Annotated in this window: 55 protein-coding genes (1 of these 55 running past the window's edge); 20 read left to right on the forward strand and 35 right to left on the reverse strand. The window is 42.5% G+C overall.

The window, feature by feature from the left end:
• On the forward strand, positions 1-621 hold a 621-nt coding region (locus OO184_RS06920; protein ID WP_265378541.1), incomplete at its 5' end, for an Rpn family recombination-promoting nuclease/putative transposase.
• Between the two features lie 45 nt (positions 622-666).
• On the opposite strand, the gene OO184_RS06925 is transcribed toward OO184_RS06920, so the two are convergent.
• The 4 genes from OO184_RS06925 to lsrR form a co-directional block, all read right to left on the reverse strand.
• Positions 667-792 (reverse strand): hypothetical protein, encoded by a 126-nt coding sequence (locus tag OO184_RS06925; RefSeq protein ID WP_265378542.1) that lies wholly within the window; start codon positions 790-792, stop codon positions 667-669.
• A 243-nt stretch (positions 793-1,035) separates the two neighbouring features.
• Complete coding sequence (locus OO184_RS06930; RefSeq protein ID WP_265378543.1) at positions 1,036-2,502, reverse strand: nucleotidyltransferase domain-containing protein; 1,467 nt, start codon at positions 2,500-2,502, stop codon at positions 1,036-1,038.
• A gap of 633 nt (positions 2,503-3,135) precedes the next feature.
• A complete protein-coding gene (lsrK, locus tag OO184_RS06935) occupies positions 3,136-4,728 on the reverse strand; it encodes an autoinducer-2 kinase (protein WP_265378544.1) in 1,593 nt (530 codons plus the stop codon).
• An 88-nt stretch (positions 4,729-4,816) separates the two neighbouring features.
• Positions 4,817-5,818 (reverse strand): transcriptional regulator LsrR, encoded by a 1,002-nt coding sequence (lsrR, locus tag OO184_RS06940; RefSeq protein ID WP_265378545.1) that lies wholly within the window; start codon positions 5,816-5,818, stop codon positions 4,817-4,819.
• Between the two features lie 232 nt (positions 5,819-6,050).
• Between lsrR and lsrA the strand changes: the two genes are divergently transcribed.
• The 6 genes from lsrA (at position 6,051) to lsrG (ending at position 11,917) form a co-directional block, all read left to right on the forward strand.
• Positions 6,051-7,586 carry an autoinducer 2 ABC transporter ATP-binding protein LsrA gene (gene lsrA, locus OO184_RS06945; protein ID WP_265378546.1) on the forward strand — a complete coding sequence of 512 codons (1,536 nt, stop codon included), beginning with the start codon at positions 6,051-6,053 and terminating at the stop codon, positions 7,584-7,586.
• A complete protein-coding gene (lsrC, locus tag OO184_RS06950) occupies positions 7,580-8,581 on the forward strand; it encodes an autoinducer 2 ABC transporter permease LsrC (protein ID WP_265378547.1) in 1,002 nt (333 codons plus the stop codon). Before lsrA ends, lsrC begins: the two co-directional genes overlap by 7 nt.
• Positions 8,578-9,582: an autoinducer 2 ABC transporter permease LsrD gene (gene lsrD, locus OO184_RS06955; protein ID WP_312023689.1), complete on the forward strand. Its 1,005-nt coding sequence runs from the start codon at positions 8,578-8,580 to the stop codon at positions 9,580-9,582. The genes lsrC and lsrD overlap by 4 nt, the downstream gene beginning before the upstream one ends.
• A gap of 60 nt (positions 9,583-9,642) precedes the next feature.
• The gene (gene lsrB / locus OO184_RS06960) at positions 9,643-10,662 is read left to right on the forward strand and encodes an autoinducer 2 ABC transporter substrate-binding protein LsrB (protein ID WP_265378549.1); all 1,020 of its coding nucleotides are present in this window, start codon (positions 9,643-9,645) and stop codon (positions 10,660-10,662) included.
• Positions 10,663-10,729: 67 nt separating this feature from the next.
• A complete protein-coding gene (gene lsrF / locus OO184_RS06965) occupies positions 10,730-11,605 on the forward strand; it encodes a 3-hydroxy-5-phosphonooxypentane-2,4-dione thiolase (protein ID WP_011147358.1) in 876 nt (291 codons plus the stop codon).
• A 12-nt stretch (positions 11,606-11,617) separates the two neighbouring features.
• Positions 11,618-11,917 (forward strand): (4S)-4-hydroxy-5-phosphonooxypentane-2,3-dione isomerase, encoded by a 300-nt coding sequence (gene lsrG / locus OO184_RS06970; RefSeq protein ID WP_265378550.1) that lies wholly within the window; start codon positions 11,618-11,620, stop codon positions 11,915-11,917.
• Positions 11,918-12,014: 97 nt separating this feature from the next.
• On the opposite strand, the gene OO184_RS06975 is transcribed toward lsrG, so the two are convergent.
• Positions 12,015-12,347, reverse strand: coding sequence for a hypothetical protein (locus OO184_RS06975; protein ID WP_265378551.1), 333 nt, complete (start codon positions 12,345-12,347; stop codon positions 12,015-12,017).
• A 336-nt stretch (positions 12,348-12,683) separates the two neighbouring features.
• On the reverse strand, positions 12,684-12,998 hold the full coding sequence (locus OO184_RS06980; protein ID WP_265378552.1) for an antitoxin of toxin-antitoxin stability system: 315 nt from the start codon (positions 12,996-12,998) through the stop codon (positions 12,684-12,686).
• A 645-nt stretch (positions 12,999-13,643) separates the two neighbouring features.
• Between OO184_RS06980 and OO184_RS06985 the strand changes: the two genes are divergently transcribed.
• Complete coding sequence (locus OO184_RS06985) at positions 13,644-14,123, forward strand: Hcp family type VI secretion system effector (protein ID WP_265378553.1); 480 nt, start codon at positions 13,644-13,646, stop codon at positions 14,121-14,123.
• A gap of 36 nt (positions 14,124-14,159) precedes the next feature.
• On the opposite strand, the gene OO184_RS06990 is transcribed toward OO184_RS06985, so the two are convergent.
• The 3 genes from OO184_RS06990 to OO184_RS07000 are packed head-to-tail and all read right to left on the reverse strand — an operon-like array spanning position 14,160 to position 15,592.
• Positions 14,160-14,468, reverse strand: a complete 309-nt coding sequence (locus tag OO184_RS06990; RefSeq protein WP_265378554.1) for a hypothetical protein — start codon at positions 14,466-14,468, stop codon at positions 14,160-14,162.
• On the reverse strand, positions 14,461-14,814 hold the full coding sequence (locus tag OO184_RS06995; protein ID WP_265378555.1) for a hypothetical protein: 354 nt from the start codon (positions 14,812-14,814) through the stop codon (positions 14,461-14,463). Before OO184_RS06995 ends, OO184_RS06990 begins: the two co-directional genes overlap by 8 nt.
• Complete coding sequence (locus OO184_RS07000; RefSeq protein ID WP_265378556.1) at positions 14,804-15,592, reverse strand: DUF4225 domain-containing protein; 789 nt, start codon at positions 15,590-15,592, stop codon at positions 14,804-14,806. Before OO184_RS07000 ends, OO184_RS06995 begins: the two co-directional genes overlap by 11 nt.
• Before the next feature lie 782 nt (positions 15,593-16,374).
• Between OO184_RS07000 and OO184_RS07005 the strand changes: the two genes are divergently transcribed.
• A complete protein-coding gene (locus tag OO184_RS07005; RefSeq protein WP_265378557.1) occupies positions 16,375-17,244 on the forward strand; it encodes an AraC family transcriptional regulator in 870 nt (289 codons plus the stop codon).
• Between the two features lie 147 nt (positions 17,245-17,391).
• On the opposite strand, the gene yfcD is transcribed toward OO184_RS07005, so the two are convergent.
• Positions 17,392-17,934: an NUDIX hydrolase YfcD gene (gene yfcD / locus OO184_RS07010; RefSeq protein ID WP_265378558.1), complete on the reverse strand. Its 543-nt coding sequence runs from the start codon at positions 17,932-17,934 to the stop codon at positions 17,392-17,394.
• Between the two features lie 356 nt (positions 17,935-18,290).
• Complete coding sequence (locus tag OO184_RS07015; protein ID WP_265378559.1) at positions 18,291-20,168, reverse strand: Tle2 family T6SS lipase effector; 1,878 nt, start codon at positions 20,166-20,168, stop codon at positions 18,291-18,293.
• An 882-nt stretch (positions 20,169-21,050) separates the two neighbouring features.
• Between OO184_RS07015 and OO184_RS07020 the strand changes: the two genes are divergently transcribed.
• From OO184_RS07020 to OO184_RS07035, 4 genes are all read left to right on the forward strand, one after another.
• Complete coding sequence (locus OO184_RS07020) at positions 21,051-21,461, forward strand: type III secretion system chaperone (protein WP_265378560.1); 411 nt, start codon at positions 21,051-21,053, stop codon at positions 21,459-21,461.
• Positions 21,462-21,517: 56 nt separating this feature from the next.
• Positions 21,518-23,047 carry a hypothetical protein gene (locus tag OO184_RS07025; RefSeq protein ID WP_265378561.1) on the forward strand — a complete coding sequence of 510 codons (1,530 nt, stop codon included), beginning with the start codon at positions 21,518-21,520 and terminating at the stop codon, positions 23,045-23,047.
• A 266-nt stretch (positions 23,048-23,313) separates the two neighbouring features.
• On the forward strand, positions 23,314-23,934 hold the full coding sequence (gene yfcG, locus OO184_RS07030) for a GSH-dependent disulfide bond oxidoreductase (protein WP_265378562.1): 621 nt from the start codon (positions 23,314-23,316) through the stop codon (positions 23,932-23,934).
• A gap of 136 nt (positions 23,935-24,070) precedes the next feature.
• Entirely contained in the window at positions 24,071-24,985 is a 915-nt protein-coding gene (locus OO184_RS07035) for a TIGR01777 family oxidoreductase (protein WP_265378563.1), read from the forward strand.
• Here OO184_RS07035 and OO184_RS07040 read toward each other — a convergent pair.
• The 11 genes from OO184_RS07040 to OO184_RS07090 all read right to left on the reverse strand — a co-directional run bounded on the left by OO184_RS07040 (position 24,966) and on the right by OO184_RS07090 (position 35,506).
• Complete coding sequence (locus OO184_RS07040) at positions 24,966-25,550, reverse strand: UbiX family flavin prenyltransferase (protein WP_265378564.1); 585 nt, start codon at positions 25,548-25,550, stop codon at positions 24,966-24,968. The two genes, OO184_RS07035 and OO184_RS07040, sit on opposite strands and share 20 nt — an antisense overlap.
• 46 nt (positions 25,551-25,596) lie before the next feature.
• Positions 25,597-27,114, reverse strand: coding sequence for an amidophosphoribosyltransferase (gene purF / locus OO184_RS07045; protein ID WP_139656319.1), 1,518 nt, complete (start codon positions 27,112-27,114; stop codon positions 25,597-25,599).
• Between the two features lie 14 nt (positions 27,115-27,128).
• Positions 27,129-27,635, reverse strand: a complete 507-nt coding sequence (gene cvpA / locus OO184_RS07050) for a colicin V production protein (RefSeq protein ID WP_265378565.1) — start codon at positions 27,633-27,635, stop codon at positions 27,129-27,131.
• A gap of 235 nt (positions 27,636-27,870) precedes the next feature.
• Positions 27,871-28,554, reverse strand: coding sequence for a cell division protein DedD (gene dedD, locus OO184_RS07055; protein ID WP_265378566.1), 684 nt, complete (start codon positions 28,552-28,554; stop codon positions 27,871-27,873).
• Positions 28,544-29,842, reverse strand: a complete 1,299-nt coding sequence (gene folC / locus OO184_RS07060) for a bifunctional tetrahydrofolate synthase/dihydrofolate synthase (RefSeq protein ID WP_265378567.1) — start codon at positions 29,840-29,842, stop codon at positions 28,544-28,546. Before folC ends, dedD begins: the two co-directional genes overlap by 11 nt.
• Positions 29,835-30,779 (reverse strand): acetyl-CoA carboxylase, carboxyltransferase subunit beta, encoded by a 945-nt coding sequence (accD, locus tag OO184_RS07065; protein WP_265378568.1) that lies wholly within the window; start codon positions 30,777-30,779, stop codon positions 29,835-29,837. The genes folC and accD overlap by 8 nt, the downstream gene beginning before the upstream one ends.
• A 102-nt stretch (positions 30,780-30,881) precedes the next feature.
• Entirely contained in the window at positions 30,882-31,571 is a 690-nt protein-coding gene (locus OO184_RS07070; protein WP_265378569.1) for a DedA family protein, read from the reverse strand.
• Between the two features lie 46 nt (positions 31,572-31,617).
• Positions 31,618-32,412, reverse strand: coding sequence for a tRNA pseudouridine(38-40) synthase TruA (gene truA, locus OO184_RS07075; protein WP_265378625.1), 795 nt, complete (start codon positions 32,410-32,412; stop codon positions 31,618-31,620).
• Between the two features lie 41 nt (positions 32,413-32,453).
• On the reverse strand, positions 32,454-33,464 hold the full coding sequence (locus tag OO184_RS07080; protein WP_265378570.1) for an aspartate-semialdehyde dehydrogenase: 1,011 nt from the start codon (positions 33,462-33,464) through the stop codon (positions 32,454-32,456).
• A gap of 51 nt (positions 33,465-33,515) precedes the next feature.
• Positions 33,516-34,643 (reverse strand): 4-phosphoerythronate dehydrogenase PdxB, encoded by a 1,128-nt coding sequence (gene pdxB / locus OO184_RS07085; protein WP_132345660.1) that lies wholly within the window; start codon positions 34,641-34,643, stop codon positions 33,516-33,518.
• 89 nt (positions 34,644-34,732) lie between these two features.
• Positions 34,733-35,506, reverse strand: a complete 774-nt coding sequence (locus tag OO184_RS07090) for an AraC family transcriptional regulator (protein ID WP_265378571.1) — start codon at positions 35,504-35,506, stop codon at positions 34,733-34,735.
• A gap of 102 nt (positions 35,507-35,608) precedes the next feature.
• Between OO184_RS07090 and OO184_RS07095 the strand changes: the two genes are divergently transcribed.
• Complete coding sequence (locus OO184_RS07095; protein ID WP_265378572.1) at positions 35,609-36,523, forward strand: DMT family transporter; 915 nt, start codon at positions 35,609-35,611, stop codon at positions 36,521-36,523.
• On the opposite strand, the gene OO184_RS07100 is transcribed toward OO184_RS07095, so the two are convergent.
• The 3 genes from OO184_RS07100 to OO184_RS07110 form a co-directional block, all read right to left on the reverse strand.
• Positions 36,504-37,925: a sensor histidine kinase gene (locus OO184_RS07100; RefSeq protein WP_265378573.1), complete on the reverse strand. Its 1,422-nt coding sequence runs from the start codon at positions 37,923-37,925 to the stop codon at positions 36,504-36,506. The genes OO184_RS07095 and OO184_RS07100 overlap by 20 nt on opposite strands.
• Positions 37,912-38,589 (reverse strand): transcriptional regulator TctD, encoded by a 678-nt coding sequence (gene tctD / locus OO184_RS07105; RefSeq protein WP_265378574.1) that lies wholly within the window; start codon positions 38,587-38,589, stop codon positions 37,912-37,914. The genes OO184_RS07100 and tctD overlap by 14 nt, the downstream gene beginning before the upstream one ends.
• 197 nt (positions 38,590-38,786) lie before the next feature.
• A complete protein-coding gene (locus tag OO184_RS07110; protein ID WP_265378575.1) occupies positions 38,787-39,431 on the reverse strand; it encodes a DUF7424 family protein in 645 nt (214 codons plus the stop codon).
• A 398-nt stretch (positions 39,432-39,829) separates the two neighbouring features.
• Between OO184_RS07110 and OO184_RS07115 the strand changes: the two genes are divergently transcribed.
• Genes OO184_RS07115 through OO184_RS07125 form a run of 3 tightly spaced genes read left to right on the forward strand, consistent with a single transcriptional unit; the run spans position 39,830 to position 42,768 of the window.
• A complete protein-coding gene (locus OO184_RS07115) occupies positions 39,830-40,792 on the forward strand; it encodes a Bug family tripartite tricarboxylate transporter substrate binding protein (RefSeq protein WP_376712542.1) in 963 nt (320 codons plus the stop codon).
• A 13-nt stretch (positions 40,793-40,805) separates the two neighbouring features.
• Positions 40,806-41,237: a tripartite tricarboxylate transporter TctB family protein gene (locus OO184_RS07120; RefSeq protein ID WP_132345653.1), complete on the forward strand. Its 432-nt coding sequence runs from the start codon at positions 40,806-40,808 to the stop codon at positions 41,235-41,237.
• A gap of 10 nt (positions 41,238-41,247) precedes the next feature.
• Complete coding sequence (locus OO184_RS07125; RefSeq protein WP_265378577.1) at positions 41,248-42,768, forward strand: tripartite tricarboxylate transporter permease; 1,521 nt, start codon at positions 41,248-41,250, stop codon at positions 42,766-42,768.
• 662 nt (positions 42,769-43,430) lie between these two features.
• On the opposite strand, the gene fabB is transcribed toward OO184_RS07125, so the two are convergent.
• Positions 43,431-44,645 carry a beta-ketoacyl-ACP synthase I gene (gene fabB / locus OO184_RS07130; RefSeq protein ID WP_265378578.1) on the reverse strand — a complete coding sequence of 405 codons (1,215 nt, stop codon included), beginning with the start codon at positions 44,643-44,645 and terminating at the stop codon, positions 43,431-43,433.
• A 799-nt stretch (positions 44,646-45,444) separates the two neighbouring features.
• Here fabB and OO184_RS07135 point away from each other — a divergent pair.
• A complete protein-coding gene (locus OO184_RS07135) occupies positions 45,445-45,984 on the forward strand; it encodes a hypothetical protein (RefSeq protein ID WP_265378579.1) in 540 nt (179 codons plus the stop codon).
• A 299-nt stretch (positions 45,985-46,283) separates the two neighbouring features.
• On the opposite strand, the gene OO184_RS07140 is transcribed toward OO184_RS07135, so the two are convergent.
• The gene (locus OO184_RS07140) at positions 46,284-46,748 is read right to left on the reverse strand and encodes an Lrp/AsnC family transcriptional regulator (RefSeq protein ID WP_265378580.1); all 465 of its coding nucleotides are present in this window, start codon (positions 46,746-46,748) and stop codon (positions 46,284-46,286) included.
• Between the two features lie 207 nt (positions 46,749-46,955).
• Here OO184_RS07140 and OO184_RS07145 point away from each other — a divergent pair, with 207 nt between their 5' ends.
• Both OO184_RS07145 and mnmC read left to right on the forward strand, forming a co-directional pair.
• Entirely contained in the window at positions 46,956-47,567 is a 612-nt protein-coding gene (locus tag OO184_RS07145; protein ID WP_265378581.1) for a LysE family translocator, read from the forward strand.
• Positions 47,568-47,735: 168 nt separating this feature from the next.
• A complete protein-coding gene (gene mnmC, locus OO184_RS07150) occupies positions 47,736-49,802 on the forward strand; it encodes a bifunctional tRNA (5-methylaminomethyl-2-thiouridine)(34)-methyltransferase MnmC2/FAD-dependent 5-carboxymethylaminomethyl-2-thiouridine(34) oxidoreductase MnmC1 (RefSeq protein ID WP_265378582.1) in 2,067 nt (688 codons plus the stop codon).
• Between the two features lie 51 nt (positions 49,803-49,853).
• On the opposite strand, the gene OO184_RS07155 is transcribed toward mnmC, so the two are convergent.
• The 8 genes from OO184_RS07155 to hutU form a co-directional block, all read right to left on the reverse strand.
• Positions 49,854-50,132, reverse strand: coding sequence for a YfcL family protein (locus OO184_RS07155; RefSeq protein WP_088371030.1), 279 nt, complete (start codon positions 50,130-50,132; stop codon positions 49,854-49,856).
• Positions 50,133-50,159: 27 nt separating this feature from the next.
• Positions 50,160-50,711: an elongation factor P hydroxylase gene (locus tag OO184_RS07160; RefSeq protein WP_265378583.1), complete on the reverse strand. Its 552-nt coding sequence runs from the start codon at positions 50,709-50,711 to the stop codon at positions 50,160-50,162.
• Between the two features lie 22 nt (positions 50,712-50,733).
• Positions 50,734-51,537 carry a sulfite exporter TauE/SafE family protein gene (locus OO184_RS07165; protein ID WP_265378584.1) on the reverse strand — a complete coding sequence of 268 codons (804 nt, stop codon included), beginning with the start codon at positions 51,535-51,537 and terminating at the stop codon, positions 50,734-50,736.
• A gap of 88 nt (positions 51,538-51,625) precedes the next feature.
• The gene (gene aroC, locus OO184_RS07170; protein WP_265378585.1) at positions 51,626-52,711 is read right to left on the reverse strand and encodes a chorismate synthase; all 1,086 of its coding nucleotides are present in this window, start codon (positions 52,709-52,711) and stop codon (positions 51,626-51,628) included.
• An 83-nt stretch (positions 52,712-52,794) separates the two neighbouring features.
• On the reverse strand, positions 52,795-53,727 hold the full coding sequence (gene prmB, locus OO184_RS07175; RefSeq protein ID WP_265378586.1) for a 50S ribosomal protein L3 N(5)-glutamine methyltransferase: 933 nt from the start codon (positions 53,725-53,727) through the stop codon (positions 52,795-52,797).
• 232 nt (positions 53,728-53,959) lie between these two features.
• Positions 53,960-55,354, reverse strand: a complete 1,395-nt coding sequence (gene hutT, locus OO184_RS07180) for an L-histidine transporter HutT (RefSeq protein WP_265378587.1) — start codon at positions 55,352-55,354, stop codon at positions 53,960-53,962.
• A 90-nt stretch (positions 55,355-55,444) separates the two neighbouring features.
• The gene (hutH, locus tag OO184_RS07185; RefSeq protein WP_265378588.1) at positions 55,445-56,989 is read right to left on the reverse strand and encodes a histidine ammonia-lyase; all 1,545 of its coding nucleotides are present in this window, start codon (positions 56,987-56,989) and stop codon (positions 55,445-55,447) included.
• Between the two features lie 8 nt (positions 56,990-56,997).
• Positions 56,998-57,671, reverse strand: partial view of a urocanate hydratase gene (gene hutU, locus OO184_RS07190; RefSeq protein WP_265378589.1) — the end only. Its footprint extends 1,006 nt past the window's final position; 674 of the gene's 1,680 nt are visible here — the last part of the coding sequence; the start codon falls outside the window, past its right edge; the stop codon is at positions 56,998-57,000.

Consider the following 57,671-nt stretch of genomic DNA (forward strand, 5'->3'; position numbering starts at 1 on the left):
CCTGAGCTGGCCGGCGAACTCTACAGTAACGATTTCCCGTTGGTGGATATCACCGTCATTGCCGATGACGAAATCATGAAGCACCGACGCATAGCCGTGCTTGAGCTGCTGCAAAAACATATTCGGCAGCGCGACCTGGCTGATTTTCTTGAGCAATTGGTCACATTATTGCTTGAAGGATACACCACTCAGGAACAACTGGTTTCTGTGATAAACTATATGTTGCAGGCGGGAGAATCCCACGACCCGACTGCTTTGTTGAATACTCTGGCATTACGCATGCCACAGCATGAGGAAGCTCTGATGACTATCGCTGAAAAACTGCGCCTTGAAGGCGAACAACGCGGAATTCAGAAAGGTATACAGCTGGGTGAACAGAGAGGTATACAGCTGGGTGAACAGAGAGGTATACAGCTGGGTGAACAGAGAGGTATACAGCTGGGTGAACAGAAAGGTATACAGCTGGGTGTACAGAAAGGTATGCAGCTGGGCGAACAAAAAGGCCGTAAAGAGGAAGCGATTAAGATTGCCCGCACTATGTTGGTTAGTGGTCTTGATCGCACGACCGTTATGAAAATGACCGGTCTTTCCGAAGACGAATTGGCGCAAATTCGCCACTAATTCTGGCACCAGTAAGAATTCCATTAAGGGCGTTGGCTATAGCAGCTAACGCTTTTTTATTGGAAAGGTTAATAAAGGAAAGAGCTGCATGATACCGTAAGCATCCGCCGGAACTCTGGCTGCCATATATTTCAATAAACTATAAGTATCAACGCCAAGACGCTCCGCCATCAGCTTTTCTTCTGCGCAAAATGTAATTCAAGAAGTTCGTATATATTGGGTAGAAGCGCAGACACAACTGTTTCTTTACAGTTTCGTTAATTGATCTTACCAATATTTTAAACGTCATACTTTATTCCTCTTAATAATATATGTGCATTAAACTGACACATTGGTGTAAATAGGAATTACAATAATTAAATTATTGCACTAGCTAATGGTTATGTTTAGCTGAAATAAATAGAATTATCCCGTCTATGAAATTGATTTCTCGACCTGTACCATATGTAATCTCTCTGTCACTATTTCACATGCGTCAAGTAATGAATAGAATAAGTTTTCTAATTCAGCTCGACTTCCAATAAGCAATTTTTGCTTTAACGTGTTCTCACATTCTTTTAGATTTTGCGTATATTTAATAATGTCAGTGAGAATTTCATTATCTCTGTAGTATTCCAAAACCTGCGTTTTCTTAGTTGGATAGAAACCACTTTTTAGGATTTGCAAAGGCCGTAAGCAGCCGTGATCAGTGAGTTTCATCATCAGTCCAAGCATATAATGTGCCCGATGTCCATATGTACCAGAAATCAGATAAGAACGAGCTATTTGCCTTATAGTAAATAGATTGTTGATAATGCCATATACATCACCTTTCAATGACGGTTTCATTTCTAAAGCAAGATTACCATAGACACGCTTAGTTCCATTGATGAGCGCATATGCTCTGAAACTAGGATATTGGTGAACATTAGATTCACTATATACGGAGATGGATAAATCCTTGAACCTGGATTGTGTTGAGCGGATTGCTTCAAGAATGACTGTATCGACTTCATCCACAATAGCGATAGAGTCTATATCTGAACCATTTCGCATATCACCTCGGGCAGCACTACCATGAAGATAAAAGGCTAATAATCTATCTCCAATAAACTGCTTTAAGAGAATAATCACTTGATCAATGAGAGGTTGTAATGAAAGAGAATCGTCGACTTTACCACGTGCTGGCACAATACGTGTCTCTGGGTACAGCCGCTGCAATAATGTCGAATAGTACTCCGCAATTCCACTTAACCGTGCCGCTGCATCACGAAAAACATTAATATTGGACAAAAGTTCTTCTTCAAACTTTTGCCAAGATGTATTGCAAGTGATCAACCAATCAAGGTCTTTTGTTGGTGCTTTCAAAACATACGCGCTATCTTTATGAATACAGGATAGCTCCGTTGATTCGAGCAGACGATATAGCCCCAATTCAGCATAACGCATTGCCCAGCCAAGCTGACGTACTCCCCAAACGTGAGTCTTTGGCGTCAAGTTTCTGAGGTAATAAAGACGCGCAATATGGGCAACGCTAAAGACTGCTTGTCTATATATATCAAGATTCTCTTTGATATCAGGGAGTCCCACATCACCGATTTTTTCCGACCGTAAGAGCCAAGGATTCTTAGTAAATTGCCACATACAATGAGGCGGATAATACGATAACTCACTAATAGTAAGATAATTTAGGGTAAACTCAAAAAACTCCGCCTGAAGATACCTTAGTGATGTAATGCAATCTGTGACTAAATTGTCAGCTACAATCACATAGAAATACCTCACACACCGAGAAGAATAATCAGGTTGGCGGAGATATGAATCAGTTTCCACAATACCAAGGAGATTATCTCCAAAAACTTCTAATGCGGACTGAATAAAATAGTCAGATCTTGCGTCCATATAAATTTACCCTAATAAGTAATCAAGTCTATAAATCATAAATCAAATTAAGCTATATGCTTTAGTAGGTCATAATCGTAACAACAGGGATCTCAATTAAAAACGGTTCATTAAGAATGATATGCTTGTTCTAAGACTTCCAGAAGTTCTTCTGGGTTCTTGAGTAAAGCAGATTTCATACCATTAGCATTCGCTAATAGATGAAATTGCTCCCCAAATAGTTGCTGATTATCTTCATAATCCTGGGAATATCAGTCGTTCCAAGCTTAATACTAATTGCTTTGCGCTCATCGAAAATCTCTTTAAGCTCTTTATGCTTTTGAGATAAACCTTAGTTCCTCACAGTAAAAACATTCCAGAAATAAGCCCCACAAAGATGGTTTTAGATCTTCTCCAAAGTCGTAACCGATTAAAATAAGAAGCTCAACATCGTCGAAAAGGTCTGATATAACTGACCGACGATACATTCCATCAAGATATTTATTCAATCTACGGATAAATTAATAAAGAAATCAATTAATAATGACAATTGTCTTTAAGAATTGTCATTCAGACATAAAAATATTTGGTGCACAAGGCGTATATCAGCGCAAGCACACCCAACAAACCCTCAGCAAATCAACCGGTTGAAAGTTATAATCCCGGCGCCTTCCACAATGAAGTTGTCAAACCATGATCGACCAATGTTAATTGATCGGCATATATCGCCTGCCAGTCCTGTTTAGCCTTTTGATACACTTCATAATGTTCAGGATTTGGCTGATATTCATGTTGCCAACGCACCAGCTTTCCCCCTGTAGCCGCCATTGCATCGTAAAGCCCTACCCCCACTCCGGCAGCAATTGCACACCCTAAAGCAGTAGATTCTTTAACCATCGGCACCCGAACCGGCAACCCTGTCACATCAGATAGAATCTGGCTCCATAATTTTCCTTTTGAACCCCCACCAGCGAATACCAGTGAATCCGGTTTTACTGCCGAAAAGGCAGCAATTAGATCCAGATTACAGGCCGAGACAATTGCTGCGTTCTCTTCCAACGCACGGAATAGGGTCGCTTTATTACATTTCTCAGGATCAATGGAAAGGTTAATAAAGGAAGGTGCAGCGTGATACCAGGCTTTAAACCGCATCACATCAGAGAAAATTGGCATGATACCGTAAGCGCCTGCCGGCACTCTGGCCGCCATATCTTCCATTAAGCTATAAGTATCAACGCCAAGACGCTCCGCCAACAGCTTTTCTTCCGCGCAAAATGCATCCCTAAACCAACGCATGGTTAAGCCAGTAAAGAAACTAATGGACTCCGCCTGAACCATACCAGGAATAACGTGAGGATTTATCCGTGTATTCATATTTGGGTCAGTGACCGGTTCCGGCAAATTGACAACCTGCTGCCAAAATGTGCCACCGATAACGGCGGTCTGAGCAGGCTTAACAACACCTAAACCAAGACAACCAAGTTGTACGTCACCACCGCCCATAATGACCGGTGTGCCAACATTCAGTCCACATTGCGTAGCGGCTTTCTCCGTGACGTAGCCTAACAAAGTGCCAGTCTCTTTTACCGGCGAAAGAATATCAGAACGCAATCCCGCCATTTCAAGCAAATCGGGACGCCAATCACGGCTCACCAGATCCAGCATACCTGTCGTACCGGCATTGGAGGGATCGACAGCCAACTCACCACTGAGCATATTTGCCAGCCAGTCGCTGATCATGGTCAAGGCCGCCGCCTGACGATAAATATCCGGGCGATGATGAGCCAACCATAACAGGCGAGGCATCGCACCTAACGCTAATGTTTGCCCTGAACACTGATAAACATTATATTCAAAAGTGTTGTCATACAGCGCTTTCAATTCACTCACTTCATGGCTAGCGCGCGCGTCCACATTAGCACAAGCCCAGATCGGCTCACCATTGCGGTTATAAAGCACAACGCCTTCCCGCATGGAACAGGATGCCACCCCCTGAATAGCACTGGCGGGCAATTGCGCAGTTTTCAGCGCCTGACGAATACATTGGCATGCAAGTTGCCAGTTCGTCGCTAAATCAAACTCCATTGAACCCGGTACATCAGGTACAGGCTGATGTATCCATTCAGCCTGCCCTGCGGCGATCTGATTCCCTTCAAGATCAAATATCACTGCACGAACACTCCCTGTCCCTGCATCAAGCGCCATCAGATATTTTCCCGATGGATTAGCACTACGGCGTTGATTCATGATGCTATCCTCCGTTTAATTATTTTTTGAACTTATAGCTTTACCTCAAATTTTTTCTGCTTATTTCACGGATAGAGTCAATACAGGTTCAGCGCAGCAAATTCAACATTGCTTTAGCAGTCTGCTCTTCAGTCACCAATCCATTGATATATTGACCATTCAGCGCAGCAATAATGGCTTCGGCTTTCTCTTCCCCTCCCGCAACGCCAATAACGGTTGGGATGGTTTTTAGTTCCGACATGGAGATACCAATTAGTTCCTGATGAATCTGCATATCCTCCACCAGTTCACCATCAGCACGCATAAAATAGCCAAGAATATCGCCCACAGCGCCTTTCCGACCAAACATTAGCTGTTCGCCACCACTGATATAACCAGAACGCATAATTGTCGCCTGCTGTTTCTGATTCACTGCGCCAATACCAACGATAGCAATATCAGCCGCACAAGCCGCCAGCAAAACATCACGGACACTACTCTCCTGACGAAATGTTTCAGCAACCTGAGCAGTGGAAGCACGTAATGGGGTGGGGATAATACTGATTGAACAAGCTGCATCCAGTTGACCGATCCCAGTCATATAAGGACCGACACCACCGGATAATGTGACTAACCTAATTTGCTGTGATGAGATGAAACCGCTTAAATGTTGCAATGTGCACATGGTGGTTTCACCAAATCCTACAGCCAATAATTGCTGCGGTTCAATCAACGCCATCAGCAAATGTGCCGCGCCGATCCCCAATCTGGCATTAAGATTCATATTCGCCAGCGCAGGTAAAACGCGTACTTGTTTCAAAGAGAAATGTTTTTGCAGAGTATCTTCCAACTCCAGACACCCCTCATAACGAGAGTTAATTTGTACCCGAATGACGCCTGATTGCCGCCCCTTCTCCAGTAATCTGGAAACTTTTAACCGGCTCAAACCAAGCAAATCGCCGATGTCGCCTTGTGTCAGGCCATCGTGATAATAAAACCATGCAATACGCGCAAGTAGCTCTTCTTCACTCATGCTATTACCCGGATAGGTGTCCTCAGACGATACATTTTTCTCTTTAACTGATTTTTCTTTCACTGATTTTGTCGACATAACCACTTTCTTTTATCCGCACTCAACAGATAACCATTAAAACGTATAACACGCCAGAGTCTTACCGCAAAAATTTGAACACAATTCAATGAATACATAAATTTTTCACAAAATGTGATCTAAACATTGCCAATATCACAATTTAACAGCTACCATGTTGAACAATTGTTTTTTAAATATATAAATGTTCATTTTTGTTTGCCCCCGCACCTGTATGTAAGAGGATGCCGCGATGTTACATAACAACACCGCAGTACCACCACTATTAGAAGTCAGTGGCATCAGTAAGCAATTTTCCGGCGTAATGGTACTGAAACATATTGATTTTACTCTGCTTCCAGGGCAGATACATGCTCTGTTAGGAGGTAATGGCGCGGGCAAATCAACACTTATGAAGATTATTGCCGGTATCGAACAGCCGGATAAAGGCATTCTCAAGATTGACAGTAATCATGTTAGCCATCTTAATCCCACCAAGGCTCATCAACTTGGTATTTATCTGATACCACAAGAACCATTGTTATTTCCGAATTTGTCTGTACAGGAAAACATCCTGTTTCGTTTGCCAAAGCATCAGGTAGATAAGGCTAAAATGAAGCAGCTACTAGCATTACTTGGCTGTCAATTAGATCTACATGTCAGTGCTAGCAGCCTTAATGTTGCCGATCAGCAACTGGTCGAAATTATGCGCGGCCTGATGCGTAATTCAAAAATATTAATCCTTGATGAACCCACCGCCTCCCTGACGCCCGCAGAAACCGAACGCCTATTTACCCAGCTCCGCGAGTTACAACAGCAAGGTGTCGGCATCATTTTTATTTCTCACAAAATCCCTGAAATATACCAATTAGCGGGTCAGGTCAGTGTCATGCGTGACGGCAGTATTGCTTTAAGTGGCGAAATCTGCGATTACACAACCGATGATATTATTCAAGCTATTACACCGGTCGCAAAAAATCAGCCATTAAACAACACCCAAAAATTGAGCCTGGATCTCAGCAATAATCAGCACCAAACAGCATCAGATCAACCAATACTGACAGTCACAAAACTGAGCGGCGAGGGTTTCAGCAATATCACATTCTCAGTGAAACCTGGTGAAATTCTTGGCTTGGCCGGGGTTGTTGGCGCGGGCCGCACAGAATTGGCTGAAACACTTTATGGCCTGCGCCCTGCGATATCCGGCGAAATTAAGTTAAAACAACACGCTGTTAATGGGCTGAAAACTGCTCAACGTCTGGCTCAGGGCTTAGTTTATTTGCCGGAAGATAGACAATCATCAGGGTTATTTCTGGATTCATCACTCGGCTGGAATATCTGCTCATTAACCCACAATCGCAATACATTCTGGATACGTCCCGCCTATGACACAGCAGTACTTGAGCGCTATTGCCAAACCCTAAATATTAAATTCAGCCATATCAACCAACCGATCAAAACGCTGTCCGGCGGTAATCAACAAAAAATTCTGATTGCTAAATGTCTGGAAGCTCACCCCTCCGTTCTCATTATTGATGAACCTACACGTGGCGTGGATGTCGCGGCACGCAATGATATTTACCAATTGATTCGTCATATCGCCCAACAACAAGTAGCCATTATTCTTATTTCATCGGATTTAGATGAGGTAGTTCGCATGGCTGATCGGGTATTAGTCATGCATCAGGGAGAGATCAACGGCGAATTAACTAAGCAACAGATGGATGTTGACACCATTATGCATATCGCCTTCGGCGAACATAAACCACAACAGGCGGCATCATGTTGAAACTTATCCAGAATAACCGCGAAATTACCGCATTGATTGCCATTCTCTGTCTATTCGGTTTACTCAGTATCATCGACCACCAATATTTTAACTTACAAACTATCACTCTGGTTTTCAGCAGTGCGCAGATCCTTATCTTGCTTGCCATAGGGGCAACGCTGGTCATGCTGACTCGCAATATTGATGTTTCTGTCGGCTCCATTGTCGGCTTATGCGCAGTCATTATGGGAATGTCATTGAATGCCGGCTTTAGCCTGCCCGTTTCCTGCCTGTTGACTCTTCTGCTCGGTATGTGTGCCGGGTTCATCAATGGCGCACTGGTCACCTGGCTGAAAATTCCCGCGATTGTTACTACCCTCGGCACGTTGGGGCTTTACCGTGGACTGATGTTATTGCTTACTGACGGCAAATGGATTGAAGGCTTACCGGACGAATTAAAGCGCCTTTCCGCACCGTTGTGGCTCAATATCTCACCTATCGGCTGGCTGTTAATGATCCTGATATTAGCAATGGCGTGGATACTGGCAAAAACCACATTTGGCCGAAGCTTTTACGCCACAGGAGATAACCTGCAAGGCGCTCGTCAACTGGGCGTCCGTACAGATAGCATCCAAATTATCGCCTTCTCCGTGAATGGCGTTATGGCCGCGCTGGCCGGGATTGTTTTTGCTTCCCAAATTGGTTTTATCCCAAATCAGACCGGCAGTGGACTGGAAATGAGAGCTATCGCAGCTTGCGTGCTAGGCGGTATCAGTCTGCTTGGCGGCACTGGCACCGTGATCGGCGCTATTTTAGGCGCATTTTTCCTAACGCAGATAAACAGCGGATTAGTACTACTAAAACTCCCTGCCTGGTGGAACGATTTTATTGCCGGATTTGTTCTGCTAGCGGTATTGATTTTTGATGGGCGCCTTCGGTGTGCAATCGAAAAAAATATCCGCCAACAAAAATATGCCCGTTTCCTCAAAAATGACAAAAGTAATCAGGTGACATAATGAATATCGGTCAACGTTATGGCTGGGAATTCGCCTTAGCCGCATTACTGATTATTGAAATTTTGCTGTTTGGCATAGCAAATTCGCGCATGCTGGATATCAATATATTGTTGCTCAGTACCAGTGATTTCATCTGTATCGGGATTGTAGCCTTGCCATTGACGATGGTTATTGTAAGTGGGGGTATCGATATTTCATTCGGCTCAACCATTGGTCTGTGCGCAATATCGCTCGGAGTAATGAATCAGGCCGGTATGCCAATGGTTGCCGCTATTCCTTTGACGCTGCTAGTCGGTGCAATATGTGGAGTAATCAATGCAGCCCTCATTTTATATACCGGCATTAACCCATTGGTTATCACACTCGGTACCCTATATCTGTTCGGCGGCAGCGCCCTGCTGCTTTCCGGTATCTCCGGCGCAACCGGTTATGAAGGGATTGGCGGCTTTCCACAGGCATTGACTGATTTTGCTAATTTGACTTTGTTCGGTCTGCCTATGCCATTAATGCTATTTCTACTCTGCGTCCTTATTTGCTGGCTGTTCATGCATCGTACACACAGTGGACGCAACATTTTTCTGATTGGACAAAGCAGTAAAGTTGCCCGTTATGCTGCAATTCCCATTGCCCGAACACTGTATCTTCTCTATACCCTGACCGGCATAGCTTCTGCTATCGCCGCCATTGTATTAGTTTCCTATTTTGGATCAGCGCGCTCTGACCTTGGCGCGTCATTTCTAATGCCGGCAATCACCGCGGTAGTATTGGGCGGAGCCAATATTTACGGTGGTTCAGGTTCAATCATCGGCACCGCGCTGGCTATATTGTTAATTGGTTATTTACAACAGGGGTTACAGATGGCTGGCGTTCCCAATCAGGTCGCCAGCGCCCTCGCCGGCGCCCTGTTGATTATTGCCGTGGTAGGACGTTCCATCAGCCTGCACCACCACCAAATCCGTGACTGGATACAGCGATGGCGAAATCAGAGATTGTCTTCATAAACCCACAGATTGAATTTTATGACATTACAGTCCTCTGAAACCCAACAAATGGAGAGAGTAATGAAAACATTAATCCTGAAAAAACTGGCTCTAATTAGCCTACTAAGCTTGGCTTGCGCCTCTTGGGTACACGCCGCCGAAAGAATCGCTTTTATCCCTAAACTGGTCGGTGTCGGCTTTTTTACCAGTGGCGGCCAAGGCGCAGTAGCCGCCGGGAAAGCCTTAGGCGTCAATGTTACCTATGATGGGCCAACAGAACCCAGTGTTGCCGGGCAAGTTCAGCTTATCAACAACTTCGTAAACCAAGGCTATAATGCGATTGTGGTCTCTGCGGTTTCACCGGATGGCCTATGTCCTGCGTTGAAACGGGCCATGAAACGAGGAGTGAAAATTCTAACCTGGGATTCAGACACTTCGCCGGAATGCCGTTCAATTTATATTAACCAAGGCACGCCAAACCAACTGGGCGGAATGCTGGTGGATATGGCCGCCAATCAGGTGCAAAAAAAACAAGCCAAAGTCGCGTTTTTCTACTCCAGCCCAACGGTAACTGACCAAAACCAATGGGTAAAAGAAGCCAAAGAGAAAATTGCCGCGGAACATCCCGGTTGGGAGATTGTCACTACTCAGTTTGGTTATAACGATGCAACCAAATCCTTACAAACCGCAGAAGGGATCTTAAAAGCCTGGAGTGACCTGGACGCGATTATCGCCCCGGATGCCAACGCTCTGCCAGCCGCAGCGCAAGCGGCAGAAAATCTGAAACGACAAAATGTTGCAATCGTGGGTTTCAGTACTCCCAATGTCATGCGTCCTTATGTTGAACGCGGAACCGTCAAACAATTCGGGCTCTGGGATGTCGTCAACCAAGGCAAGATATCAATTTATGTCGCCAATGAATTACTCAAAAAAGGTGATTTAAATGTCGGCGATAGACTAGATATTCCCGATATTGGCACTGTTGAAGTTGTACCAAACCGCGTTCAGGGTTACCGCTATGAAGCCAAAGGCAACGGTATTGTTGTTCTGCCTGAACGGGTCATTTTCACCAAAGACAATATCAATCAATACAATTTCTAATACTACGGCCCAGCAATTCTGCCACGCATGGTTGCTGGCCCAATGTAAGTGAGTTAGGAGAAGAAAAATGGCAGATTTAGATGATATTAAAGACGGTAAAGATTTTGGTATTGATATCCCGCAGAAGAACAGCCTGTTCGAACTGAAAGGCTGCGGCGCACTGGATTGGGGAATGCAATCACGACTTTCACGCATTTTTAATCCCAAAACCAATCGAACGGTTATGTTGGCTTTCGACCACGGTTATTTTCAGGGACCAACAACCGGACTTGAACGCATTGATATCAATATTGCTCCGCTGTTTCCCCATACCGATGTCTTGATGTGTACTCGTGGTATTTTGCGCAGTCAGGTCCCGCCGGCAACCAACAAACCCGTGGTCTTGCGTGCTTCCGGCGCCAACTCGATTCTGACGGAATTGTCCAATGAGGCGGTCGCGGTTGCTATGGAAGATGCTTTACGCCTGAATGTCTGTGCAGTAGCCGCTCAGGTCTATATCGGATCTGAATATGAGCATCAGTCAATTAAGAATATTATCAAATTAGTCGATCAGGGAATGCGTTACGGTATGCCAACGATGGCAGTCACCGGCGTTGGGAAAGATATGGTTCGGGATCAACGTTATTTTTCTCTGGCGACGCGCATTGCGGCCGAAATGGGTGCGCAAATCATTAAAACTTACTATGTCGATACAGGCTTTGAGCGTATTGCCAGCGGATGTCCAGTTCCTATTGTCATTGCCGGTGGTAAAAAGCTACCAGAAAAAGAGGCGCTGGAAATGTGTTATCAGGCAATTGATCAAGGGGCTGCCGGTGTTGATATGGGACGTAATATTTTCCAATCCGAAGCACCAGTTGCCATGTTAAAAGCGGTCCAAGCCGTCGTACACCAGAATGAGAATGCCAGCAAAGCTTACGAGTTATTTTTAAGTGAAAAACAATAAGGAGAAATTAAGATGCACGTAACTCTGGTTGAAATTAATGTGAAGCAAGACAAATTAGACGAATTTATTGAAATTTTTCGCCTTAATCATCTGGGATCAATTAAAGAAGAAGGCAATTTACGTTTTGATGTATTACGGGATGAAAATATCCCTACCCGCTTTTATATTTATGAAGCCTATGTTGATGAAAAAGCGGCTTACGCACACAAGCAAACCCCTCATTATCTGCAATGTGTTGAAAAACTTGAATTTCTGATGTCTGAACCAAGGAAAAAGAGATCGTTTATTGGTGTGATGCCAGAAATAAAATAAATAAAACGCTTCAATATAACATCGTTTAAATAATTAAATTACCCGGGACAGAATACCCTGCCCGGGATTTTGTTTTTGTAATTCTTGGCCTTTTCTCTTAACCATACCCTCCCACTTCCAATTCTCCCCTAGCGGCAATAAGTACTTGCTCTGGTATTTTTACCAAGACGTCTTTGGAGTTTTTATTACCTAACCAACTATTATTCGAACCAAACCAAGTAGCCAATCCCCAAGAGGTTTTTTTATCACCAAATAACGTGATTATTTTCTTAACAATATCAAGCGATTTAAAATCCTCATTTAAAGCATATTGAGGAAAGTAGTTTTTACCATCAATCGTAATTGCAAAAATCTTATTACTATTTTTCCATCTATTTGGTCCTGCGCTCTTATTGCTGGATTTAAACCCATATCCATCTGAAACAGCCACTGAAGTTAACCAGATTGAATCTGATAGAGGATTGACTCCTTTAAAGCCTTTCGACGCACTAAAAAGCAAGCATCACGATCTTGCCTATGTTCAGATGATAGTTCCCTAGAATTATCTGTTCCGATTTCCATTTATTTCTTCACCTTAGCGAACGAATGCATTCTGGTTATCATAATATTGATATACCTTCTCATAACAGCATATGAATATATTCAATATTTGGGAATTTAGCTATTCAACTAAAACAGAGAACGAAATTAATCAATTCTTCTATTAAAAACCACTTTATCAAAATCATTATTGCGTGTCAGCCACAAAGAAAGTGCTTTCAGAGAATTACGGCCATTCTTCGTAGTCTCCAATGGAGCCATGTTTGAATTTCGTTACCATCTTAGTAACAACCTGATTCATATCCAAATCTTCACCAGTAAAATTAGCTGGAATGTTTTTTAACTCAGTTGTCCCTCGCTGAGCAAACTCAACAAAATTAATAATCTCTTCATACATATGTGCAGGCACAGCATAGAACTGAATCTGATTGTTTGATGAGACAGCAATAGCATCCCCTTGGGCTTCCGCCAAAGCCGCGCTAGGATTGGATTTGAACTTGCTTATGGGTATGGTGTAACCACACATAACCTTCTGTAACATATAAACACCTCCATTTAACATAGTCACATATAGTTCTAAATTTAGATCCAAATTATAGCTCTATATTTGGAGGCCACCAACATTTTGTAGGCTGTAGACAACAAGTTATCGTCTACTCTAAATATGCTCACATATTGATTAAACATCCGCCTAGGGTGCGATTATTGGCCCAGATGAATTACCATAAGGCAGACATATATTGCCGTTTGCAAAATGAATTTATTGGCCTACAGAACGATTACAGCAAACTTTATCTTCCAAGAATAACGCTGCGTTCTTCCTGTCTATTAATAAAATCAACAAACAATAATTCCCAACAGAATCTCTCAAAATCAAAATCTGCATTGTTGAATGTCGTGTTAATAATACCGATATCACCAATAAACAATTGCTTTAAAACCAATCAAAAAGGTTGACTTTTGATCAGATTTCGCTATTTTGAGGGATAGAAAGAGCTTTGATTAGCATTCTCTTCTTTGATACTAACTTGGAGTATTTCAAATATGCTCTCCAAACAGGCAAACATACTTGTGTTTTATCTTCTTGGTAGCACGGAGAAAGTTAGAAGCAAAAGAGATGAGTCTGACAACCAAACTACTTTCTTATCTGCATAATTTATACAAATGACATAGGAGTAAATATATTTTGGCTGACTTAATCTATCTGACAATAAAAGGGAAAAATCAGGGACTAATTTCTGCGGGCTGTTCATCAATTGACTCGATTGGTAATAAATACCAAGTTAACCATCAAGATGAGATCTTGGTTTACAGTTTAAGCCACTCAATGTTACGTAAGAAAAACATTAAACATCAACCGGTGATAATTACAAAACCCGTTGATAAATCAACGCCTTTATTAGGTGTTGCGATTTCTAACAATGAATTAATGGATTGTTTTATTGACCATTATCGGACAAGTTTGAATGGAGGATTAGAATTATACTTTAATTTAAAGCTAATCGGAGCTCAAATATTGGAGTATAGTGTACTCCATCCAAATTCTTTAGAACATAATAACCAACAACCACAAGAAACGTTATCGTTAATATATAAGAGTATAACATGGAACCATGTTATAGCAGGGACTGGTGGTTATAGTATATGGGAAGATACGGTATATTAACACCCAATAAAATATCACCTCCCAAATGGGAGGTATTTAAGGTTTGCCCATAGTAAGAAGACAAGAATATGCAATTGCAAAAAACAAAGCACCAAACCGGATTGAGCTATAATCATAAATACTAAAGTAATGTGGAAATATATATACCAGTACACCACCATTTACAGCAATATTATGCTGTACAGTATTAACAACCACAAAAATAACAGTGAAAAGTACCGCTCTAATATAACCCTTTACATATCCCCTCAGCTTAAACAGTACAATAAGCACGGAAATAGACATTGCGTAATAAATAATTACAAAAAAGATATTATAATTGGATAACGTCATACTATCACTCATCTTTTTCACCATTATTTCTGCTTTTCTTTTCCTCACTATAGGGTTTATCCATAATAAGAAGACAAGGATATACAAATACAAAAACCCAAGCACCATACTTAATTGAATCATAATCGTAAATACTAAAATAATGTGGTAATATATATACCAGCACACCACCATTTACACAAATACTATATTGAACAGTACTAACAACCACAATAATAACAGTGAAAAACACCTCTCGAATATAGCCCCTTACATATCCCCTCAGCTTAAACAATACAATAAGCACGAAAATAGATATTGCGTAATAAATAATTACAAAAAAGACGTTGTAATAGGATAACGTCACATCATCGTTCATTTTTCTCACCTTCATCTTTAGAAATCGAATAAATACTGAATCCAGTCACACTATCACCAATAAGTTCAGCAATCAAAGGTACTTTTCCCATCTCTTGCCATCCTCTGATGTAATCAGTTTTTATATACCTAAATAAACGAAAAGTTCCGGGCTTCACAACAGATCTTGCCATTCCGTATCCAGACAACCCCAGATCTACGTAGCCGTAAATTTTATCACCATCAGCCTCACTATAACCCAGTGTTTTAGCTGCATCACGATAAACATCTCTTACCGGACCAGAAGCCTCTTTTCTTAATAACAGGTAATACCCATTCTCATAAACATTATTTCCTCCTTGCACCAACAATGGAACACCAAAACCCGCACACGCTGCACCAAGAGAAGCTACACATATGCCAATACCTGCAAAGATTTGAGAGCCACCACTCACAAAACCAACTTGTTTCAAAATTAAATTGGTTGTTTCATCCTCTTTTTCTTTTTTTTCTTTTTGAACAATCATATATAGCTTGCTATCATTTATTAACAGGTCAAGCTCCTGTCTCCTCAGATTATCTATTTCATCTTGCAGGATTGCAATACCACCATCAACAGATAAGCAATTTGTACCTATCTCATAATTAACCGTTCTGATTAGTTCATTTATTTCGAAAATGAAACGACTGCTGCTTCTAACATCAGAAAGATATCTAAAATTAAGCCTGGATGATATCTCATGTAGTTCTTTAATTTTGAGCTCTAAATTATGCCAACTTTGTCTTGATGAACACACCATGTTAAACCTCTAAACTCGTTAATTTTGACTCATACGATCCTCAAACAATGCGATAACCATTCCATGATCCTGTCCAAAAGAACGCTGTAAGCCCTGAACCTTAGAATACTGATTATAAATTCCAATGGATGGCCGTTATATAAAAAGGCTGCCATCCATTGCTGAATCAGATAGCTATGATTTAGTCCCACATAATCCTAATTCCTAACAACATTCAGCTTAACTCAAACCCAATTTATCATTGATTTAAGACGAAATAGCCCCATTGATTGGCTCCCTCATAACCAAATAACAACAGCTATTAAGGCACTCCAATATCGAGAAATGCTTTTACCATAACGGATACCCAAATTATCTGAGCCATACAATATCTTTCACTACTTCTATCAGACCTATTAGACCACAACAATAGAGCAACAAATAGTCTTTTTTTTCCAAGATACTTAATTTCTTAAACACTAGCTATCATTAAAACCCAAATTTATTCTTTAAACGCTATCTGTTATTAAAGCCTAATAATCATATCCCTGTAGAGTTTTTTACCCCTAAAGAATCCGGTTATTTTTATTAACAAAATCAACAGATTTAAAATCTTCATACCCTTTTACTATCTAATGTAATTTGAATCCATTGCCCTGCTATGTGCTATTACTTTCTTCCTTACACGATTAGAATTTCATTTGAAATAACATTTCCTACATCGGCTTAACGCAAAAGTCAGCAATATCAGTCAGGCAATGTCTCTTATATTCAGGCATAGTACTCTCTAATTGGAGGATGCAATGCATAATGATAAAACCGACGCCTACGTCAAACGGTTCAATCAGGTATTTAATTATATTGAGCGCCATTTGGACGAGCCGCTCACATTGGAACAACTGAGTGAAGTAGCGAATTTTTCGCGTTATCACTTTCACAGACAGTTTGCCAATTACTGCGGCATACCTGTAGGACGCTATATCCAGCTAATGAGATTAAAGCGTGCTTCTTACCGTCTGGCATTCAATCCGTTAGAAAAAATCATTGATATCGCGTTGGACGCAGGTTTTCAAAACCCAGAATCGTTCAGCCGGGCCTTTAAACAATCATTTGGTCTAACACCAAGCCAATTCCGAAAACAACCGGCTTGGATAAATTGGTACCAGTCTATTCCTGAACAGAAACATATAAGGACACAAACCATGAATGTAAAAATTGTTAATTTTCCAGAAACTCTCGTTGCTATATTGGCCCATCATGGTCAACCCGAATTAGTCAATGCAACAGCCGCACGTTTTATCGAATGGCGTAAAACCACAGGACTGTCGCCAGTTACCAGCAATCAAACCTACGGTATTGCTCCACACGATCCAGCAACGATAAAAGGAGAAGATTTCCACTTTGATATTTGCGGCACAGTAGAGGCGCCAATCCAAGAGGATAATCTGTTCGGAGTGATTAACGGCACCATACCCGGTGGCCGTTGTGCCGTAGCTCGCCATTATGGTTCACATGATTCTTTATCGGAGAGTGCTCGGTATTTGTATCGCGACTGGCTACCTGCCAGCGGAGAGGAACTGCGCGATTTTCCACTGTACTTTCATTACCTTAACTTCGTACATGAAGTCGCTACACACGAATTACTAACGGATATTTATTTGCCACTTAAATAGAATAGTACTTGTATCACTATACGCATATTTTACGACACATTAATTGGAGGATAGCGCCAGCCATCCTCCAGCTCTTCATCAATAAGAATGTACAACATCATTAATTTTTACTCAGATTGATTTAGATAATTCTTTATTGGACTATTCTCATTTTTTCCTATTGATAATAATTTCATCAAAATCGTTATTACGTGTCAGCCATAGAGAAAGCGCTTTCAACGAATCAGGGGTGAATTCATCGCAACGGGCGGTTATCTCCTCCGGTGTCAACCAACACACATCATCAATTTCCGCTTCCTGTAAAGCAAACGGACCATGACTGATGCAACTAAATAATGCGCCACAAATGCGGCAATCCTCTGCTTCATAATAAAAACTACCATGTTCTGCAAAAGGCACACCGGCAATACCTAACTCCTCTTCTGCTTCGCGCCGGGCAGAATCCAGCATATTTTCACCCGTCAACACAACACCACCCGCAGTCGCGTCCAGTTTTCCCGGATAAAAATCTTTAGTTATTGTACGATGTTGAACCAAAATCTTTCCCATGCCGTTGTGAACGACGATATAAGTCGCACGGTGTCGTAAACGTTGGGCGCGCATTTGCCGACGCGTAGCCTGAGCAATGACTTCATTATTTTCATTAACGATATCGATCCACTCAACACTCGCTACATTCTCTTGTTCCATCTTCAAAAAACCTTTTTTATTAGCAATAAATTGCAAATCTACAAAATGTTCATTCTACTCAAAACAACCAAATCGGTAAGGGCTCTACGAAGTTATTCGTTTCGGACGGCTCATGCAACCTTTTCACTAAACTCGAAATAAAACTGTAAAGAAACTGTAGTCCGATAAGATTTTTACTGGTAATGATAACAGGGTTGATAGCTTCATCTTATCAACCCTGAAAATTATAAAAGATAATCTTAACCATCGTCCGTCCATATTCCTCATTATGACGGCATGATTTTATAGCGTTCTATTGTTTGGGTATAAATATCAATTTACTAATCTCAATATTTAATTTATTCACTTCTATTTCATCATAATTCTTTCTCAATCCGCGTAGCAATATTGGTATAACGTGTTAAAGCCAAAATACCCCGTTTATCTTGCAGAGTATCAACAAGTGCTAGCTCTAATTGATCATCCATATTTAAAAACAGCGTATTACGTTGCCGAATATCAGGCACAACATCATTCCTTTCATCCATTGTTTCTTTAAACAATTGCTTTTGATCATGATAAAAGTAATATTTATCGGAAACAAATAGCTCTGCAATTCGATCACCAATATAATGAACATATCTAAGCATACGGTGATCAGGTACACCCAAGGCATATTTTAAAGTTGGGTTTGCATTACGTGGAAACCATTTTTCCCTATCAGCATCGCTCAGCTGTTTGAAAAATTCTTTTTGAATCTCCAATGCTTGCTTCATATTATCTTCCGTTTGATGATTCAATGACGGAATCAAATACAATTTCGCCATGACAGGCAATACCTCTGTGAGCCGTATACAGTTATTTAAATCCTTCTCTTTTAAAGTTTCAATAATGAGATCAGCTTCATAAAAGTGAACTATTCTTCCATGATGTAAGAAAACTTCGTAACCTTTCGTTAAACCTAATAATTCAATAGTACTAAATAGATAACCCAACGGCCCCCAATAATCATAAAGCCAGTTATCCAAGTCTTTTTCCGGCGGCGTAGAGGTAACCAGATCATTTTCATTCACATGTCGGTAATGCGTAATATCCTCTAATTCTTTCACCGCACTACGGGTTAATGTCCGTGGCATTCCATAACTATACAAGCAAGGATCATATTTTTTCAGTTGGGCGCTATGCAATAACCCTAAAGCTCCCCCTAAACTATGCCCACAAATAAATAAGTTCCGGTTTTTAACTAAATCAATAACTTTATCAAACATATTTTTATCAGAACCGGGAGCTTTTAATTGACCAATAAGATTAAATGCCTCCCAAAAACCCCGATGAACCTTACCATTATTAATAAAACCACTGCATATACCTCCTGGCTCACAACCCAATTTTAATGGTTGATACATAATATCAGTGAGGGCGTCATTAACGCTCGCCGTTCCACGCCAGCTAATAATAATATCCCGTTGATTAGCGACATAAAATAATTCTGTATCTCCTATTCCACTTTCACCCGCTTTTGAATCAATAAATACAACATCAGTGTAACGTTCACGAAATGGCACATCATAAACAATGGGAGTACGCGCTATTTTTTCCACCTTACTGGGCAATTGAGATATATCTAGCATCTGTCGGTTAAAAAAATGAGTAATAGAACCTGCTATATCGACATTATCATCAAAATATGACAGCAATCCCATTAATGCCAAATTATAAGCATTCACCAGGGAATAATCTTTCTGATGATGTAACAATAGTACCCACGCACGAAACGGACACACTTCCAAAACATACCGGCAATTTGTTGAGAGAGCACGAAAACCTTTCGGTATCGAGTCCGGGAAATGATAGCGTGGCGGTTTCTCTTCTATCCATTTATCAATTACAGGCAAGCCATCACTTATCTGTCCAATCGTCACATAACGGTATTGATGACCTTCCGTTTCTGCTTTTGGTTTGACAACTGACGCCCTAATACTGCGTTTTTCCCGTAATGGACGCTGTTCCATTTCATCAGCTAATGGTTGAGCACTGATATATAACGTTACCGCATCAGGTGATAAGTTTTCTTCCCTCAGCAATCCTTGATTATTAGTTACACCTTTGCGTTCATCTCGAAACCTCCCGCTACTTATCAGACGATAAGGCATATTCACTAATGGATTACCTTGTTCATCAACTAATTGAAACTCCACCCAATTTTCTGTAATTTTTTGGCTATCAATAATGCTGCCTAGGCATAATTCGCTCATAATTATTATTTTCCTTTTTTTATTCGAGAATATTAATTCGACGCTTATTATCAAATCGACACACTAATAATAGTGGAAGAGAAAATTCATTCACTCAAGTCTGTAATTGTAATAAAATTCAATAAATGCAAAACGAATATGATTATGAAAAACACAAGGTAAAAAATGGCAACAAAATAACAATTCAGATCATTGATTTATTAAATTTCACAAACACTAAGCCCACAAAAAATAAAAAACCCAAACTTATTAACCTGACACAGAATTATTACCACCACGAAATACAAGAAATAATAGTTTGATTTACATGAGAAAAGCATTATCCTTACTAACTATCATGATTAATCATTAAATTTTATTTTCAATGAATAAAATAATAAAAACACCCCATCTATTCCCAACCAAAATGGCAAAAAAGATCAAATGATAATATACCGATACTTTATTATTCACATAAATATCATGTCAATTATTTATAATCTATTTTCATTTAAATATTATTTAAAGAATAAAAATATATGCAGATTATTGTCCTAATCATATTAGGCGTTTTAACTTTAAATAAGTTAGATAAAATCTAGATATATCAAAATGATAAAAATACCTTACGCTTCCATGTTTTCGCCATAGTCATCATATAAAATAGTCATCAAGCAATATGTTTGGCCTATCTCCTTAGTCTACAAGGACTCGGAAATCATCGCCGAACTCACCAGATTCTTCATAAAAACCAACCGTCACCGTATGTTGACGTCCTACAAAGAACTCATTTATCTGATTAATTCTTACAATATCCTCGTCTGTTTTTGATAGACGATCCTGCGCTTCGACCACATAATTTGAACAATATTTTACTGTTAATTTTTTTGATGAGATTTATTGATGTCCAAATTAGAAAAATTATGCGCAGATTTTGCCGCTCAAACCAACATTATGTTGAATCTTTCCACTGGCGCAGCGCAATTGAACATTGGTGATTATGGCCCCTGGTGGTTAGAAGTGGACTCAACAGGAACGATGCTGACCTTCCATCATACGGTGGCTTCGTTTGTAAATAGCGATGCGGAATTTTGGCTCTCATTAAACAGTAATATAAATATACTGGGAGGAGCATGGCTTGCATTACATCAGCCAACGCAAACTATTCGTCTCTGTTTACTACAAGATATAGAACGAATCGATGCCACTGACTTAGCTAATATTCTGGGAAACCTGCAAAAAATAAGAGCTGAACTTCCTTTTCCAGAAACTAAATCCAGCACTTCCGCTTCGGCCCACGATATTTTTGTTTGATCTGTTTTCTCAGACCAAAAGATTCACAGCAAAAAATAAAATAATGGAGAAAAAATATGCCAGATTTTTCAATACAGAGAGCCAATACCAGGATTGATATTCCTCAAAATGAATTGCATCAACCAGCGGCAACAGATAAAACTTGCCAATGCTGTGAACCGTTGCTGAATAATACCATTGATAATCCACTTACAGCGCCAACCTCTACTATCACACGATGGAATGAAAAATCCGTCGTAACCAACAAACAAATTGAAGCTAATATTTCCCGCTTAGCCAGCGAAAGCACCGCCGCCCATAAAACCGTTGATTCTCTCTTATCCAACCTAGTGAAACTTTTTGTTCGGGCGGAGGGTAATGAGTTAACCGCAATCACTAAAATGCTTAATGCCTATACCGGTGATAAACCCGGTTTTAGTATTGTCGGCCAGCTTGGCGCAGGTGGATTTACTCGAATCATTAGCGAAGCACGGCAGAATGGCGCCAGACCTGATAGAGCAGGTACAGAGCCGCTAACATTGAGGGAAAAAGCCACTGCTTACTATGATCTCACCAACTCAGCTTATTTCCGGGATACTCTGGAGAAAATCTATTCATCACCTGAATTGAAATCAGAATTCAAGGATATAATTGATATTGGTTATCTGGAAAGTAAAAACTTTGCGCCAGCCCGCGGCTCCACTAAGGAAAAGCCCTTACCAGATCAATTGGCACTCTACACTTTCAAAAATGAAAATAAATTTAACGCCTCTGAAAACCCCGAATTATATCAGGTGACTAAACAGGTAAATGGGCAAGAAGTTATCAGTAACCCTGCCCTGGCTGGCAATAGTCTGACAAAAGTCCAGAATGATTTCAGAGCACAAGCTCCTGATAAAGATAGTGTCTGGTCAACTGCCTCTTCACTTGAAGCCAATGATCGTCTGACCAGTCGGGAATTGGCATTTGCCAGTTTAAATCCCCGCAACCGGTTGGACAGAACTGACTATCAATTTGGTCAGTCGGAACCTATCAAAGCACATCAAGAATTAGCTAAGGAAAACATTATCGTACAACGCGGTAACGGTTTTGCTGTTTGGAATGTGAAAGAAGATACAGGATTTTCCAAGGATGCAGCCTTACACAATTTGCCAACGGTCGCCGCACCTTCCGGTACTACAGATCGTTTTATTACTGCGGCCAGATTGTTAGGTGCGGGCCTGAAAAATGATCTTGCTTTAGGTACGCCTACTAACGGCGAATCAGCAGATCAGTCAATTCAGCGTGGGGATCGGGAAATGAAAGAGCTTACTCGATGGCTAGCAACAGGTTATCTGGTTGATGATAATCATCATTCTATGATTGAAGTTAATTTAGGTGCGGCTAACCACGGTTTAGCGCCTCAGTGGGGATTGAATCTCTATATCGAGCCATTCTCTTCTCCTATACATGCCAAAGGATTTAGCATATCCAGCCAGGAAATATTGGCGGAATTAGAAAGCCGTGATGATGTCCACACAGATTACTCTACTTTCAGGAAAGATTTGTACGGCGGAAGTCGGGCAACAGTTAACGCCGATGGCAGTATAAAAACAAGCTCCAGATAAGTACTCTTTATCAATAGATCTTCCTGTCGTACTGTTCAGGAAGATCATTATTCAAGCTCTATTGCGTTAACAAATCAACACCACCACAACATGCAGGGCAGTTAATATAGCTGGGAATGAAAAGAGACATCAAAGAAACCAAGATGACAACCTATCCACGGTAATGATCGTCAGTCTCAGACCAGAGGAAGGGTATTAACATATCTTACACACTGCACAAATTAATGATAATGTGTGATGCAATTACATGTTCCACCGGAGGTTCCATGATCGATCTGTATTATGCTCCAACGCCAAACGGCCATAAAATCACACTTTTCCTGGAAGAAGCTGGCCTTCCCTATAATCTTCACCGAGTTGATATTGGCGCCGGGGATCAATTCAAGCCTGAATTTCTTGCCATTTCGCCCAATAATAAGATTCCCGCTATTGTTGATCAGCAACCAATCGATGGCAGCAAACCTATCGCTATTTTTGAATCTGGCGCCATTCTTACTTATTTGGCAGAAAAAACGGGCAAGTTCCTCAGCACAGATATGCGTGAGCGTATTCAAAGCCTGCAATGGCTGTTTTGGCAAGTCGGCGGCTTTGGTCCCATGCTAGGGCAAAATCATCATTTTAATCATTTCGCGCCGGAGAAAGTCCCTTACGCGATTAATCGTTATCAGGCAGAGACAAAGCGTTTGTATCAAGTCCTGAATACTCAATTGGAAAAAACTCCCTATTTAGGCGGTCAGGAATACAGTATTGCTGATATCTCAACTTATCCGTGGGTTCGTGCCTATGAACGTCAGAATATTAATCTGAACGATTATCCGGCAGTGAAAAAATGGTTTGATACTATTAGTCAACGCCCCGCCACTCAAATTGCTTATAGCAAAGCCTAATATCTGTCTGCGGGGTAATTATTTCCCCGCGAAACTTGATCAGGCTAACAGATAGCGATATCTTTAATCATCAGCCCTTATATCCCGGCTATATGCTATAGTTCTTATATCAACAATTTAGGTTATAGGAGTGGTTATGCGTATTTTAATCACTGGAGGAACAGGCTTGATTGGTAGCCGTTTGGTTTGCCAACTTCTTTCCCTATCCCATGCCATTACCATTCTGAGCCGCTCACCTCAAAAAGTTTATTCTCTATTCAGCAATCAAGCTGAATGCTGGACCAGCCTGAAAGATAAAACCGATCTCAATGATTTTGATGCCGTAATCAATCTTGCTGGCGAACCCATAGCAAATAAACTATGGACTTCAACGCAAAAAGAGAAGCTGTGCCAAAGTCGCTGGACATTAACAGAGCAACTCAGCAAGCTCATTAATGCCAGTCAGACACCACCAGAAGTCTTTATTTCCGGCTCTGCGGTAGGCTATTACGGGGATCAGAATCAAACAGTCGTTACAGAGCATGAGCCACCCCATGATGAATTTACTCATCAGCTATGTAAGCAGTGGGAACAACTTGCATTACAGGCTGCCAGTGATAAAACCCGTGTTTGTCTTTTACGTACTGGTGTTGTACTGGCAAAAAACGGCGGCGCGCTGAAAAAAATGCTTCCCCTGTTCCGTCTCGGGCTTGGTGGCCCTATGGGGAGCGGAAAACAGTATCTGCCCTGGATTCATATTGATGATATGGTGAATGGCATCTATTACCTGTTAATGACGCCTGGTTTGAGTGGCCCTTTTAATATGACCGCCCCCTATCCAGTACATAATGATCAATTTGCCGCGACACTGGGAGAAGTATTACATCGCCCTACCATTATTCGAACACCTGCTTTTGTGCTGAAATTACTGATGGGAGAAGCTGCGGCACTGGTACTAGGCGGGCAACAGGCAATACCGCATAACTTGGAACAAGCAGGTTTTGGCTTCCGCTATTTTCAGCTAAAAGAGGCATTTCAAGACCTGCTGGATACTAAATCTCAACGCTTTTAGCCCCTTGCCAACGGGTAAATAGATCATGAGGCAGCTCGATATCAAACTGATCAAGCACTCGGTTAACCGTCTGGTCAATAATATCCTGAATCTGTTGAGGCTGATGATAAAATGCAGGCACAGGCGGCATAATCACCGCGCCAATTTCCGCCGCTTGAGTCATCAGCCTGAGATGCCCCAAGTGTAACGGCGTTTCTCTCACTCCAAGCACTAACTTACGGCTTTCTTTCAATACAACATCTGCTGCTCTGGTTACTAATCCATCAGTATAACTGTGGACAATACCTGAAAGGGTTTTCATTGAGCATGGCAGAATTACCATGCCCAAAGTTTTGAATGAACCGGAAGAGATGGCAGCAGCAATATCCCTGTTGTCATACACAACATCAGCCAGCGCCTGCACATCCCGTAAACTATAGTCCGTTTCAAGCGCTAGTGTCTGACGAGCGGAATGACTGATGACCAGATGTGTTTCTACCCCTTCAACTGGTTGTAAAACTTGCAGTAGCCTTACGCCATAAATAGCCCCGCTTGCTCCTGTAAGCCCTACTATCAATCTTTTCATTTTTCCCTCAAGACAAACACCAAGCAACTATCTCAATCGAAGGTAATCAACCTTCGTTATAGATATCCAGATTTTCGATTTCATTCTGATTATTCAGTTTCACTTCATCGTCTTTACGCAGATTCTCCAGATAATAGAGATAAGTCTGGTCAACATCTTTGGTAACATAAACACCATTGAATACTGAACTCTCAAACCCGTCAACATCCGGATTTTCTTCACGAACCGCGTCAATCAGATCGGTCAAATCCTGAAATATCAATGCATCTGCGCCAATCAGTTGGCGAATTTCATCAACTTCACGCCCATGAGCAATCAGTTCATTTGCATTAGGCATATCAATGCCATAAACATTTGGAAAACGCACTTCCGGTGCTGCCGAAGCAAGATAAACTTTCTTCGCGCCAGCTTCACGAGCCATATCAACAATCTGTTCTGACGTTGTACCACGCACGATAGAATCATCCACCAGCAGCACATTTTTATCACGGAATTCCGCACGATTAGCATTCAGTTTACGACGGACTGATTTCCGGCGTTCCTGTTGCCCGGGCATGATAAATGTCCGGCCAACATAACGGTTTTTCACAAATCCCTGACGATAGGGTTTACCAAGTATACGGGCAATTTCTAACGCGACATCGCAAGATGTTTCAGGGATTGGAATAACCACATCAATATGCAAATCTTCCCACTCACGGGCAATTTTCGCCCCTAGTTTATGCCCCATCCGTATACGGGCGTTATAAACCGAAATTTTATCAATAAAGGAATCCGGGCGAGCTAAATAGACAAATTCAAATAAACAAGGAGTTAAAGAAGGATTTTCAGCACATTGACGGGTAAATAATTGGCCTTGTTCAGTGATATAAATTGCTTCACCTGAGGCGACATCCCGCAGGAATTCAAAACCTAGCGTATCTAATGCAACGCTTTCAGAAGCGACCATATACTCATTACGGCCATCATCTAAAGTACGCTTACCTAAAACTAACGGGCGAATACCGTGTGGATCACGGAAAGCCACTAGTCCATGACCGATAATCATTGCAATGCAAGCATAGGCGCCACTCACCTGTTTATGCATTGCCGCTACTGCCGCAAAAATATTGTCAGGCTCCAATGGATAATGCTGGAAGCAATCCAGTTCACTAGCAAAAACATTGAGCAAAATCTCAGAATCTGACGTGGTATTCACATGGCGACGGGCATTCTCAAATAGCTTTTTCTTCAACTCATGAGCATTTGTCAAATTACCATTGTGTGTCAGTGTAATACCAAATGGAGAGTTCACATAAAACGGTTGAGCTTCCGATGCACTGGAACTGCCCGCTGTCGGGTAGCGAACATGACCAATCCCAATCGTTCCCTGTAAACGCAGCATATGCCGGGCTTCAAACACATCTCTCACTAAGCCGTTGGCTTTACGTAAACGAAACCCATTGTTACCATCAATAGTGGCAATGCCCGCAGCATCTTGCCCACGGTGCTGAAGCACCGTCAACGCATCATAAATCGACTGGTTAACCGGTGTAAAACCGACGATACCAACAATACCGCACATGTAGTTTTTCCTCATCAGCCAAACGGAGAGGTATATTTCTCCGGCAAGAAACTTGACGCATTTTGCAGGTAGTCAAAGAACCACCTAATGATATGACTGAACTGCGGGATCAATTGTGATTGTTTCCAATCCTCACTTCGAGCTAGTGGTGTAAATGTATCCAGAAAAAACAAGATAGCCGCGACAATCAACACACCACGTAATGCCCCAAAGCAGACCCCCAGTACGCGATCAGTACCTGACAATCCAGTCCGTTGCACAAGAGAACCTATCACATAGTTCACCACAGAACCGACAATCAAAGTAGCAATAAACAGCAACGCAATAGCGATCCCGTTACGCACCAATTCATCTTCAAAACGGGTGAAATAGACCGCTAAGTAAGTATAAAAATGGCTTGCCACAAAGAAAGCACATCCCCAAGTGACCAGTGATAATGCCTCACGAATAAACCCACGAATCAGGCTAACTAATGCCGAGAAGCCAATAATGGCGATAATAGCGTAATCAATCCAAACCATATTTTAATTCCAAAATAGACACCTCGGCATCCGTTTCAAGTGCATTCTAACAGAAAACGAAAACGTTTGCGTAGCAAGATTTCCTATCCCACTGAAAATAGTTGGGCGACGAATTCAAATAATCATCATCACCGCAGTCATTTAATATTTACTGCTTCATGAATATTTACTTCTTCATGACAGTTGTCCTATTCGTCACATAGGCATCACCCACTTTTACTACAATCTGTAACTATTACGGCCTGTAACTCCTTACCTGCCCTTGTAATCCAGTCAAACTTTTCAATTCTGATAATGCCGAGTCAAGTTGTTGTTTAGAAGCATTCGGACCAACATATATTCTCGTTAATTGACCCTGAATCGGAGATGAAGGAACCGTATAAACCTGATAACCAGACAAACGTAGTCTGGCAACGATTTCATCTACCTTTCCGGCATTTTTCAAAGCACCCAGTTGTACGATATAAGCCTGCCCTTGCGGGGCTGTTTCAACAGGTTTAATTTCAGGTTTCGGCTCTGGCTTAATGTCTGGTTTAGGTTTAAGCGCCGACGCTGGCGGCTTAGTATCTGGTTTTGGTTCAGGCTTAATCTGTGGTTGGGGCTTCACTTCTGGCTGAACAGCAGGAGGGACTATCGGCGCGAGCTGAGGAGTGGCAACCAATGGTATTTCCGGCTGCTCCAGTGTTTCTGGCTGCAATGCCTCTGTCTCATCTTCCAGAGGCACTGATAAGATTGGTGGATTAAGAGGAGGTATAGATTCAATTTCTTGCTCATCCCCTGGCTTTGGAACCAGAGGAATTGATGCAAATTTATCTTCGTTATATTTCTTGTTGCCGTCTAACAACGCAGGCAGCACAATGACACCCAATGCTACCAATACAATGGTACCAACCAAACGATTCTGAAATCTACTTGCCACTTCCCTTCTCCCTGTCCAGAGCCTCCATAACATGCGCTACTGTGTGGAATGAACCACAAACGACAACAATATCTTGCTCATTAGCATCAACCATCGCCTGATGCCAGGCACTTTCCACATCAGTAAATAACCGAGGTTGTTCAAGATACTGAGCCAGTGTCTGCGCATCGGCACCACGAAATTCAGTCAACGGAGCGCAATACCATTTATTTATTTGCTGTGACAGGCAAGTCAGTGTACCGGCAATATCTTTATCACCTAACATACCCACGACACCAAGGACTCGACTACCCGCTTGACGGGGCAATTGAGCCAGTCTCTGTACCAAATAAGCCGCCGCATGGGGATTATGCGCCACATCCAAGATCAATAATGGATTTTCACGAACTATCTGGAAACGCCCAGGCAACTGCGCATTTTGCAACCCTTGATGGATAGCGCTCTCATTAATAGCCCGACTGACTTTATCATCTTGCCCTAACAGGCAACAAATAACCCCCATTGCCGTTGCAGCATTCATCAGAGGAACATTTGGCAAAGGTAGATTGCTAAATAGCCTATCATCAGATTGCCAGCACCAGTTTTTATCCTGTTGAGAGAAACGCCAATCAATGCCACAGCGGAACAACTTGGCTCCTAATTCATCCGCAACTTCCGCAACAGAAGATGGCATATCTGGCTCACCCACTACGGCAAAATGATCTTTACGGAAAATCCCCGCTTTCTCACGACCAATATGCTCTCGGTCTGACCCCAACCAATCAATATGATCAATTGCAATACTGGTAATAGCGGCAATATCGGCGTCCACAATATTTGTCGCATCTAGTCGCCCACCTAAGCCTACTTCTAAGATGACCACATCCAGACAAGCTTGTTTAAACAGTTGCAAAGCTGCCAATGTGCCATATTCAAAATAAGTTAGTGAAATATCGCCACGACGAGATTCAATATCCGCAAATACACGGCAGAATTCCTGTTCAGGTAACTCTTTCCCCTGAATACGAACTCTTTCAGTATAACGTACAAGATGAGGAGAGCTGTAAACACCTACTCTCAGCCCGGCCGCCAACAGAATAGATTCTATCGTGCAACAAGTGGTGCCTTTACCATTGGTGCCAGAGACGGTTATCACTTTAGGCGCGGGATTAACCAACCCCAAAGTTCGGGCAAGTTTCCCCACACGCTCAAGCCCCATATCAATGGCCTTGGTATGCAGGTTTCCAAGATAGGAAAGCCACGTCATCAATGGCGACGTGGCTTGAGGAATTTGTAAAGTATCAGACATCTTCTTTATTGGTATTTATTTGAATATCCGCCTCAACATCAGCGGGTTCCGCCACAAATTCAGCAACAATTGGCTTAGTGCCTGGTTGCGACTGATGAGTCAGTTTAGAAAGTAAACTGGCAAGTGTATCACGCATTTCAGGACGACGAACAATCATGTCAATCGCCCCCTTTTCCAGCAAAAACTCACTACGCTGGAAACCAGACGGTAATTTTTCACGAACCGTCTGCTCAATAACTCGTGGCCCGGCAAAACCAATCAATGCCTTTGGTTCAGCAATATTGATATCGCCCAACATCGCCAAACTTGCTGAAACACCGCCCATTGTCGGATCGGTCATAATAGAGATATAAGGTAAACCGCGCTCTTGCATTTTTGCTAAAGCAGCACTGGTTTTCGCCATCTGCATCAGTGACATCAATGCCTCTTGCATACGAGCGCCGCCACTGGCAGAAAAACAGATCAGAGGACAATTGTCTGCCAATGCTTGTTCTACGGCACGAACAAAACGGGAGCCGACAACCGAAGCCATAGAACCGCCCATGAATGCAAATTCAAAAGCGGCAGCAACAACTGGCATACCACTCAGGGTACCTTTCATCACGACCAGCGCATCTTTCTCTTGGGTTTGCTTCTGCGCCGCTGATATACGATCTTTATACTTTTTAGAATCGCGGAATTTAAGAATATCTTTTGGCTCTAATTCCTCCCCTAATTCCGTCGTTGTTCCTTCATCAAGGAACGTAGCCAATCGGGTACGCGCCGAAATACGCATGTGATGATCACATTTAGGACAAACCTCAAGATTGCGCTCTAGCTCAGCACGGTAGAGCACCTGACTGCAACTATCACATTTCGTCCAAACTCCTTCTGGGATATTCGCTTTACGAGTTTGGGTAATGTTGCTTTTATTAAGAATTTTTTCAATCCAGCTCATTGAATGATCTTTCCGTCTGAATCTGGCTTATGCCAGTTTTGTTATTGTGTGCCATTAAACCACAATGCTATTACAGTGTGGATAAAAAACTGCTCAAACCTGTTACCGGTTATCGGTCTTCTGCTTCATCACCGTACGACGATGACGCCAGATTTCAATCACCCCGGGCAGGATTGAGATAAAGATGATAGCGACAATCAACAGTTTCAAATTCTGTTGTACCATTGGCATATCACCGAATATATAACCAGAATAGGTGAATAACAGCACCCAAACTAGTGCGCCAATCACGTTATAAGCAGCAAAATGACGATAAGACATTTTCCCCATGCCTGCAACAAATGGTGCGAATGTTCTGATAATCGGCACAAATCGCGCCAAAATAATTGCCTTCCCACCATGTTTTTCATAAAACTCATGTGTTTTATCTAAATAACTGCGGCGGAAAATTTTTGAATTTGGATTCGTAAATAACCTTTCACCAAAGATGCGACCAATAGCATAGTTCACTGCATCACCAATAACAGCCGCAATGATCATCAATACCACCATGAGATGTACATTCAGATCATTTGAGCCCAAAGCTGCTAAAGCGCCAGCAACAAATAACAGCGAATCTCCCGGTAGAAACGGAGTAATTACTAATCCTGTTTCACAAAATAAAATCAGAAACAGAATGCCATACACCCAATTACCATATTGTGCGACCAATTCGGCTAAATGAATATCAATATGGAGAATAAAATCAATAATAAATTTAGCGAAATCAACAAAATGAGTCAGAAATTCCATAATATTCCCCGCTATGCTAGGACATCCGTGTCGGCAATTAAAAATGTTAAATCAGATCATCTGCCAAAAACAGAGGTCCCATAGCAGCGCCAGGTAAATCAAATTGCTCTGGATAATCAACAGCAACCAGATACAACCCTGCCGCTTTTGCCGTCGCAGCGGCTTTCGTCCGATCTTTTAAAGCAAGCAATTGGGCCATCCAATTAATATCCTGATTCCCACAACCAATTTCCATCAGGCTACCAGCAATATTACGCACCATATGATGTACAAAAGCATTAGCTTTAATATCTATGACAACGTAATGCCCATAACGGTTGACATTAATATGCATCATATTACGCCAAGGTGTTTTAGATTGGCATTGAACTGCGCGGAAAGAGGTAAAATCATTTTCCCCTAACAAACATTGCGCTGCTTGATGCATCCGCTGTTCATCCAATGGATAGTGAAAATGAGTCACGCCATTAGCCAGCACTGCCGGACGATAACGATGATTAAAAATAATGTAACGGTATCGCCGGGCAGTTGCACTAAAACGGGCATGGAAACTCTCATCCACGGTTTTCACCCAACGAACAGCAATATCCGGCGGTAAGTGTACGTTCACGCCCATTGTCCATGCGGCATCCTTGCGCTGAGCAGACGTTGCAAAATGCACAACTTGCCCTGTTGCATGTACGCCAGCATCGGTTCGACCAGCACAAAATACCGATATGGGTTCATCAGCGACTTTTGATAATGCTTCCTCAAGGCATCCTTGAACACTTTTCACTTCTTGCTGACGTTGCCAGCCATAATATCGGCTGCCATCGTACTCAATTCCCAAGGCAATTTTCATTTTTGAACCCGGCACAGATTCTGTTTGTTCTGTACCGAACATCAGTAAAATTGCTCCTGAATCAATTTTTCCGCTGTCTCAACCGCCATTAACGCCCCACCAAACCGGATGTTATCGGCCACAGACCAGAATTGTAATACTTCCGGCATACCATAATCATGGCGCAGACAACCAATACTCAGCGCATCATTACCCGATGCTTCTGTCACTGGAGTCGGATAATCGCTTTCGTCTGCAACGTTAATATCAACCATCCGCTCTAATTCTTCTCGAGCTTCTTCCACCCCAACCGGACGCAATGTTTCCAAATGGACTACCTGAGCATTACCGTAAAAAACGGAAGACTGAACGCAACTCACTGAAATGGGTAGTCCCTCATCCTGCAAAATTTTGCGTATTTGATCCACAAGACGGCGCTCTTCATGCACAGAACCTTCAACATCTGTTGGCAACGGCAAAAGATTAAATGCCAGTTGCTTACTGAAACGCCCCGGCTCCGGTGGGATGCCGTTAAGTAAACGAGCGCTCTGCCCCGCTAATTCATCAACTGCCTCTTTGCCGTGAACAGAAACAGAGAACAGATTAGTCAAATGCAAACGTGCCATTCCTGCAACATCCACCAGCGGCTTAATGGCTGTCAGTACCTGACTGGTCATACTGTCTGCTAAGGCAATAATATTTCGGTTACGATAATCCGCCAGAGCATGAGGATTCACTCCTGGAACAACCAAAGGTACATCTGGTTCCATAGCAAACAACCCACTGCTATCAATCACCAAGCAACCTTCTTCTGTCGCTTTTTCAACATATTGTGCCGTGGCTTCCAATCCAGCCACGAAAAAAGCGAGTTGTACTTGCGACCAGTCAAAATCAGCCGCATCGCCAACAACAAAATTTTTACCATTAAAACGCAGACTTTCACCGGCACTGCGCTCACTGGCGAGAGGATACAATTCACCAACAGGAAACTGACGCTCTTGTAATAACGCCAATATCGCTTCACCTACTGCCCCTGTCGCACCCAACAGGGCAATATTCCAACCTTCTGACATGTTGGTTTTCTCCATCTATCTTTTTGACATGCAGACATATTTCCGCACGAATTAAATCAGTTCTATACTGAAACCAAGAGCGGCTAGCAACTCAGCGCTCTTTTTGTTATCACAACATACCGTCAGAGATGACCATTCTCGGCGTTCTAAATAATTTCTACGCAGATAATCAAATTGCCCTTTTTGACCGGCGACTTGCCGTAATGGGGTATCATCGCGGCGCACATCATACACTAAATGCATCAACCGCTTCAGTGTGCTTTGAGTCACATTCCCATGCAGGGTAACCCGGCTGAAATCCGGTTCCGGCAATAGATCAGATAGAGCCACTGTATGGGGTTGACCGAGGAATTCACAGTAAGCTTCAAATACCTGTGTGGTACCACGCGCTTTGCCTTCGAGGGTATAACCCGCGATATGCGGTGTACCAATATCAACTAATTCCAGTAATGGCAGGGATAAATCAGGCTCCGGCTCCCAGACATCCAGAACAACACGAAGTTTCTTGCCGCGTTTCAACTCGGTAAGCAATGCTTGATTATCAACAACTTCACCGCGGCTGGCATTAATCAATATGCGATTATCCGGCAAAGCCGACAATAATTCAGCATCCACTAAATGGTGTGTTTTATATGGGCCCGATTTATTCAATGGCGTGTGGAATGTCAGAATATCCGCCTCTTTGACTAATTTTTCCAGTGGCCAAAATTCTCCGGCATCTCCTCTGGCAGCTCTTGGTGGATCACATAAGAGTGTCCGCACACCAAGAGTAGCTAACCGTTGCGCCAGTCTACTGCCGACATTACCGACACCGACGATTCCGACCACTTTATCCTTAAGCTCAAAATTATCACGTTCAGCCAACAACATTAACGCTGAGAAAACATATTCAACCACAGCAATGGCATTACATCCCGGCGCCGCTGAAAACCCGATTCCTGCCCGCGATAACCACGACTGATCCACATGGTCCATCCCCGCCGTTGCCGTACCGATAAATTTTACCGCGCTGCCTTTCAGCAATTCTTCATTAACTTTAGTTACTGAACGAACCATAAAGGCATCAGCATGATCCAATACACCTTCCGGTACCGGACGCCCCGGAATAGCTTGCACATCCCCCAATTGCTGAAATAGTTGATCAGCATAAGGCATATTTTCATCAACCAGAATCTTCACTTAATCCATCCTGTGGCATTAAAACAGACGCAGCGAACTATTCTGCCATTTAATCATAACAAAACCCATAATAATGGCTTCTTTTGTTATTAACTTTTCCTGAAACGCTCCGGTGTCGTACCTGCCAATTGCTGGAACATAGCGATAAACGCAGAAGATGAGCTATAACCCACATCAAAAGCAACTTCATTAACGGATTTTCCCTGCTCCAGCAAAGAGATAGCATGTAAAAACCGTAACCGCTGCCGCCACTCACTAAATGACATTCCCAATTCTTGCTGGCAACGCCGTGACAAAGTACGCTCCGAGGTATAACGCTGTTTTGCCCATTGCGCTAATGGCGTATTATCCGCCGGATTACTCTCAAGTTCCTGTAATATCGGCGACAAAAGTTTATCTTTAGATGAAGGCAAATAGGTATGCTGGACAGAGGATTGAATTAGCTGATCAATTAACACTTGAGCTAACCGTAAATCCTGTTCTGTTTCTGGTATTCTCAATTTACGTTCAAAACAGTCAGTCATAATCGCATTGAATATGGAGCTAAGCCGGATAATACAAGGAGTATTCGGCAATAATTTCCCCCATTCAGGAGAAATATCTATTGCCCTGAATCTCATTGCTTTTCTACTATACCCCGAATGCTCTATTCCTTCCGGTATCCAGACACAGAATTGCGGTGGAGCTAAGAAATGTTGTCCTCCAGCATTCATTGCCATGACACCACAAACAACATAAATAAGTTGCCCGAATGGATGGGTATGACGTAAACACTCGGTATTCGCACTGAATAACTCGCTACGGAAAGAGATACTGGTCGGAATATCCTTGGCTTCTACAGGAACATAAAGTTTTTCTGTCATATTGTCTCAATTGCCTTATCCATTGGCTGATTATCGTTATATATAATAAAACAGACACCATTAGACTAAACACTCATTTTTATCTCAATGTGACTTATCTATATGAATATGATTTTCCCATTTCTGGCGGTCTTGATTTGGTCAATTAATGCCGTGGTGAGCAAAGCCTCCGCTACAGCTATCGATCCGGCCGCAATTTCTTTTTATCGCTGGTTCCTAGCCTTTCTCACATTAACACCCTTTGTTGTGCTATCTGTCATTCGCCAATGGAAAACAATCTGTCAATATTGGTGGAAATTATTAATTCTTGGCGCACTTGGTATGGTGCTTTATCAAAGCCTGGCCTATTACGCTGCACACAGTATCAGTGCAACATTTATGGGAATTCTTAGCTCACTGATTCCTCTTTTGACTGTTGTCATCAGTATATTTGTTTTACGTGTTGCCCCCACTGTCGGTATTGCTCTCGGTACCATTTTATCTCTGTCTGGTTTAGTCTGGTTGGTCAGCGCCGGTGAGCCCATATCATTATTGCAACACGGTTTAGGCCGCGGTGAATTGATGATGTTGATTGCTTCCATCTCCTACGCACTCTATGGCGTGTTAACCAAACACTGGTCTATTCCATTACCCAACTGGCAATCCCTGTATGTACAGATTGCTTTTGGCGTCCTGCTATTACTGCCGAATTTCCTGTTGACCAAAGATGTTCAATTGAATGCCAATAATATCTCGTTAGTCTTATTCGCTGGTATTCCAGCCTCGATCATTGCTCCCTATTTATGGATACAGGGTGTCATAAAACTTGGCGCTAATACTGCTGCCATATTTATGAATTTGACACCGATATTTACAGCGATTATCGCTATTCTGGTTCTGCATGAAAAAATACACAGTTACCATCTGATCGGCGGCAGCATAACACTGCTAGGAGTCATACTGGCACAACAATTACGTATTCCTCTTTTTAGCCATAAAACAGAAAAATCTCAGGAAATTAATCATCAGAAAGCCTGAAAGGAATTCTCACTAATAAGCCGCCCAGTGTTTCACTGGGCAGTAATTGGAGATGAGTACCATGATAAATACCGATATCTTTCACCAGAGCTAATCCCAGCCCTGCCCCTTCATGCCCCGCAGCATTATCAAGACGATTAAAAGCCATCAGCGACAAATTGACTTCTTCTTTAGCAATCCCCGGCCCGCTGTCATCCACTTCCAGATAACAATATGTCTTACAAGGACTGAGAACCACTCTAGCCGTGACAATCCCGCCTTCCGGCGTATATTTAATAGCATTGTCCAATAAGTTTGCGCACATTTCTGTCAGTAATACCGGTTCCCCCTTAATCCATTGAGCATTTTCGCCTTCATAACCCAAATCAATATTCTTACTTTCAGCCTGTTGCAAACGGGAAAAGCACGCTTGTTGCAACAATTCGACTAAATTGACTGGCCTATAATCCCTAACCGCCTCCTTTTCATGCGCTTTCAAACGAGAAAGTTGTAATAAACGATCTGTCAGAGAGATAGTATTATCCAATGTACTATCAATGGCCTGTAAGCTTTCTTTCCATTGCGCGGGATCTTCGCTGGCAAGCGCTACCGCTACTTGAGTTTTTAATACCGTTAATGGTGTTCTGAGTTGATGAGAAGCATCCGCACTGAATCTCTCCTGCCGGCTCACCATCAATTTCAGTCGCTCTATATAACGATTAAATGCATATAATAATAGGGAAAGTTCTGACCAAGGCAATATATCCGGCAGCGGAGTGAGATCATTAGCGGGACGACGGGCCATGACGCCAGAAAGTTTATGTAGTGGTTTAAGTAACTGTTTCAACAGAAAATAAGCCAGAATCAGAGTCAACCCAACCACTGTTCCTTGGCTCATCAAAGATGATATTAATAATTGTTGCGCAAGATAATGACGGGAAGCCACTGTTTCAGCAACCAGTATCAACGCCATTCCCATCATACCCCCTTCATTGATTGGCTGATAAAGGGCAGCAACCCTAATAGGATGGCCATGATATTCAGCATCATAAAAATAAACCAAAGCGGTGTATAAATTGGAGCGAAGCGTATCTTTAGGTATCAAAGGCAAATCATCATAACCGGAAATTATTTCCCCTTCAGGAGATAACACCTGATAAAACAACCGATCATTCATATTTCGCTCAAAACTATCCAGAACCACATAAGGTACATCGACAATTAATTGGTTATCCTTAACGGTCAGTCGTTCCGCCACAGTTCGAGCAGATGCCAATAAAGTACGGTCATAAGCCAACGTCGCCGCATTCTCTGCACTGAAATAATGGGTGCAGACCGATAAACAACCCAACAAAAATAACGGAACGCCAAAAAACAAGAGTAACTGATGAAACAATGAGTTCGGTACTCTAAACCATGTCATCTTTCTGGCACTCCAGACGGTAACCTAATCCCCGTAATGTACTGATCCCCACATTACTACCTGACAATTTTTTTCGAATCCGGTGTATATAAAGTTCAATACTTTGTGGGTTTGCTTCATCTAACAATGCAAATACCTGTTCAAATAACTGTTGTTTAGAAACAGGCCTCCCTCGACGATGGAACAATGTTGTCAAAACCGAAAGTTCCCTTGGCGTCAAAGCCAATGGCTCATCGTCCAAAACAAAGTAACCATCATCCTGATAAACCAGAGAGCCGAATGTCAGCGTCTCCTGTAGCACATTTGCACTACGCCGAAGTAATGCCCGGATACGTGCTTCCAATTCCTGTAAATCAAAAGGTTTCGTCAGATAATCATCAGCACCAGAATTAAGCCCTTTTACTCGATCGGAAACATCAGCTTTCGCCGTTAATAATAATACTGGCAAATTTTGTCCACGTTTCCGCAAACGAACCAACAATGAAAGGCCATCTAGCCTCGGCAAAGAAACATCCAAAATCAGCAATGCATAGTTTTCTGTCTGCAATAATTGATCAGCGACGATACCATCACTCGCAACATCTACAGCAAACCCCGCACTACTCAGTGCTTTTTGCAACCAGTGCAATAATTCAGGGTGGTCCTCCACCAAAAGTAAGCGCATATTTTAAATATCTAACCGATTCATATAAATATAATTACAAACATAACTATATTTTCAGTTTATATCACCACACCTATTTTCCTGAAAAATAGTCAGACACTGACTCAATTCCATTTTCATGCCAAAATACCATGCTATAAATAACAGGATATTCTGTCATACTGAATCAAGTAATAGATTTCTATTACTGCTTCCATTTACTCAGATATTGCCATGAGTACCGGGGTAAAATCAAAACGTTCATCCAATGCAGATGCCACCGAGACATTAGACAAAGTGAGTTTTATTTCACTTCCTACTTTTAAACTAAAACTCGATATCACCATCGGCTCTTTCTCATTAAGAAATGCGGATAAGCCCGTCATTTTTAAAACCTTATCCGTATCATTCTTAATATTAATTGAGATTTTGGTCTTTGATGCCATTGAACTATCCATCTGGTTAATTTTCTTCTTCATCTCTTTTGGTATGCTTATCGCCAGGATATCTGCGCCATTACCGTAAAGATGAATACCCTTAGTAGAACCAGTCACACTTGAATTCCCCACACTCACAGGAATTTTAAAGTGAGCAAATGAATCCATACTTTTTCTAAAACATTCCACGTATTCCGCATCGGCAAAAATAGCCGGTACTTTTTCCTGAGCGTCTAACAAAGATTTTGATGACTGTCTGGAATCTTTATAATCACCACAAGCACTGACTTCAACCAACAAATCAGATGCCACTATTTTAACTTGTTCAGATAACAGTTGGTTAACCGACACCGAGGTGCTGAGTTCTGTTTTACATCCTGCTAAAGCAAGAGCCATGACACTACAAAGAATCAATTTTCTCATCATTTCCTCAATATTGGATTTCCTCAAGATAAAGTCTGATTATATTCAATAATTCTCTGTTTAATCTAACACATTGCATAAATAAATAATTACCATTTGCATGATACCTTCCTAACCGAATGTAAAGTTATAGCGAGTAAAACAGAGCAACATCAAAACTACGAGAAACTTACAACAAACCAAAACAAAAAAGAAAGCCTGTAGCTATTTGTTAACTCATTAATGCGAAACACTACGCAAATTTAAGCGATTAAAATCACATATCAACAACTTTTCTTGTTAATGAAAGGTAAATGAAAGGTTTTGTTATTACTAATTGAATCAACCAGGGCCATTTGTAATGGTTGTATCTTACACAGGTATTGATGAGAGCAAGCAAAATGAAAACTATAACAATCAAGATGTTAGCGGCAACTGCTTTACTATTTGTTGGCACAAGCAGTGTTTTTGCCGCCAGTGCGCCTAACAGAACGGAATGTATTGCCCCTGCAAAACCAGGCGGCGGGTTTGACCTGACCTGCAAGCTGATCCAAGTTTCATTACTGGATACGAAAGAGATCAGCAAGCCCATGCGTGTCACCTTTATGCCCGGTGGCGTCGGCGCTGTCGCTTACAATGCTATCGTCGCACAACGACCTGCTGAAGCGGGAACCATTGTCGCCTTCTCCGGCGGCTCTCTACTCAATTTGTCTCAGGGAAAATTTGGCCGCTATAACGTTAATGATGTGCGCTGGCTGGCAAGTGTTGGTACTGATTATGGAATGATCGCTGTCCGTGCCGATTCACCTTACCACACCCTGAACGATTTGATGAACGCTTTCAAGGATAATCCTAACAGCATTGTATTTGGCGCTGGCGCTTCTATTGGTAGTCAGGACTGGATGAAAACCGCACTACTGGCAAAAGAGGTCGGTATTGATCCTCACAAGATGCGTTATGTCGCTTTTGAGGGTGGTGGTGAACCTGTCACCGCTCTGCTAGGTAATCATATTCAGGCGGTTTCTGGTGATCTGAGCGAGATGGTACCTTACCTGAATGGAGACAAAATCCGGGTTTTGGCTGTTTATGCAGATAAACGACTAGATGGTGATTTAGCCAATATTCCTACTGCCAAAGAGCAAGGTTATGACCTGGTATGGCCGATTATCCGCGGATTTTATATGGGACCAAAAGTTTCTGACGAAGAGTATCAATGGTGGGTTGATACTTTCAATAAACTACAGCAAACAGATGCTTTTAAAAAACAACGGGATATCCGTGGGTTGTTCGAATTCAACATGACCGGCAAAGAATTGGACAGCTATGTGAAAAAACAGGTTGAACAATATCGTGAACAAGCTAGAGCTTTTGGCTTAGCCAAATAATAGAGTCATCATTATGAGCGATCGTATCTTTGCTACTATCTGGTTAGTGCTCTGTGCCATTGGGATGGTTATTGGTTGGGGCATTCAGAGTGAATACACTTATGAACCTCTGGGACCCAGACCTTTCCCAATGATCATTCTATCTCTGATGGCACTCTGTGCCTTACTACTACTTTTCAAAAAACCAGAACAAAGCAATTGGCCTAGCGCCCCTGTTATCCGCCGCCTAATGTTGTTGATTCTCTCTTTAGTTATCTATGGTTGGTCATTTGAGTGGCTTGGTTTTCCTCTGGCTACAACGCTGCTGACATTTAGTGTCGCACTGTTGTTTAACGCAACACTGCCTGCGGCAATCATTTCCGGGGTGTTCCTTGGCGTCACGTTCTATTTCGCCTTTGACCGCTTACTTGACGTAACCCTGCCTCTTGGTAGCTGGCTCAACTAACGGAGAATTTATGGAAACCTGGATGTATCTCAGTCAAGGTTTTGAAGTTGCAATGGTGCCGCAAAACCTGATTATTGCTTTAATTGGCTGCTTTGTCGGTACCATTGTTGGACTATTACCGGGGCTTGGGCCGATCAATGGCGTCGCGATTCTGCTGCCGCTGGCTTTCGCTTTAAAACTGCCTGCTGAATCTGCCCTGATCTTATTAGCAACCGTTTATATCGGTTGTGAGTATGGCGGGCGTATATCATCGATTCTACTGAATGTTCCCGGTGATGCCGCTGCCATTATGACCGCCCTGGATGGTTATCCAATGGCTAAACAAGGCCGTGCGGGCGTAGCGCTGTCTATTTCCGCGGTGAGCTCTTTCTGTGGTTCTTTACTGGCAATTTTCGGCATTATTCTATTTGCACCATTACTGGCGCAGTGGTCACTGGCTTTCGGCCCTGCTGAATATTTCGCACTTATGGTTTTTGCTATTGCTTGTCTGGGTAGCATGATGAGCCAGAATCCGCTGAAATCACTATTAGCAGCATTAATCGGATTAGGTCTGGCAACTGTCGGAGTAGACGCCAACACCGGGGTTTACCGTTTTACTTTCGACAATGTTCATCTGTCAGATGGTATTCAATTTATTGTTGTAGTAATAGGTCTGTTTTCTGTTAGCGAAATTCTGCTGATGTTAGAAAGCACCTCAACCGGCCAAACAATTATCCGCAAAACAGGCCGTTTGCTGTTTAATCGCAAGGAAGCGGCTGAATGCGCTATACCAACGCTTAGATCATCCCTTATCGGTTTCTTTGTCGGTATTTTGCCTGGCGCAGGAGCGACAATTGCCAGCGCAATTACCTATATGACCGAGAAGAAACTCAGTGGGAATAGTGACTCATTTGGTAAAGGCGATATTCGCGGCGTAGCAGCGCCAGAAGCGGCTAATAATGCTTCGGCCTGTGGCTCCTTTATTCCAATGCTAACATTAGGCGTGCCAGGTTCAGGTACCACTGCCGTTATGATGGGAGCATTAACGCTCTATAACATTACGCCAGGGCCAGGAATGTTTACTGAACAGCCGGATATCGTTTGGGGGTTAATTGCGGCTTTATTAATTGCCAATATTATCTTGCTGATTATGAATATCCCAATGATAGGCCTGTTTACACGGATGCTTACTATTCCGCTCTGGTTCCTTGTTCCCGCTATTGCCGCCGTTTCAGCGGTTGGCGTATATGCAATACACAGTACGACATTTGATCTTCTGTTAATGGTAGGGTTGGGCGTTTTCGGCTACATTCTGAGAAAAATGAATTTCCCAATGTCGCCATTAATCCTCGGTTTCGTACTGGGAGAAATGCTGGAACAAAATTTACGTCGCGCACTTTCTATCAGTAATGGAGAATTTAGCATTCTATGGAGTAGCACAATTACTCAGAGTTTATTGATACTGGCAGCATTGGTTCTGATTATTCCACCAATATTACGAATTATCCGTAAGCGCCGTATTCAACAAATGGCTACTGAAAACAAAGCGTAATAAGCAAAAGCCCATAATATTACAAAATCATAATTATCATAAAAATATTATGGGCTTTTCTACCACAATAAGAATATATTTCTGTATTCACATTATATTTCATACAAAATCAGAATTTAGCAAAATAGATTTGAATTTACTCTTATATATCCTATGTATTTCAAGATGCATCGCGACGGCAAGGGAGCGAATCCCCGGGAGCATAGCAAACTATGTGACCGGGGTGAGTGAGTGCAGCCAACAAAGAGGCAACTTGAAAGATGACGGGTATAAACGGATAATACAACACGCCAAGTTTACTGCGACATTAATAGTAAGAGTTACCTTTCGGTAAAGTACTATCTATAATCAAATACTATCTTTACCAAATCGTTGATTCAACACTCAAGACTACTGTTAAATAATTATTAAATGATGTTAAGTGTTCAATATTATTAACAATGGTCTTTTCTGTTGAAACACGTAAATAGGCGCATCATCTTACAACTTCCAGCATTTTATCGCCAAAGTCTCATACATCTTTCCTTCCTTATGTTAATAGGTAACAGAAGAGTTAATGATACGGACAACACACAATAGGAAGGTGACTCGCTATACGCAGTCACCTAAAATGCATCAAATAATGACCATTTCTGGTCCGAAATAATCTGTGATGGTGAGAATCAACCTAAATACTTACTCATCACCAAAGAAGCATTAGTACCACCGAAACCAAAACTATTGGACATCACCGTATTCAACTTTTGTTCAGTAGGTTTAGTAATGATATTCATGCCTGCCGCTTTATCATCAAGATCTTCAATGTTAATACTTGGTGCAATAAAACCATGCTCTAACATCAGTAGGCTATAAATCGCTTCGTGTACACCAGCAGCGCCCAGTGAATGGCCGGTCATCGCTTTTGTTGCAGAAATTGCCGGTGTTGTATCACCAAAGACTTCCCTGATCGCCTCCAACTCTTTCAAATCACCCGCAGGAGTAGAGGTACCGTGCGTATTCACATAATCAATGGAACCTTCCACACCTTGCAACGCCATATTCATACAACGAACCGCACCTTCGCCAGATGGAACAACCATATCTGCGCCATCCGATGTTGCACCATAACCAATAATTTCAGCGTATATGTGTGCGCCGCGAGCCAGTGCATGTTCTAATTCTTCCACAACAACAATACCGCCGCCGCCAGCAATAACAAAACCATCACGGCCCTTATCGTAAGTACGGGACGCTTTTTCCGGCGTTTCGTTGTACTTCGTTGAAAGTGCGCCCATTGCATCAAATTCACAGCTCATTTCCCAGCACAGCTCTTCACCACCACCGGCAAAAACAATATCTTGTTTTCCTAACTGAATAAGTTCAGCCGCATGACCAATGCAATGAGCAGAAGTAGAACATGCAGAACTGATAGAATAGTTTACCCCTTTGATTTTAAAGGGAGTTGCAAGGCAAGCTGACACACCGGAAGCCATCGCACGGGTTACTACATAAGGTCCCACACCACGCAAACCTCGAGCACGCATACCATCAGCAGCCGCAACCTGGCTATATGGAGAACCACCGCCAGAACCCACTACCAGTCCGCTACGAATATTGGAAACCTGATCATCAGTCAAGCCAGAATCTTTAATTGCCTCATCCATCGCCAGATAAGCATAAACAGAAGCATCGCTCATGAAACGCTGAATTTTTCGGTCTATTAACCCCGCGGTATCCAGTTTTACATTACCCCAGACATGGCTTCTCATTCCTATCTCTTTGAATTTCTCAGAAAAAATTATCCCGGAGCGGCCTTCTTTCAGAGATGCTAGTACTTCTTTCTGATTATTACCAATGCTGGAAACAATACCCAAGCCAGTGATTACTACACGCTTCATCAAATACCTCATTAACTATGTTTATCTGCGGGATTTCGATCTACTATAGTAGCACTTTAGCGTACACTTGTACGCTGAACAAGTCCGATCAGGATAAAATTACTAAGAAAAATTCATATTTTTAAAAATCCCAATATGTTTTCACATCAAAATAACCGTTAACTTTCATAGAATACAGTAAAAAATATCCCGATTTTAATAGATAAAAATAAGTTTCAGATAGGAATTATTTTGGTAAACAATAAGATCAAAAAACACTTTTAATTTCCATCGAAAATTTAATCTAAGGATAATAATATCAATGCAATACATATGAACTTATCAAGCATACAAATAATGATTAGTAGGCTTATATTTATATAGAAGTTGATATACCTGCTATTTTTATTAAGTTTCTTGCTAATTAGAAACAAATTTAATAACTGATAATAATAAGGATGAATAAAATTTTCATGAAATAAATCAATCCCTATGTTATATTACTGACTGAATTACGTAAAATACCTAAACTTACAGTAACAAATGTTTTAGAACAGAAAACTTTCTGACTTAATCAACCGATAAAGCCATTATTCACACAAAAAGTAATGGCAATTATGCTATACCCTATGGATTTCAAGATGCATCGCGGCGGCAAGGGAGTGAATCCCCGGGAGCATAGATAACTATGTGACCGGGGTGAGCGAGTGCAGCCAACAAAGAGGCAACTTTAAAGATAACGGGTATATGTCATATGCAAATGGTCGGTTCCTTGTAAGACCTAAGTAACTTTACCCAATAATCCTAATGGGGGTTAATAATGAGAGGACTTGGTTATCTTCTACTGAGCGTTGGTATTATATGGATCCTAGTGGCTTTTAATATGGATGCAAACATTTTATCACAATACAGCAACAAATCTAACAATATAGAGCCAATTTATTCACAACAAAATCATATCCTAATCGGTGCATTCATCACGCTTTATGGACTCATTATGATTATATCCAGTAAGAATCAGCGATTATTAGAGTCTATATACAGAAGTAATACTAAGGAGATTGCCGGGTTCAATTCAGAGGAAGTATTTATACCTATACAAAATTCAGATTACTTAAAACGGGCTAATAATTACCGCCATTATGATTTTATTGACAAATATTCAAATACCCTTGAAAAGAGAATAGTTGAATTTTGTAAGTTATGCTCATCCTATATTGAAGAAGTAAATCATAATGGCGGTGATAAAGAAGCGGCCAAGCGTAAAGTGATATCAATGATTGATACGATTTCCTCACATTTAAAAGAGAGACAATCAAAGGAATTTAAAAAATTATGTAAATTCCATATTCATTTATAAATACCAAACCTCGCTATTTTGGACTGCACCCCAAATGTTATACCCTATGGATTTCAAGATGCATCGCGACGGCAAGGGAGCGAATCCCCAGGAGCATAGGTAACTATGTGACTGGGGTGAGTGAGCGCAGCCAACAAAGAGGCGACTTGAAAGATGACGGGTATAGGTATAGACACTGGCTGATTAAGGTGCAGTTTTATGAAACAGAAACATTCCATATCAAAGCAAATGTCTCCTCAGTAATTCCCTTTGCTAAAGTCAATATTTCGTTCAGGTACACATAGGGAAAGATTGGTAACTCATATCGGCAACATATGAGTAAGTTTCGCAGTTTCCATCGGTACCTCCGTCTTAACGCTTTGAATACTGTCTATCCGGGTTAGATGTTCGGCATGGAAACGGCGATAAGAGTGTAGATCCTCAGTAACGATTCTCAGAAGCGCATCACATTCCCCTGCCATTAAGTGGCATTCCACAATTTCAGGCATTTCTTGAATAGCATCCGTGAAACTCTGAATTGTCTCTGCATCCTGAGCCTTGAGCCAAATCCGGGCAAACAATGAAAGACCAGCTCCGATCTTTGAGCCATCAAGAACAGCAACATAACGCTTAATAATCCCTGCTTCTTCCAACAACCGTACACGCCGCAAGCAAGGCGATGGAGATAAACCAACCTTCTTAGCTAATTCGACATTCTGGAGCCGACCATCACGTTGTAAGGCACGAAGAATACGTTTATCAATATTATCTAATTTCATTGGCATTCAATTCCATTAAAAATAAAAATTTATTATACAGATTTCAATATTAATAGAAAAAATGAAAAAATAGACACAAAATACTATAAAAATTAGCTTAAAATACCAATAATTATCTTTTTGTAGATTGATTATAGCGTTCTGCCTGCTCAACCTACTTGTTCTAATCCAGTAATTCAGATGTTCTTGTTAGATATTTATGGAGGAAAAATCATGCAGTTAGAAAATCTGCTAGTCTTCTCTGCTACGGTATTACCGTTAATTTGTACCCCTGGGCCAGATATCATGTTCGTGGCATCTCAAGGTCTATCAGCAGGAAAAAAAGCAGCCCTACGTGCCAATGCGGGGATCATCTCCGGCTATTGTCTGCATGGCATTCTCGGCGCTCTGGGCGTTACAGCTATTGTGGCAACTTCACCAATTCTGTTCGAAGCGATGCGTTGGGTCGGCGTTGTCTACCTGATCTATTTAGCAGTTCAGATGTTTCGTTCAGCAATGCGCCCCGGAAAAATAATTTTATCATCCTCACCGGCTAAGACCTTGCTGACCAAAGGTTTTCTGACCAGCTTCCTCAACCCCAAGGGGTTGCTGGTCTACTTTGCTATCCTGCCAAACTTCATCATCGCGGACGACAACTATACGCTCCAATCTATCATTCTTTCAGTCACTTTCATCAGTACCTGTGCTCTCATTTACGGATTAATCGGTGTCATCATCGCTAACATGGGTCAAAAAGGCTCATTTAGCGATCGTCGCCGTCGCTGGGTTGAAGGAATTGCCGCTGGGCTTTTGTGTTTGGCTGCCGGCCACTTAGCCAAGAACTGAACAGCAAGTTTATTAATATGATACCCGATAATATTCAGCATCTATCCGAGCATAGGTGCTGACCGCTAATCAACTCACTATATTTCCTATCTTTTCTTCTGTCTGGTGGTACATCAAGCTTAACCTCGTTAAAATCGCATTATTATCAGTAATATTGCAGGCATTACCGTGAAAAATTCTGCTATTTGTACCGCAACCTTAAGTTGGAATGATCAAGGTACTCCAGTTTCAACACAGTTTGATGACGTTTATTTCTCAAATCAGGATGGGTTGGAAGAAACTCGTTATGTATTCCTTAATGGCAACCACTTCCCCCAACGATTCAGCACCCATTCCCGTTCTAACTGTGTAATCGCGGAAACCGGCTTCGGAACCGGACTGAATTTTCTGACGCTCTGGCAATCATTTGATGCATTTCGACAGCAAAATCCTGATGCGCCATTGAAACGTCTGCATTTCATCAGTTTCGAGAAGTATCCACTGAAAACCAACGACTTAAAAGCCGCTCATCAACGCTGGCCTGAGCTTGAAATTTTTTCGCAGCAACTCTGCCAGCAATGGCCTCAACCACTGGCAGGCTGTCATCGATTGATTATGGCAAACGGCGCCGTCACACTGGATTTATGGTTTGGTGATGTCAATGATCTGTTACCAACAATGGATTCCAGTCTTCACGGCAAAATAGATGCCTGGTTTTTAGATGGCTTTGCTCCTGCCAAAAACCCACAAATGTGGAGTGAACAGTTGTTTGCTGCAATGGGGCGATTTGCTCACCCAGAAGGCACTTTTGCAACCTTTACTTCTGCGGGTATCGTCCGTCGTGGTTTACAACAAGCCGGTTTTGATGTCAGTAAAGTCAAAGGATTTGGCCGCAAAAGAGAAATGCTGACTGGGGTTCTGGCAACTCAGAAGTATCAGCCATTACCTGAACCTTGGTTTGCCCGGCCGTCAGCAAGCCACGCCAATGATATCGCTATTATCGGCGGCGGGATTGCCAGTATTCTCACCGCGCTTGCGCTATTGCGTCGTGGAGCGCAGGTGACTCTTTATTGTCAAGATGCAGCCCCAGCACAAGGTGCGTCTGGTAATCGCCAGGGAGCACTTTATCCGCTACTGAACGGCAGTCATAACGGACTCGAAAAGTTCTTTACCTCTGCATTTACCTTTGCTCGCCGCCAGTATGAGCAATTATCAGCGCAGGGGATTGATTTCGACCATCAATGGTGTGGTGTCAGCCAGCTTGCTTATGATGAAAAAAGTAGCAGGAAAATTGAGAAAATGTTGGCAACAGAATGGCCGAGTGAATTTGCTATTGGTATGAACTGCCACCAGTTGAGTGAAAAATGTGGGCTGGACATTCACCACCACGGCATTCACTATCCGCAAGGCGGATGGCTATGTCCGGCTGAACTTACCAAGGCAGCAACCGAATTAGCGCAACAGCAAGGCATGCTCTGTCGCTTCAATCATCAAATTACTGCCCTTAACCACAACCAGCATGGTTGGCAACTGCATTTGATGCATCAAGGGCAATCACTAAACGCACATCATAAAACAGTAGTGATTGCTAACGGTCATTATCTACCCCAGTTTGAACAAACCGAGAAACTGCCGGTAACGGCTGTGCGTGGTCAAGTCAGCCACATCCCAACCACAACTGATCTAAGTCAATTGCAAAATGTACTTTGCTACGATGGTTATATGACACCGGCTAATCCAGCCAATCAACACCACTGTATCGGCGCTAGTTACCAACGTCATCGGCTTGATAGTGAATATTCTGAAGCAGAACAACAAGAGAACCGAGATCGATTGCTAAAATGTTTACCTGATGCCGAATGGGTAAATCAGGTTGATGTTTCTACTAAACAATCCCGTCAAGCTATTCGCTGCGTTATTCGTGACCATATGCCAATGGTAGGAAATGTACCGGATCTCAATAAAATAATGACAGATTATCAAAATCTGCCAGAAAAAATCCGCACAGGGAACCCCATCGCAGATGCACCCTGTTATTCCAATCTGTTTGTTATCGGGGCATTAGGTTCCCGTGGATTATGTTCTGCGCCACTCAGCGCAGAAATCCTTGCAGGGCAGATCTTTGATGAGCCATTACCTCTGGATAATGAAACACTAGCAGCTCTTCACCCAAACCGTTTTTGGATCAGAAAACTACTAAAAGGCCGTAAATTGAAAATTGAAAAGCCATTAAGGAACTGCACTGCCAAATGTTAGATATTCATATGAATTTTGGTAGCACAGTTCGTTTTCTGTCCCTTAATAAAATTATTGAGCTTTAGCATTATCCAATAGGCGCTGCCAGGTATTAAGAACAAGAACCTGATCCGGTGGCGCCAATTCTCCCGCTTTAATCGCATTTTGGATACTTTCTTCAACACGGTTATGAAGCTGTTCAGCCGTATGCGCACCTTCCTGCTCCAATTCTGCTACCGCTAAAGTGAGATGCCCGCGGAGATAACCACCAGCAAACAATTCATCATCACTGGCATGATCTACCATGTCATCAATTTGCGCCAAAATACGCGTTTCAAACTCAGCGAGCATTATTTTTCTTTCCTCAAAATTCAGTATTCAATCTGCGAATATATCTTCCGGATAGGGAAAATGTTCCGCTTTCAATGGGGGCGTATTGTAGAACGAGTGCAACCCCTGAATAAAGCACCCCGCTCTCGTGGGTATCCCCTGCGCCAGATAGTCCATGACCTGAGCATGAACTTTACGCTGAAAAGCTAATCTGTCAGGCTCCAAATCCCCTTCAAGGTTGTCACAACTGACATTGAACGGAAAACCTGCCGCAGTACAAAACAACCAATCAAGTGCCTGTGGTTTAATTTCTACTTTTTCAAATTCATTTTGCGTCTGTGCATCACGCCCATCCGGGCAATACCAGTAACCAAAATCCACTAGTTTACGGCGCTCTTTACCCGCAATGCACCAATGCGCAATTTCATGTAATGCGCTAGCATAGAAACCATGAGCAAACACAATCCGGTTATAGGGAACTTCTTCATCTGCCGGCAGGTAAATAGGTTCGTTATCACCTTTGACTAAATGGGTGTTGTATTCATCACCGAAACAGCGATTAAAAATATCAATAAGTTGTTGATAGTTATGCGTTATCATGAATTAAAAACAAAATCCTGAATCAGAAATAAAATGCCAACCAGCTACGGATCGTATCGCCGTGATTATCATTCAGTAATTTAATACTCATCAAAAAAGAGATAATGACAATCATAGGACGAATCAGTTTTTGCCCGTGAGTCAAAACTAAACTTGCGCCTAACCGCGCGCCAATCACCTGTCCTACCAACATCACAAGGCCCAATACCCACAAAACTTGACCGCCAAGGATAAAAAGCGCCAGTGAACCTATATTAGAAGCAAAGTTCAGTACCTTAGCATGCGCGGTGGATTTCGCCAGGTTATAGCCGCACAACAAGACATAAGCCAACGCATAAAATGAGCCAACACCGGGGCCAAATATACCATCATATAAACCAAGCCCACTCCCGATAAGCAAGGCAAATACCACAGGCGTCAGGCGACGATGGCGATCTTCCATACCAATGGCTGGCGTTAGAAGGAAATAAAGACCAATGATAATAACCAGAACTGGTAATAGCTGGCAGAGAAAATCCGGCTTTATAAACTGGACAATAATCGCACCAGCCATTGAACCAAGTAATGTCATCAGTATGGCAAAGCGTTGAGATTTTAGATCAACCTCACCATAACGAACAAAATAGAGGCTGGCAGAGAAGGAACCTCCCACTGCCTGCAACTTGTTTGTCGCTAACGCCTGCACCGGCGAAACACCAACGGATAACAGTGCCGGGATAGTTAGTAAACCGCCGCCGCCAGAAATTGAGTCAATAAATCCAGCCATCACTGCAACCAGAAAGAGCAGAAGGTAAACTTCCGCACCTAATGACAATAACCAGTCCATATTTCATCCCATCAAAAGAAACCGCTTATCAGCATTAAGCCACCCATTTCAGTCTCTGGGATTTTCAAGGCTAGCTTCATTCTCAAATTCACCAGCGAGGAAGGCTGGATTCAACATCAGCACACTGCGCCCTCTGGCGTAATAGGTGATCCATCAGCACAATCGCCATCATAGCTTCTGCAATCGGTACAGCACGGATACCAACACAGGGATCATGGCGGCCACGAGTGACCATTTCCACCTCTTCACCCTGACGGTTAATCGTTTTACCCGGCACCATAATGCTGGAAGTTGGCTTCAACGCAATATGAGCAATAATTGGCTGACTGCTGCTAATACCTCCCAGAATTCCTCCCGCATGATTACTGGTGAATCCCCGAGCTGTCATTTCGTCCCTGTTTTCGCTGCCACGTAAATTAATAACACCGAAACCATCACCCATTTCGACACCTTTTACTGCGTTAATACTCATCAGCGCATGAGCAATATCAGCATCAAGACGGTCGAAAACCGGTTCTCCCAAACCAGCCGGAACATTCTCCGCGACAACCGTCACTTTCGCGCCAATAGAATCCCCCGCTTTTTTCAGTTCACGCATCAAAGCATCAAGCTGTTCAAGTTTGGTTTCATCAGGACTGAAAAATGGGTTTTGTTCCACCTGTTCCCAATCTTTCAATTGGCAATGGATATTTCCCATCTGGGTCAAGCAGGCACGGACACGAATACCATATTTATCCAACAAATATTTTTTCGCTATTGCACCTGCTGCAACACGCATCGCCGTTTCGCGTGCAGAAGAGCGACCGCCGCCACGATAGTCGCGGATACCGTATTTTTGTTCATAAGTGTAATCAGCATGGCCTGGACGAAATACATCTTTAATAGCGCTGTAGTCCTGAGAACGCTGGTCAGTATTTTCAATGAGTAAACCGATACTGGCGCCAGTAGTTACCCCTTCAAATACCCCCGAAAGAATGCGAACCTGATCCGGCTCACGGCGCTGCGTTGTATAACGGGAAGTTCCCGGACGACGCCTGTCTAAATCAACTTGCAAATCGGCTTCTGTGATTGCAATGCCCGGCGGCACACCATCGACAATACATCCCAACGCCAAACCGTGAGATTCGCCAAAAGTGGTGACCCGGAAAAATTGCCCGATACTATTTCCCGCCATCCCAGTTCCTTCCTATTAATCGTTCTTTATATTTGACTCTGCCCGTTTTGCATTATTACCGCAGCTACAGCCTATGCAATTATTCAATCTTTGAATAAGCGAAAATGTTCGTGATGTTCAACCAACTGTTGACGTGTCAACATAAATACGCCGTCACCACCATATTCAAATTCCAACCAGGTAAATGGCACATCAGGATATTGTTCAATCAAATGCACCATACTGTTGCCAACCTCACAAATCAACACGCCTCGTTCGGTGAGAAAATCTGGAGCAGTCGCCAGAATACGGCGTGCCAGTTTCAAACCATCCGAACCTGCCGCCAAACCTAATTCAGGCTCACGGCGAAACTCTTCCGGCAAATCGCTCATATCCTCGGCATCGACATAAGGCGGATTTGTGACAATAAGATCGTACTTAACCGGCGGCATATCGCGGAATAGATCAGAACGAATCGGAATGACCCGGTGGTCAAGGTTGTGATTCTGAATATTCTGTTCAGTTACAGCCAGCACATCTGCGGAAATATCCACAGCATCTATTTCTGCTTCCGGGAAAACATATGCACAAGCAATGGCAATACAACCACTACCCGTGCAGAGATCAAGAATATTGGCGGGCTGGTCGGTGATCAATCCTGCAAATTCATTATTAATTAATTCACCAATCGGTGAACGAGGAACCAAAACCCGTTCATCAACATAAAATTCATGACCACAAAACCAGGCTCTGTTAGTCAAATAAGCAACGGGAATACGCTCATTAATACGGCGCAGTACTCGTTCGACAATACGATGACGTTCAGTCGATGTCAGTCGCGTGGTTAGCATCTCTTGTGGGATATCCAGCGGCAAAAACAGTGAGGGAAGAACCAGTTGCAGCGCCTCATCCCAAGGATTATCTGTACCGTGCCCGTAATAAATATTCGCCGCATTAAACCGGCTAACAGACCAGCGCAACATATCCTGAATGGTATATAACTCAGCTACTGCCTCATCGATAAAAATCTTGTCCAAAATCACCTCCAGCCCTGCAAATTCATTAGCCTGCTAGTTTGCCACGATCATTGAAACAAATCAGCTTTATATCAGGCTAATGACATAGAATTTTAAGCGATAATGTTCAGCAAACAGTGAATTAAGAAATGACCATTAAACAAGGCAGCACAAATGTTTTATTGCAGATTTTTAATTAATCTTCAACACAAACCGTCTTATTCAGCAACAAGACGGTTTGGTTTCTACATATTTAACACTGTGTTTCTCTGGCTGATTGAGCGCTCACAATAATGACATTTTTTCGTATCCATAGATAATAGGCGGATGTTAACAGCATGATCCATACTCCTCCCACATAGAACGCAATTCGTGTCTGCGGAAAGTAACTGAGAACAGCAATAACAAATATCATAAAAATAATGGTCAGAATCGGCGCCACAGGCCACATCGGTACTGGGAATTGTAATTTCTGTACTTCTCCCGGCGACATTTTTCTGCGCATAGCAAATTGAGAGAGCAAAATCATTAACCAGACCCACACGGTGGCAAAAGTCGCAATTGAAGCAACAATGACGAATACCTGTTTAGGGAGCAAGTAATTGAGAACCACTGCACACAATAGTGCCAGCGTCATAACCATGATCGTCACCCAAGGCACCCCGTTACGGCTTAAATGCATAAATTTTTTATGCGCTAATCCTTTCTCAGCCATACCGTACATCATACGACCAGCACCAAAAATATCGCTATTAATGGCCGAAATTGCCGCCGTAATAACGACAATATTCAGAATATTGGCCGCCGAATCAATACCTAACCCCTGAAATATTGCGACAAATGGACTCCCTTCTTGACCGATACTGCTCCAAGGGTAAATTGCCATTAATACAAAAATAGTGAGTACATAAAACAGAAGAATACGAAACGGAATAGAGTTAATCGCTTGCGGGATCACTTTCGCCGGATTTTTAGCCTCACTGGATGTAATACCGATGATTTCAATGCCACCGAAAGCAAACATCACAACAGCCAGAGACTCAATAATGCCACCCAGCCCATTCGGCATAAACCCGCCGTGTCGCCACAGATTTTGAACTCCTGTTGCCTGAAAATGGCCGCTAAAACCAAACAGAATAATACCTACTCCGGCAATAATCATGGCGCTGATCGCGGCAACTTTCAGAATCGATAACCAGAATTCCATTTCGCCAAATACTTTGACTTTACAAAGATTGAGTGCGCCAATAATGAAAATAATGCTAAGTACCCATATCCAACGCGGCACTTCCGGGTACCATAGCCCCATATAAATGCCAAAAGCCGTCACATCCGCCAGACAAACGATGATCATTTCGAAAGTATAAGTCCAGCCGGTAATAAATCCGGGTAACGGGCCTAAATATTGATGAGCGTAACTAGCGAAAGAGCCGGCATCCGGTCTGTGGACCGCCATTTCTCCTAAAGCGCGCATAACCATAAAGACAGCAGCGCCGCCCACTAAATAAGCTAATAATACTGCCGGACCAGCCATGTTTATTGCTTCAGCAGAACCATAAAAAAGACCTGTACCAATCGCCGAACCCAACGCCATAAACCGGATATGGCGTGCGTTGAGTCCTCGCTCTAGTTGTAATGAGGCTTGCATAATTTACCCTCTTATCTTTTATTATTGGGTTTTATGAGAAAGATAGATGTGACAATCAGGCCGGTCAGGCGCCGGCCGTTGGTTTATTTTTTAACGGTTATTTTTACTCTGTAATATCTGTCCAGAAGGAAGTAATGAGGAGAGATGTTGCTCGGCTAATAATTTCACAGCAGCATCAATATCAGGCGCAAAGAAACGATCCTGATCGTAATAATCTACCTTCGCTCGCAGGATACCCCGCGCTTTTTCCAGAATCGGACTGCTTTTCAGGCCATTGCGGAAATCAATTCCCTGACAGGCAGATAACCATTCAATTGCCAAAATACCCCGGGCATTCTCTGCCATTTCCCATAAACGACGCCCAGCAGCCGGCGCCATTGATACATGATCTTCCTGATTGGCCGAAGTCGGTAAACTGTCAACACTCGCCGGGTGCGCCAACGCTTTATTTTCACTGGCGAGCGCCGCCGCCGTTACCTGTGCAATCATAAAACCTGAATTCACACCACCATTCTCAACCAGAAAAGGCGGAAGCTGTGACATGTGAGAATCCATCAACAACGCAATACGTCGTTCTGACAATGCGCCTATCTCCGCCAATACCAGAGCCAAATTATCAGATGCCATTGCAACAGGTTCAGCATGGAAGTTACCACCGGAAATCACCTCTCCCTGCTCAGCAAACACCAATGGGTTATCAGATACGGCATTAGCTTCAGTCAGAATAACATCAGCAGCATGGCGCAACTGAGTCAGGCAAGCGCCCATAACTTGCGGCTGGCAACGTAATGAATAAGGGTCCTGTACCTTGGGACAATTGATATGAGAATCTGATAGTTCGCTATTCTCTTCTAATACATGACGATACAATGCGGCAACATCGATCTGCCCCTGTTGCCCCCGTACCGCATGTACACGGGCATCAAATGGTTTGCGGGAACCCAATGCCGCCTCTACGGATAAAGAACCGCAAACTATCGCTGCCGCCAGCAGATCTTCTGCCTCAAACAACCCGCGTAACGCAAAAGCAGTAGATACTTGTGTTCCATTGAGCAACGCCAAACCTTCTTTAGCCGCTAATGTAATGGGTTGTAAATTGGCTTTTGCCAGCGCTTCTTGAGCTGGCAGCCATTGACCCTGATAACGTGCTTGCCCTTCCCCAAGTAATAACAGGCTCATATGTGCCAACGGCGCTAAATCACCAGAAGCCCCCACCGATCCTTTACAAGGAATATGAGGATAAATTTCCGCATTGACTAACGCGATTAATGCCTGAATAACTGCAAGACGAATGCCGGAGTAACCACGGGAAAGACTGTTAATCTTCAATACCATGATCAACCGGGTCATATTATCGTCCAACGCTTCACCGACCCCAGCAGCATGAGAGACAACCAGCGAACGCTGTAGTTTTTCTAAATCATCTTCTTCAATCCGTGTACTGGCTAATAGTCCGAACCCGGTATTAATTCCATAGGCAGTGCGATTTTCAGCAAGAATCTCATTAACACACTCCACGCTGTGTTCAATAGCAGGAAAAATCTGGCTATCAAGAGCAATTTTTACCGGTTGTAAATAAACCTGACGTAATTCATTAAAAGTCAATTTGCCTGGATAAATAGTTAGCTGCTTCATAATGTTCCTTATTTTGTATTAAGCATCGGCAAGTCTAATCCTTGCTCTTTGGCACAATGGATAGCGATTTCATAACCTGCATCAGCATGACGCATAACCCCTGTAGCCGGATCGTTATGCAGCACCCGAGCTATACGCTCTGCGGCTTCGTCGGTTCCATCACAAACAATCACCATACCGGCATGTTGTGAAAAACCCATGCCGACGCCACCGCCATGATGCAGAGAAACCCAAGTCGCACCACTAGCAGTGTTCAGTAAGGCATTTAACAACGGCCAGTCCGAAACGGCATCTGAGCCATCACACATAGATTCGGTTTCGCGGTTCGGACTCGCGACAGAACCGGAATCCAGATGGTCACGACCAATAACAATTGGCGCAGAAAGTTCGCCACTACGTACCATTTCGTTAAAAGCCAACCCTAGCTTGGCTCGTTGCCCTAAACCAACCCAACAGATACGAGCCGGTAATCCCTGAAAGCTGATGCGTTCCCTTGCCATATCCAGCCAGTGATGCAAATGTTGATCATCGGGGAGCAATTCTTTGACTTTGGCATCAGTCTTATAGATATCCTGTGGATCACCGGAAAGCGCTACCCAGCGGAAGGGCCCAATACCACGGCAAAACAACGGGCGAATATAGGCAGGAACAAAACCGGGAAAATCGAAAGCATCTTCTACAC

The organism is Photorhabdus aballayi, assembly GCF_026153155.1.
GTDB lineage: Bacteria > Pseudomonadota > Gammaproteobacteria > Enterobacterales > Enterobacteriaceae > Photorhabdus > Photorhabdus luminescens.

Bases quoted from the DNA above. Each gene is read 5' to 3' on its own strand.
- OO184_RS06925 (WP_265378542.1), bottom strand. From the start codon at position 792: ATGGCGGAGCGTCTTGGCGTTGATACTTATAGTTTATTGAAATATATG.
- OO184_RS06930 (WP_265378543.1), bottom strand. From the start codon at position 2,502: ATGGACGCAAGATCTGACTATTTTATTCAGTCCGCATTAGAAGTTTTT.
- lsrK (WP_265378544.1), bottom strand. From the start codon at position 4,728: ATGAATCAACGCCGTAGTGCTAATCCATCGGGAAAATATCTGATGGCG.
- lsrR (WP_265378545.1), bottom strand. From the start codon at position 5,818: ATGTCGACAAAATCAGTGAAAGAAAAATCAGTTAAAGAGAAAAATGTA.
- lsrA (WP_265378546.1), top strand. From the start codon at position 6,051: ATGTTACATAACAACACCGCAGTACCACCACTATTAGAAGTCAGTGGC.
- lsrC (WP_265378547.1), top strand. From the start codon at position 7,580: ATGTTGAAACTTATCCAGAATAACCGCGAAATTACCGCATTGATTGCC.
- lsrB (WP_265378549.1), top strand. From the start codon at position 9,643: ATGAAAACATTAATCCTGAAAAAACTGGCTCTAATTAGCCTACTAAGC.
- lsrF (WP_011147358.1), top strand. From the start codon at position 10,730: ATGGCAGATTTAGATGATATTAAAGACGGTAAAGATTTTGGTATTGAT.
- lsrG (WP_265378550.1), top strand. From the start codon at position 11,618: ATGCACGTAACTCTGGTTGAAATTAATGTGAAGCAAGACAAATTAGAC.
- OO184_RS06980 (WP_265378552.1), bottom strand. From the start codon at position 12,998: ATGTTACAGAAGGTTATGTGTGGTTACACCATACCCATAAGCAAGTTC.
- OO184_RS06990 (WP_265378554.1), bottom strand. From the start codon at position 14,468: ATGAGTGATAGTATGACGTTATCCAATTATAATATCTTTTTTGTAATT.
- OO184_RS06995 (WP_265378555.1), bottom strand. From the start codon at position 14,814: ATGAACGATGATGTGACGTTATCCTATTACAACGTCTTTTTTGTAATT.
- OO184_RS07000 (WP_265378556.1), bottom strand. From the start codon at position 15,592: ATGGTGTGTTCATCAAGACAAAGTTGGCATAATTTAGAGCTCAAAATT.
- OO184_RS07005 (WP_265378557.1), top strand. From the start codon at position 16,375: ATGCATAATGATAAAACCGACGCCTACGTCAAACGGTTCAATCAGGTA.
- yfcD (WP_265378558.1), bottom strand. From the start codon at position 17,934: ATGGAACAAGAGAATGTAGCGAGTGTTGAGTGGATCGATATCGTTAAT.
- OO184_RS07015 (WP_265378559.1), bottom strand. From the start codon at position 20,168: ATGAGCGAATTATGCCTAGGCAGCATTATTGATAGCCAAAAAATTACA.
- OO184_RS07020 (WP_265378560.1), top strand. From the start codon at position 21,051: ATGTCCAAATTAGAAAAATTATGCGCAGATTTTGCCGCTCAAACCAAC.
- OO184_RS07025 (WP_265378561.1), top strand. From the start codon at position 21,518: ATGCCAGATTTTTCAATACAGAGAGCCAATACCAGGATTGATATTCCT.
- yfcG (WP_265378562.1), top strand. From the start codon at position 23,314: ATGATCGATCTGTATTATGCTCCAACGCCAAACGGCCATAAAATCACA.
- OO184_RS07035 (WP_265378563.1), top strand. From the start codon at position 24,071: ATGCGTATTTTAATCACTGGAGGAACAGGCTTGATTGGTAGCCGTTTG.
- OO184_RS07040 (WP_265378564.1), bottom strand. From the start codon at position 25,550: ATGAAAAGATTGATAGTAGGGCTTACAGGAGCAAGCGGGGCTATTTAT.
- purF (WP_139656319.1), bottom strand. From the start codon at position 27,114: ATGTGCGGTATTGTTGGTATCGTCGGTTTTACACCGGTTAACCAGTCG.
- cvpA (WP_265378565.1), bottom strand. From the start codon at position 27,635: ATGGTTTGGATTGATTACGCTATTATCGCCATTATTGGCTTCTCGGCA.
- folC (WP_265378567.1), bottom strand. From the start codon at position 29,842: ATGTCTGATACTTTACAAATTCCTCAAGCCACGTCGCCATTGATGACG.
- accD (WP_265378568.1), bottom strand. From the start codon at position 30,779: ATGAGCTGGATTGAAAAAATTCTTAATAAAAGCAACATTACCCAAACT.
- OO184_RS07070 (WP_265378569.1), bottom strand. From the start codon at position 31,571: ATGGAATTTCTGACTCATTTTGTTGATTTCGCTAAATTTATTATTGAT.
- truA (WP_265378625.1), bottom strand. From the start codon at position 32,412: ATGAAAATTGCCTTGGGAATTGAGTACGATGGCAGCCGATATTATGGC.
- OO184_RS07080 (WP_265378570.1), bottom strand. From the start codon at position 33,464: ATGTCAGAAGGTTGGAATATTGCCCTGTTGGGTGCGACAGGGGCAGTA.
- OO184_RS07090 (WP_265378571.1), bottom strand. From the start codon at position 35,506: ATGACAGAAAAACTTTATGTTCCTGTAGAAGCCAAGGATATTCCGACC.
- OO184_RS07095 (WP_265378572.1), top strand. From the start codon at position 35,609: ATGAATATGATTTTCCCATTTCTGGCGGTCTTGATTTGGTCAATTAAT.
- OO184_RS07100 (WP_265378573.1), bottom strand. From the start codon at position 37,925: ATGACATGGTTTAGAGTACCGAACTCATTGTTTCATCAGTTACTCTTG.
- tctD (WP_265378574.1), bottom strand. From the start codon at position 38,589: ATGCGCTTACTTTTGGTGGAGGACCACCCTGAATTATTGCACTGGTTG.
- OO184_RS07110 (WP_265378575.1), bottom strand. From the start codon at position 39,431: ATGATGAGAAAATTGATTCTTTGTAGTGTCATGGCTCTTGCTTTAGCA.
- OO184_RS07115 (WP_376712542.1), top strand. From the start codon at position 39,830: ATGTTAGCGGCAACTGCTTTACTATTTGTTGGCACAAGCAGTGTTTTT.
- OO184_RS07120 (WP_132345653.1), top strand. From the start codon at position 40,806: ATGAGCGATCGTATCTTTGCTACTATCTGGTTAGTGCTCTGTGCCATT.
- OO184_RS07125 (WP_265378577.1), top strand. From the start codon at position 41,248: ATGGAAACCTGGATGTATCTCAGTCAAGGTTTTGAAGTTGCAATGGTG.
- fabB (WP_265378578.1), bottom strand. From the start codon at position 44,645: ATGAAGCGTGTAGTAATCACTGGCTTGGGTATTGTTTCCAGCATTGGT.
- OO184_RS07135 (WP_265378579.1), top strand. From the start codon at position 45,445: ATGAGAGGACTTGGTTATCTTCTACTGAGCGTTGGTATTATATGGATC.
- OO184_RS07140 (WP_265378580.1), bottom strand. From the start codon at position 46,748: ATGCCAATGAAATTAGATAATATTGATAAACGTATTCTTCGTGCCTTA.
- OO184_RS07145 (WP_265378581.1), top strand. From the start codon at position 46,956: ATGCAGTTAGAAAATCTGCTAGTCTTCTCTGCTACGGTATTACCGTTA.
- OO184_RS07155 (WP_088371030.1), bottom strand. From the start codon at position 50,132: ATGCTCGCTGAGTTTGAAACGCGTATTTTGGCGCAAATTGATGACATG.
- OO184_RS07160 (WP_265378583.1), bottom strand. From the start codon at position 50,711: ATGATAACGCATAACTATCAACAACTTATTGATATTTTTAATCGCTGT.
- OO184_RS07165 (WP_265378584.1), bottom strand. From the start codon at position 51,537: ATGGACTGGTTATTGTCATTAGGTGCGGAAGTTTACCTTCTGCTCTTT.
- aroC (WP_265378585.1), bottom strand. From the start codon at position 52,711: ATGGCGGGAAATAGTATCGGGCAATTTTTCCGGGTCACCACTTTTGGC.
- hutT (WP_265378587.1), bottom strand. From the start codon at position 55,354: ATGCAAGCCTCATTACAACTAGAGCGAGGACTCAACGCACGCCATATC.
- hutH (WP_265378588.1), bottom strand. From the start codon at position 56,989: ATGAAGCAGCTAACTATTTATCCAGGCAAATTGACTTTTAATGAATTA.